General features: G+C 40.8%; 47 protein-coding genes and 1 riboswitch (1 of these 48 running past the window's edge). Of the genes, 34 read left to right on the plus strand and 13 right to left on the minus strand.

Annotation, left to right across the window (positions count from 1 at the left end):
* Positions 1 to 294: 294 nt before the first annotated feature.
* From C9I98_RS09885 to C9I98_RS09990, 22 genes are all read left to right on the plus strand, one after another.
* Complete coding sequence (locus C9I98_RS09885) at positions 295 to 1,293, plus strand: D-cysteine desulfhydrase family protein (RefSeq protein WP_036827742.1); 999 nt, start codon at positions 295 to 297, stop codon at positions 1,291 to 1,293.
* A gap of 338 nt (positions 1,294 to 1,631) precedes the next feature.
* Complete coding sequence (locus C9I98_RS09890) at positions 1,632 to 2,672, plus strand: type VI secretion system ImpA family N-terminal domain-containing protein (protein ID WP_107271918.1); 1,041 nt, start codon at positions 1,632 to 1,634, stop codon at positions 2,670 to 2,672.
* Between the two features lie 11 nt (positions 2,673 to 2,683).
* A complete protein-coding gene (tssB, locus tag C9I98_RS09895; protein WP_036822717.1) occupies positions 2,684 to 3,226 on the plus strand; it encodes a type VI secretion system contractile sheath small subunit in 543 nt (180 codons plus the stop codon).
* Entirely contained in the window at positions 3,210 to 4,721 is a 1,512-nt protein-coding gene (gene tssC, locus C9I98_RS09900) for a type VI secretion system contractile sheath large subunit (protein WP_036822720.1), read from the plus strand. The genes tssB and tssC overlap by 17 nt, the downstream gene beginning before the upstream one ends.
* A 15-nt stretch (positions 4,722 to 4,736) precedes the next feature.
* Positions 4,737 to 5,240 (plus strand): Hcp family type VI secretion system effector, encoded by a 504-nt coding sequence (locus C9I98_RS09905; protein ID WP_107271919.1) that lies wholly within the window; start codon positions 4,737 to 4,739, stop codon positions 5,238 to 5,240.
* 32 nt (positions 5,241 to 5,272) lie between these two features.
* Entirely contained in the window at positions 5,273 to 5,674 is a 402-nt protein-coding gene (locus tag C9I98_RS09910; protein WP_146153874.1) for a hypothetical protein, read from the plus strand.
* 13 nt (positions 5,675 to 5,687) lie between these two features.
* Positions 5,688 to 7,493 (plus strand): type VI secretion system baseplate subunit TssF, encoded by a 1,806-nt coding sequence (gene tssF / locus C9I98_RS09915; protein WP_036827140.1) that lies wholly within the window; start codon positions 5,688 to 5,690, stop codon positions 7,491 to 7,493.
* Positions 7,490 to 8,407 (plus strand): type VI secretion system baseplate subunit TssG, encoded by a 918-nt coding sequence (gene tssG / locus C9I98_RS09920; protein ID WP_107271921.1) that lies wholly within the window; start codon positions 7,490 to 7,492, stop codon positions 8,405 to 8,407. The genes tssF and tssG overlap by 4 nt, the downstream gene beginning before the upstream one ends.
* 47 nt (positions 8,408 to 8,454) lie before the next feature.
* Entirely contained in the window at positions 8,455 to 11,112 is a 2,658-nt protein-coding gene (gene tssH, locus C9I98_RS09925) for a type VI secretion system ATPase TssH (protein WP_107271922.1), read from the plus strand.
* Positions 11,099 to 12,895, plus strand: coding sequence for a type VI secretion system Vgr family protein (locus C9I98_RS09930; protein WP_107271923.1), 1,797 nt, complete (start codon positions 11,099 to 11,101; stop codon positions 12,893 to 12,895). The genes tssH and C9I98_RS09930 overlap by 14 nt, the downstream gene beginning before the upstream one ends.
* A 16-nt stretch (positions 12,896 to 12,911) precedes the next feature.
* Positions 12,912 to 13,202, plus strand: a complete 291-nt coding sequence (locus tag C9I98_RS09935; RefSeq protein WP_036825050.1) for a PAAR domain-containing protein — start codon at positions 12,912 to 12,914, stop codon at positions 13,200 to 13,202.
* Between the two features lie 60 nt (positions 13,203 to 13,262).
* A complete protein-coding gene (gene tagH, locus C9I98_RS09940; protein ID WP_107271924.1) occupies positions 13,263 to 14,561 on the plus strand; it encodes a type VI secretion system-associated FHA domain protein TagH in 1,299 nt (432 codons plus the stop codon).
* 8 nt (positions 14,562 to 14,569) lie between these two features.
* A complete protein-coding gene (tssK, locus tag C9I98_RS09945) occupies positions 14,570 to 15,901 on the plus strand; it encodes a type VI secretion system baseplate subunit TssK (RefSeq protein WP_107271925.1) in 1,332 nt (443 codons plus the stop codon).
* A gap of 2 nt (positions 15,902 to 15,903) precedes the next feature.
* A complete protein-coding gene (icmH, locus tag C9I98_RS09950) occupies positions 15,904 to 17,169 on the plus strand; it encodes a type IVB secretion system protein IcmH/DotU (protein WP_107271926.1) in 1,266 nt (421 codons plus the stop codon).
* A gap of 7 nt (positions 17,170 to 17,176) precedes the next feature.
* Positions 17,177 to 20,440 carry a type VI secretion system membrane subunit TssM gene (tssM, locus tag C9I98_RS09955; protein ID WP_107271927.1) on the plus strand — a complete coding sequence of 1,088 codons (3,264 nt, stop codon included), beginning with the start codon at positions 17,177 to 17,179 and terminating at the stop codon, positions 20,438 to 20,440.
* A complete protein-coding gene (tagF, locus tag C9I98_RS09960) occupies positions 20,437 to 20,961 on the plus strand; it encodes a type VI secretion system-associated protein TagF (RefSeq protein WP_036820621.1) in 525 nt (174 codons plus the stop codon). Before tssM ends, tagF begins: the two co-directional genes overlap by 4 nt.
* Positions 20,958 to 22,004 (plus strand): PP2C family protein-serine/threonine phosphatase, encoded by a 1,047-nt coding sequence (locus C9I98_RS09965; protein WP_051902114.1) that lies wholly within the window; start codon positions 20,958 to 20,960, stop codon positions 22,002 to 22,004. Before tagF ends, C9I98_RS09965 begins: the two co-directional genes overlap by 4 nt.
* Positions 21,991 to 23,379 carry a serine/threonine protein kinase gene (locus C9I98_RS09970; RefSeq protein ID WP_107271928.1) on the plus strand — a complete coding sequence of 463 codons (1,389 nt, stop codon included), beginning with the start codon at positions 21,991 to 21,993 and terminating at the stop codon, positions 23,377 to 23,379. Before C9I98_RS09965 ends, C9I98_RS09970 begins: the two co-directional genes overlap by 14 nt.
* Entirely contained in the window at positions 23,372 to 24,148 is a 777-nt protein-coding gene (locus C9I98_RS09975; RefSeq protein ID WP_107271929.1) for a dienelactone hydrolase family protein, read from the plus strand. The genes C9I98_RS09970 and C9I98_RS09975 overlap by 8 nt, the downstream gene beginning before the upstream one ends.
* Positions 24,149 to 24,173: 25 nt before the next feature.
* A complete protein-coding gene (locus tag C9I98_RS09980; RefSeq protein WP_158262676.1) occupies positions 24,174 to 26,477 on the plus strand; it encodes a caspase family protein in 2,304 nt (767 codons plus the stop codon).
* 129 nt (positions 26,478 to 26,606) lie between these two features.
* On the plus strand, positions 26,607 to 27,938 hold the full coding sequence (locus C9I98_RS09985) for an autotransporter outer membrane beta-barrel domain-containing protein (protein ID WP_081878849.1): 1,332 nt from the start codon (positions 26,607 to 26,609) through the stop codon (positions 27,936 to 27,938).
* A gap of 20 nt (positions 27,939 to 27,958) precedes the next feature.
* Complete coding sequence (locus tag C9I98_RS09990; protein WP_107271930.1) at positions 27,959 to 30,739, plus strand: Ig-like domain-containing protein; 2,781 nt, start codon at positions 27,959 to 27,961, stop codon at positions 30,737 to 30,739.
* A 75-nt stretch (positions 30,740 to 30,814) separates the two neighbouring features.
* Here C9I98_RS09990 and C9I98_RS09995 read toward each other — a convergent pair whose 3' ends face one another.
* Positions 30,815 to 31,402 (minus strand): LysE family translocator, encoded by a 588-nt coding sequence (locus C9I98_RS09995; RefSeq protein ID WP_107271931.1) that lies wholly within the window; start codon positions 31,400 to 31,402, stop codon positions 30,815 to 30,817.
* 107 nt (positions 31,403 to 31,509) lie between these two features.
* Between C9I98_RS09995 and C9I98_RS10000 the strand changes: the two genes are divergently transcribed.
* Positions 31,510 to 31,953, plus strand: coding sequence for an Lrp/AsnC family transcriptional regulator (locus C9I98_RS10000; RefSeq protein WP_036827892.1), 444 nt, complete (start codon positions 31,510 to 31,512; stop codon positions 31,951 to 31,953).
* Positions 31,954 to 32,103: 150 nt separating this feature from the next.
* Here the strand turns inward: C9I98_RS10000 and C9I98_RS10005 are convergent, their stop codons facing one another.
* The 4 genes from C9I98_RS10005 to C9I98_RS10020 form a co-directional block, all read right to left on the minus strand.
* Complete coding sequence (locus tag C9I98_RS10005; RefSeq protein ID WP_036827889.1) at positions 32,104 to 32,835, minus strand: DUF2076 domain-containing protein; 732 nt, start codon at positions 32,833 to 32,835, stop codon at positions 32,104 to 32,106.
* Between the two features lie 157 nt (positions 32,836 to 32,992).
* Positions 32,993 to 33,562, minus strand: coding sequence for a YceI family protein (locus C9I98_RS10010; protein WP_036820157.1), 570 nt, complete (start codon positions 33,560 to 33,562; stop codon positions 32,993 to 32,995).
* A complete protein-coding gene (locus tag C9I98_RS10015; RefSeq protein WP_036820155.1) occupies positions 33,559 to 34,101 on the minus strand; it encodes a cytochrome b in 543 nt (180 codons plus the stop codon). Before C9I98_RS10015 ends, C9I98_RS10010 begins: the two co-directional genes overlap by 4 nt.
* A gap of 194 nt (positions 34,102 to 34,295) precedes the next feature.
* Complete coding sequence (locus C9I98_RS10020) at positions 34,296 to 35,000, minus strand: HAD family hydrolase (RefSeq protein ID WP_036820152.1); 705 nt, start codon at positions 34,998 to 35,000, stop codon at positions 34,296 to 34,298.
* Between the two features lie 258 nt (positions 35,001 to 35,258).
* Between C9I98_RS10020 and C9I98_RS10025 the strand changes: the two genes are divergently transcribed.
* Positions 35,259 to 36,107 carry an EAL domain-containing protein gene (locus tag C9I98_RS10025; RefSeq protein ID WP_051902087.1) on the plus strand — a complete coding sequence of 283 codons (849 nt, stop codon included), beginning with the start codon at positions 35,259 to 35,261 and terminating at the stop codon, positions 36,105 to 36,107.
* Positions 36,108 to 36,191: 84 nt separating this feature from the next.
* Here C9I98_RS10025 and C9I98_RS10030 read toward each other — a convergent pair whose 3' ends face one another.
* Positions 36,192 to 37,583: a class II fumarate hydratase gene (locus C9I98_RS10030; RefSeq protein WP_036820147.1), complete on the minus strand. Its 1,392-nt coding sequence runs from the start codon at positions 37,581 to 37,583 to the stop codon at positions 36,192 to 36,194.
* A gap of 265 nt (positions 37,584 to 37,848) precedes the next feature.
* Between C9I98_RS10030 and C9I98_RS10035 the strand changes: the two genes are divergently transcribed.
* On the plus strand, positions 37,849 to 38,127 hold the full coding sequence (locus C9I98_RS10035) for a PepSY domain-containing protein (RefSeq protein ID WP_081878899.1): 279 nt from the start codon (positions 37,849 to 37,851) through the stop codon (positions 38,125 to 38,127).
* Positions 38,128 to 38,248: 121 nt separating this feature from the next.
* Here the strand turns inward: C9I98_RS10035 and C9I98_RS10040 are convergent, their stop codons facing one another.
* Positions 38,249 to 39,628: an alpha-amylase family glycosyl hydrolase gene (locus C9I98_RS10040; protein WP_107271932.1), complete on the minus strand. Its 1,380-nt coding sequence runs from the start codon at positions 39,626 to 39,628 to the stop codon at positions 38,249 to 38,251.
* 365 nt (positions 39,629 to 39,993) lie between these two features.
* Here C9I98_RS10040 and glgC point away from each other — a divergent pair, with 365 nt between their 5' ends.
* The 3 genes from glgC to C9I98_RS10055 all read left to right on the plus strand — a co-directional run bounded on the left by glgC (position 39,994) and on the right by C9I98_RS10055 (position 44,158).
* A complete protein-coding gene (glgC, locus tag C9I98_RS10045) occupies positions 39,994 to 41,211 on the plus strand; it encodes a glucose-1-phosphate adenylyltransferase (RefSeq protein ID WP_036827813.1) in 1,218 nt (405 codons plus the stop codon).
* Positions 41,201 to 42,736, plus strand: coding sequence for a glycogen synthase GlgA (glgA, locus tag C9I98_RS10050; protein WP_036827810.1), 1,536 nt, complete (start codon positions 41,201 to 41,203; stop codon positions 42,734 to 42,736). Before glgC ends, glgA begins: the two co-directional genes overlap by 11 nt.
* A 200-nt stretch (positions 42,737 to 42,936) precedes the next feature.
* A riboswitch (purine riboswitch) is annotated at positions 42,937 to 43,036 on the plus strand.
* A gap of 108 nt (positions 43,037 to 43,144) precedes the next feature.
* On the plus strand, positions 43,145 to 44,158 hold the full coding sequence (locus C9I98_RS10055; protein WP_107271933.1) for an adenosine deaminase: 1,014 nt from the start codon (positions 43,145 to 43,147) through the stop codon (positions 44,156 to 44,158).
* A 19-nt stretch (positions 44,159 to 44,177) separates the two neighbouring features.
* Here C9I98_RS10055 and C9I98_RS10060 read toward each other — a convergent pair whose 3' ends face one another.
* A complete protein-coding gene (locus C9I98_RS10060) occupies positions 44,178 to 45,068 on the minus strand; it encodes a LysR substrate-binding domain-containing protein (protein WP_036816431.1) in 891 nt (296 codons plus the stop codon).
* A gap of 191 nt (positions 45,069 to 45,259) precedes the next feature.
* Here C9I98_RS10060 and hisC point away from each other — a divergent pair, with 191 nt between their 5' ends.
* Together hisC and C9I98_RS10070 are read left to right on the plus strand one after the other, a co-directional pair.
* On the plus strand, positions 45,260 to 46,345 hold the full coding sequence (gene hisC / locus C9I98_RS10065) for a histidinol-phosphate transaminase (protein WP_036816428.1): 1,086 nt from the start codon (positions 45,260 to 45,262) through the stop codon (positions 46,343 to 46,345).
* A gap of 23 nt (positions 46,346 to 46,368) precedes the next feature.
* The gene (locus C9I98_RS10070; RefSeq protein ID WP_036816426.1) at positions 46,369 to 47,142 is read left to right on the plus strand and encodes an ABC transporter substrate-binding protein; all 774 of its coding nucleotides are present in this window, start codon (positions 46,369 to 46,371) and stop codon (positions 47,140 to 47,142) included.
* Positions 47,143 to 47,293: 151 nt separating this feature from the next.
* On the opposite strand, the gene norR is transcribed toward C9I98_RS10070, so the two are convergent.
* Positions 47,294 to 48,910 carry a nitric oxide reductase transcriptional regulator NorR gene (norR, locus tag C9I98_RS10075; protein ID WP_081878812.1) on the minus strand — a complete coding sequence of 539 codons (1,617 nt, stop codon included), beginning with the start codon at positions 48,908 to 48,910 and terminating at the stop codon, positions 47,294 to 47,296.
* 179 nt (positions 48,911 to 49,089) lie between these two features.
* Here norR and norV point away from each other — a divergent pair, with 179 nt between their 5' ends.
* The 3 genes from norV to C9I98_RS10090 are packed head-to-tail and all read left to right on the plus strand — an operon-like array spanning position 49,090 to position 52,076.
* Positions 49,090 to 50,541, plus strand: coding sequence for an anaerobic nitric oxide reductase flavorubredoxin (gene norV, locus C9I98_RS10080; RefSeq protein ID WP_036816424.1), 1,452 nt, complete (start codon positions 49,090 to 49,092; stop codon positions 50,539 to 50,541).
* 1 nt (position 50,542) lies between these two features.
* Positions 50,543 to 51,691 carry an NADH:flavorubredoxin reductase NorW gene (gene norW / locus C9I98_RS10085; RefSeq protein ID WP_036816421.1) on the plus strand — a complete coding sequence of 383 codons (1,149 nt, stop codon included), beginning with the start codon at positions 50,543 to 50,545 and terminating at the stop codon, positions 51,689 to 51,691.
* A 34-nt stretch (positions 51,692 to 51,725) separates the two neighbouring features.
* Positions 51,726 to 52,076 (plus strand): TehB family protein, encoded by a 351-nt coding sequence (locus tag C9I98_RS10090; protein ID WP_107271934.1) that lies wholly within the window; start codon positions 51,726 to 51,728, stop codon positions 52,074 to 52,076.
* Between the two features lie 80 nt (positions 52,077 to 52,156).
* On the opposite strand, the gene C9I98_RS10095 is transcribed toward C9I98_RS10090, so the two are convergent.
* Both C9I98_RS10095 and C9I98_RS10100 read right to left on the minus strand, forming a co-directional pair.
* Positions 52,157 to 52,933, minus strand: a complete 777-nt coding sequence (locus C9I98_RS10095) for a transporter substrate-binding domain-containing protein (RefSeq protein ID WP_036819490.1) — start codon at positions 52,931 to 52,933, stop codon at positions 52,157 to 52,159.
* Positions 52,934 to 53,407: 474 nt separating this feature from the next.
* Positions 53,408 to 53,809, minus strand: coding sequence for a cupin domain-containing protein (locus C9I98_RS10100; RefSeq protein ID WP_036819491.1), 402 nt, complete (start codon positions 53,807 to 53,809; stop codon positions 53,408 to 53,410).
* Between the two features lie 172 nt (positions 53,810 to 53,981).
* Between C9I98_RS10100 and C9I98_RS10105 the strand changes: the two genes are divergently transcribed.
* The gene (locus C9I98_RS10105) at positions 53,982 to 55,274 is read left to right on the plus strand and encodes a DEAD/DEAH box helicase (RefSeq protein WP_036819494.1); all 1,293 of its coding nucleotides are present in this window, start codon (positions 53,982 to 53,984) and stop codon (positions 55,272 to 55,274) included.
* Between the two features lie 88 nt (positions 55,275 to 55,362).
* Here C9I98_RS10105 and C9I98_RS10110 read toward each other — a convergent pair whose 3' ends face one another.
* Positions 55,363 to 56,124, minus strand: coding sequence for an MBL fold metallo-hydrolase (locus C9I98_RS10110; protein ID WP_107271969.1), 762 nt, complete (start codon positions 56,122 to 56,124; stop codon positions 55,363 to 55,365).
* Between the two features lie 255 nt (positions 56,125 to 56,379).
* On the minus strand, positions 56,380 to 57,671 hold the 3' portion of the coding sequence (locus C9I98_RS10115) for an efflux transporter outer membrane subunit (RefSeq protein ID WP_036816214.1). The gene runs 169 nt beyond the window's last position; the window shows 1,292 of its 1,461 coding nt (coding positions 170–1,461); the start codon falls outside the window, past its right edge — the gene reads right to left on this strand; its stop codon occupies positions 56,380 to 56,382.

A 57,671-nucleotide genomic window follows, 5' to 3' on the forward strand; every position in this document is an offset into this window, starting at 1 on the left:
ATGTAAAGACAGGGTATGTGTTCAGCAATTACGCTGAATGGAAACGTGCATGAGCCGTATACGAGGTCCGTACGTACGGTTCTGTAAGAGGGATGAGGCGGTAACGCCTCACCCTACTTTATGTATCGGTTAAATTTGATGTTCGTCCTTTGGCCGAATGAGTCCCGCTGGAGCGCCAGCCATAGCTTAAATGTAATGCGTATCAAATTCTGGTGATATTGGGTACTTAGCACGTTAACAATGTTGGATGCCTGCTTTAAAATGACGATAGTTAAACTTAGGAAACTATCAGTGATGAAAGATTTTGAGCTTATCCCCCGCGTGAACATTACACATTCACCTACGCCACTAGAGTTTTTGCCCCGTTTATCGAATGAACTTCAGTGCAATCTGTATATTAAGCGCGACGATTGTACTGGGTTGGCTGGCGGGGGTAACAAAACCCGCAAGCTTGAATATCTCATTGCCGATGCCAAGCAGCAAGATGCCGATACTTTGGTTACTGTTGGTGGCTTCCAATCTAACCATGCGAGGCAGACTGCCGCTGCGGCTGCCAAGTTTGGCTTTGGCTGTGAACTGGTATTGGAAGATGTTTCAGGTACACCTAAAGAGGATTATTACAACAATGGCAATATGTTGTTGGATAGCTTGTTAGGGGCAAATATCCACCCTGTAGATATTGACGATGATTGCAATGATGTAGCCCAAGCACTCATTAAGAAACTTGAGGGGGAAGGGAAGAAGCCGTATTTAATCCCGATGGGCGGCTCGAACGTGATTGGCAGCTTAGGCTATGTACGATGCGCGAATGAGCTAGTGCAGCAACTAGCGACACAGAACACGCAAATAGATCAGATTGTGCTAGCAACAGGCAGTGCAGGTACACAAGCTGGTTTGCTAGCGGGACTTATCGCGGCTGGCAGTGATATACCGGTACTCGGTATCAATGTTAGCCGTTCAGCCGAGGAGCAGAACAAGCTAGTTGAGCAGTTGCTGAAGCAAATGCTAACTCACCTGGAATTTGATCCTAAGCTATCGGCTAACAAAGTTGCCACTAACGGTAACTACTACGGTGAAGGATACGGTATCACAACAGCGGCTATGATTTCTGCGGTGAAGTGCTGTGCCCAACTTGAAGGTTTGCTGCTAGACCCTGTCTATACCGGCAAAGCAATGGCTGGCTTAATCGACTTATGCGAAACCGGTGAGATTAAACCGGGCAGTAACATATTGTTCCTGCATACGGGCGGTAGCCAAGGGCTCTTTAGTTATAGAGAGGCTTTTGAAGCCTGAGGTTAAATTAATTTCTCGTTATATTAACCAATAGGCGATGAATACTGAGTTTATCATGTATCTAATAATCATTAATTAAGTATCATTAATAAAGTAAAGGTAAATATCAGTATTTATTTACCTTTTACTTTAATTTACTCATCTACAATTATAATTAATATGTTCTATTCATATAATAAATTTAGTTTTAAGTTAAACTTTTCATATAAAGATAAATAAGTTAAAGTTAAGCAAAAAAGCGCTGCCTATTTACACTTACAAAAAAGATTAATATTTCTTGCAGCGATCAAAACTCTAAACTAACCTGTAATCATTGCTAGTCATTATGGCCATTTGTCATGAGTGATGTTGGTAATAATCTCGAATATGATCATCGCTATCTTGAGCTTATCGACTACTTCGAAGGTGGTAATAATGAGTCGATGGTGATTACAGAAGAAACTGAAGATAGTGATTTAGAAAAACAAAAGCTAGTCAGGCGATACTTAGATGAGATGTTAAAGGAAACGATAGATCTTAGACTACTAACGTATGATATCGTTTATGCTTTAATTAATGATGATGTAAATTCAGCCATAAGTTCAACAGAGCAACTTTGTGATATGTCTGTTCAATATTGGGATGAATGCTACCCAATTATCAGTGAAGATGAATTAGATATTAGAGATAGTATTTTTTCATATTTAATAAGTCAATGTACATATTGGAACAAGTTGTCAGTTGTGAGACATGAGCGCCTTGGTTGTTGGAGTTATGACTCTTGGTCGGCATTTAGCCAAAGTCAGGGAGAGTCAATAACTGTCTCACTTAATGAATTAATTGATGAAGTTGAACAATCTGAAGTCGAAGTAATTTATGGTAAGCTACTGAAAGCAAGAGATAAAATGGCTGACTTATCATTGTTTTTATCAGAGAAATTGAATGGTAGTAGTTCTTATGTTTTGGTAATGAGTGAAAAGATTGGTAACTTGATGCTTGGTTTAGTTGATTCATGGCACCTTCACTCAGGTAAAATACAAACAAACGATATTAATATAGTGAATGATGAGAACAAGGCTATTGATACGCTCACTAAAGACCAGAGCTCAAAAAGCAGTAACTATATAACCAAGAATAATACTCATAAAGTATTAGTGGAAGATATTTCCATATCAAACAAAAGTGATGCCATTAAACTGTTAAATAAGGTATCTCAATACTTTAAAGACAATGAACCAAGTAGTCCTGTTCCTTGTTTACTGGATCGTTGCATAAAGTTAGCATCAAAAGATTTTATTGGTGTGTTAGAAGATTTAGCACCAGAAAGTGTTGATCGCATAAAAGTGCTATTCGGAACACCAAGTATTACTAAACCCCAAGAAAATAAAGGCGAAGAATAGAGAGAGTTATCATGCCTGATTCTGGACAGAAGTTTATAGCAAGAAACCGAGCACCAAGGGTTCAGATTGAATATGATGTTGAGTCATACGGTTCAAATAAAAAAATAGAGCTTCCGTTTATTATGGGAGTAATGTCTGATCTTTCAGGAAAAGGTAATGCTGAACTACCACCTGCAGATGAGCGGAAATTCTTAGAAATAGACATAGATAACTTTGATGATAGGTTGAAAGCCTTCAAACCTAAGGTTGAGTTCCATGTTGAGAACACGCTAACGGACGATGGCGGAAAAATGCCTGTATCCATTACTTTTGAGTCAATGAAAGACTTTTCGCCAGATGCTGTTGCTGAGAAAGTTGAGCCAATAAGAAAGCTATTAGAAGTGAGAAAACAGCTTTCAAACCTCTTAACCTATATGGATGGCAAGGCCAATGTTGAGCAGAAACTAAATGAAGCATTGAGTGACCCTGCTTTATTGAAATCCCTATTGAGTATGCCAAGCCCAGATGAAGGGGCGGCAGCGGTTGAGGATGATGACAATGGCACAAGAAACTAATTCATCCGTTGAGTCTGAAGCGTTAAGTCAAGAGCAGTTAAATACTGAACTTGTAGAAGATAGTTTTAAAGAATTGCTGCTAAAAGACTTTAAGCCAAGAACTGATGAAGCTAAATCACAAGTTGAAAAAGCGATTGCTAGTCTAGCTGAGGAAGTACTATCTGATACTCAGCTGGTGTCAGATAACGCGTTTGAAACCATTGAAGCAGTCATCGCTAATATCGATCTAAAGCTCACACAGCAAGTCAACCAAGTCATTCATCACGAAGAGTTCCAGCGATTAGAGAGTGCTTGGCGTGGAGTAGAATACCTTGTTTCGAATACAGAAACAGATGAAAAGCTTAAAATTCGTGTATTAAATATGTCACGTGATGAGCTACAGAAGATGTTCAAGCGATATAAAGGTATAGCTTGGGATCAAAGCCCATTGTTTAAGCGAGTATATGAAAGTGAATACGGACAACTTGGTGGTGAACCATACGGTTGCCTAGTTGGCGATTTTTACTTTGATCACAGCCCGCAGGATGTAGAGTTTCTAAAAGGCATGGCAAGAGTTGCAGCGGCAAGTCATGCACCATTTATTGCCAGTGCAGCACCTGGTTTGTTACAGATGGACACTTGGCAAGAGCTAAGTAACCCAAGAGATCTAACCAAAATATTCCAGACACCAGAATACGCAAGTTGGAATTCATTTCGAAGTAGTGAAGATGCAAGATACATTTCACTGACTATGCCTCGCTATCTTGCTCGCTTGCCATATGGCGCTCAAACAAATCCTGTTGATGGTTTTGCCTTTGAGGAAGAAACTAGCTTAGGTGATTCGTCACAATATTGCTGGGGTAATGCGTCGTATTTAATGGCAGCCAATATTAATCGTTCTTTTAAAGAGTATGGCTGGTGTTCAAGAATTCGCGGGATTGAATCAGGTGGCGTTGTTGAAGAGTTGCCAACACATACTTTCCCATCAGATGATGGTGGCGTTGATCTAAAGTGCCCAACAGAAATTGCGATTAGTGACCGGCGTGAAGCCGAGCTGAGTAAAAATGGTTTACTATCGTTAGTCCATCGTAAAAATACTGACTTAGCGGCTTTTCTTTCAGCGCAAACATTGCAAAAACCACAGCAGTATGAGGATGCCGATGCAACAAGAAATGCAGAATTGTCGGCACGCTTACCTTATTTGTTTGCAACCAGTCGCTTTGCCCATTATTTGAAGTGTATTGTGCGAGATAAAATTGGCTCATTTAAATCGAGAAGCGAGATGGAGAAATGGTTAAAAAAATGGGTTATTCAATATGTAGATGGCTCACCAATGCTGTCCAGTGAAGAAGTAAAGGCAAAAAAACCTTTATCAGATGCTGATGTTGAAGTATTTGATGATGAGAGTAATCCAGGTTATTACAAAGCAAACTTCTATCTAAAGCCACATTATCAGTTGGAAGGATTAACAATTTCACTACGTTTAGTTTCAAAACTTCCAAACGGTAAATCATAAAAGTGAGGTCTTATTATGTCTGCAGTAGATATGCATTTATCTTTAGGTCAGATTCAGGGGGGATCCCAGGATGATGCCTTTGATAGTGCAATTGATATAATTTCATGGGAATGGGAATTATCACAAGGAGGATCCATGCATGTTGGTAGTGGTGGGGGAGTGGGTAAAGTATCAGTTGGCGATTTGAAAATTACTAAATTAATTGATAGATCTTCTCCGATCTTTACACTTATGTGTTGCCAAGGTAAACATTTTGAAAATGCAGAACTAAGTGCAAGAAAAGCTGGTGGTGATGCAGGTCAAGTCCAGTTTCATTATTTATATCTAGAAAAGGTAATGATTACAAAAATAGAAACAGGAATTGATCAAAATGATGGTAAAGACTTACCTATCGAAACTATTTATCTCAATTTTAAAGAATTTGAATTTATATATACACCACAAGATTATGATGGGGCAGCAAAAGCAGAGAAGGGTGTCAAATTTGATATTGCTGGTTTGACAGGAAGTACGAATTGAACTGATAGATTAATTATTGTGAGGTTATAGGTTTGAGTTTATGTGAAAAGCTTGAAAAAAATTATGAGAAAAATATTTTAAACTCAATAATTAGAAACATAGAATCTATTCTAAATAATAACTCAACCCGTGTAATATTGCCTGTAACCATGTTTGTAAATGACAGTGTAATTAACTATGGTATTGATTGTTTAAACTACAGTCAATTTGAAAGTAATGAATTAGAAGTTATTAATCAGCTTAAAAAAAATATTATGATATATGAAACAAGACTTGTAAAAAAAACAATGAAATTAGATGTTCAAGAGTTTGATATCAAGTCAGGTATATTAATGCTGAGTTTGCAATGTGAGGCTATTGCAATACCAACTACTTTACCATTATTGCTTAAATTTGAGGTTGATCTAATTTCGGGTAGAGTGACTAAAAGTTAAAATGGTGATTGAGATGAAGGCTAGCTTACTTCTTTCCTTTTATAAAAAGGAACTTGAGTATCTCATAGAGTTAGGCAATGACTTTAGCAAAACTTATCCAGATATTGCGAGCAGAATAGGTTTAGATAAGAGTTCATCATCAGATCCTTATGTCGAACACTTAATTGAAAGTGTCGCATTTTTAACGAGCCGAATTCAATATAAAATTGATGCCGCTTATCCCCGTCTAGCAGCCCAACTTATTGAAACTATGTTTCCTCAAGTTGGACAGCCATTACCGTCGAGCTGCATTTTTCAGCTAAAAGGTGTAGAACAGAACGGAGTTGTTGAGGTTGGAAGTGAACTAATCTCGATGGAAAAGCCCCCGATTCCAGCATGCCGTTTTACTGTTTATGATACTCAAAATTTGAATAATGCTAAAATTCATCAAATAGAAACGTTAGACAGTAATATTGCTTTTCCTGCTTGTTTATCAGCCTTAGACAAAAAAAAGCAGAAGACAGCGATCATACTGAAAATATCTGTCGAAGACGACGATTTTTTCTCAGCAGAAAAACCTGTAAGCTTTTATGTTGATATGAAACCTTCATGTGCAAGTTTGTTTTATCAACAATTTTGGTCGTCAAAGCCATTTATTGTTGTCTCAACTAAACAGAAAGCACAAAAGTTACATGCTAAATATTGCCAATTAGATGGCTTCGTGTTTGATAGTAAAAATGATATTATCAAGGATAATGATCGACTTAGCTTAGAGTCATACCGGTTTGGTTGTGAGTATTTTCATTTTCCTCAAAAATTTCAGTTTTTTAGTTTAGATCTTTCGTCTACCTTAACTGGTAATGAGCAAGAAATAGAGGTATGGATATTATCTGAATCTGAATGGCTACAACCAAAAGAAGAATACTCAACTAATTGCTTTAAATTTAATTGCATTTATGCAGTTAATCGATTTTCAAGAAGAATTGATCGTATAAACCTGACATCTAGTAAAACAGAATATCCATTATATGCTGACAAGGTGGCGCCCTCTGCATTTGAGGTTTTGTCTGTAAAATCAGTGAATGGTTTTGATTATGGTAATGAAAGGTTAAATGAATTCACGCCGACTACAACGTTATCACCTCATTCAGAATATATGTATGAGTTGATTAGAAATACAACTATGTCTAACGATCCATATGTTTCAGAAACAACTGAAATGTTCATCAGTTTAGCTTTTCCTGTGGATGAAGATAAGCAAGTAAAACAAGTTGCATTAGAGGGGGTATGCAGTAACCGCCGTTGGCCAGAACTTATTCGAGAAGGTAATATTAACGTTGACTGGCGATTAGAGTCAGAGGTTAGAATATCAGGAGTTAAAGCCTTGGTGGGGCCAAGTAATAGTTATTACCCACCTATTGATGAGCAGGCATCTTGGTCATTGATTCAAAATATTGCTAATCAGCTAACATATATTTTATGTGATGACCCTAAGCAAAGTGCTAAAAGACTTCGCCAATATTTAAGTGTTTTCGTACCTCAAGGTGGAGTCAGACAAAAGCAATTATGCAATAGTATTGATGCTATCTATCACCAAGATATTGTTCGTAAAGTATCATGTTCTGGTATACCTACAATAGCGAGGGGACTACATATTGATTTGCATATTAATGATGAAGCTTATCCGCATGGTGAAACATGGCTACTTGGTGCTGTCATAGAGCGGATGCTGGCATGTTGGATGCCTGTGAATAGCTTTATTGAATTGACATTGCATTCAAAAAAATACGATGTGATCGCAACGTGGCCAATCCAAAATGGTCTTGGAAAGCTATTATGAGCGGCTTAGTGTCTGAAAAAGGGTCCATATTCGATTGGTTACTTCAATATGAGTATAACTACGGTGTTGGTGTGGGTGAAGAAACCATAGCTAGCTATGAACAAGTCCAATTTAAGCAGTCTCTTTCTCTTGCCTTTCCCGCCAATGATTTTCTTTCAATAGAAAAATCAAATAATAAATGGTTAATTGAACAGTGTGTCATCGGCATCAATGGTTATGATGGGCCATTACCACGTGATTGGTCTGAAGAATTATGGCGTGATAAAAAAACAGAACAAGCCAAAGTCGCTTTCTTAGATATATTCAACCATCGTTTGTTTATGCTTTATTGGCGTGCAATGGCAAATAGTCAGATGATTACGGCAGTTAATAGAAAACATTCATTGTTAACGAAACTGATTGATTCAGCAGCTGTTCACGCGAAAACCTCGGGTTTATCAAGGGGTTCTGTGAACAGCCTCCAAGCCCTTCCTTTATGGATGAAAAACCAAGCTAGTGTGTGTTCATTAAGATCGATGCTGTCTGCTGCTTTGAACGTACAAGTTAATGTGCGTGAGTTTCAGCCTTATTGGTTGAAACTTGAGAGAAGCGATCAGACAGAGGTTGGTATCGCTAATTCTTGGCTAGGCCATGGGATGGTCTTAGGCAGTAGAGTACTAACCGTTACAGAAGCAATATGTATTAAACTCGGACCGCTGAGCATGGAGCAGTATTCAACCATGACTGATCCGAAAAATATCCAGGATGTCTTTCACTTAATTCATAGCTTTATGGGGCGAAACTTAGTCATCGTGTTAAATATCGGTGTATTAATTCAGTCTCCTACTAATTTAGGCGAGATGCGATTAGGAGTAAACAGTTGGGCTGATAGTCACAGTGATAGAATCAGCTGGGATTACGTTCAGGTGTCTTAGGATTTTGTTTGATATAAATTAGTTGATAGCTTGTACCGGAGAGAATAATGGCTGATATCACTCGTTTAGCATTATTTCAAAAACTAAATAGCTTGTTATATAAGTCGATAGAGAGTGCAACCAGCCTCTGTAAAATGCGAGGCAATAGCCATGTTGAACTGGTACATTGGCTTAATCAGATATATCAACTGCAAAACAGCGATTTATTATTGATTAACAGGCACTTTGATATTGATGATAGTCGGTTAATGAATGATTTGTCACAAGCGCTGAACCAGCTTCAATCAGGTGCATCGTCAGTGTCTGACATCTCTGCTCATGTTGATCAAGCTGTACAAGAAGCATGGTTGTATACCAGTTTGGTGTATAACGAGAAGAAAATTCGTAGTGGCCATTTACTTCTCGGTATCTTGAAAGATAAGTCACTACAAAATGTATTGCGTGGAATTTCATTAGAGTTTAAGAAAGTACGCGCTGATGAGCTATCAAACTCTCTGTTAGAAATTACAGTAAGCTCAGCCGAATATAATGAGCCTCTGGTAAATGAGGCTACGGATCAAGAAATATCAGGTAATAGCAATACACTAGAATCTGATGTCTTGAACCGCTATACCATTGATTTAACCGCCCAAGCTACTGCTGGGGAGCTTGACCCTGTTATTGGGCGTGAGCAGGAAATTCGGCAACTGGTTGATATTTTGCTCAGAAGGCGGCAGAACAATCCTATTTTGACAGGGGAAGCCGGAGTTGGGAAGACAGCGGTAGTCGAAGGTTTTGCTCTTCGTGTGGCTGAAGGAAATGTGCCTCCATCACTTAAAGGTGTGGCAGTCCGAGTGTTGGACCTCGGTTTGCTTCAAGCTGGCGCAAGCGTTAAAGGTGTGTTTGAGCAACGGCTAAAAGAGGTGATTGAGGCAATTAAGTTAGCGACTACGCCCACCATTTTGTTCATCGATGAAGCACACACATTAATTGGAGCTGGTGGAGCTGCGGGTACTGGCGATGCTGCTAACTTATTAAAGCCAGAGCTTGCCCGAGGCAGCTTACGAACCATTGCAGCGACGACTTGGAGCGAATATAAGAAATATATAGAAAAAGATCCGGCTTTAACTCGCCGATTTCAAGTGGTTAAAGTTGAAGAACCTGATGATCAAATTGCTATTGCAATGTTGAGGGGGCTACAAAAGTCTCTATATTCACATCACAAAGTAGCAACGTTAGAAAGTGCTTTAGAATCGGCAGTCAACTTATCAAAACGCTATATACCCGACAGGCAGCTGCCTGACAAAGCTGTAAGTTTACTCGATACTGCTTGTGCAAGAGTCGCATTAAGTCAGCACACTGAACCTGCAGCGCTTGAAGACAAAGAACAACGAAGAGAGCGATTGTTGATTGAGCAGGAGTATAAAAAAGCGGAATCTGAACAAGGGATTACTTGTGATGAACAACTTGTCTCTCTAAGCGAGCAAATTGATAAAGTGAATACAGAAATCGCTGAGCTAAATGACGAGTGGTTAGTTCAGAAAGAGTTAGTAGAAAAAATCATAGAAATTGAAACTGAACCCAGAGAGCAAGAATCAAACGATCTGATTTTATCGTTAAAAGAGGAGTTAAATGATAGGCACAAATCCCATGGATTGGTATTTCCATGTGTAAATGAGCGGATTGTCGCAGAGGTTGTGAGCGGTTGGACCGGAATACCATTAGGTCATATGGTTGAAGATACAGGAAAGCAGTTATTAGAACTCGAGTCACGACTTCAGCAACGTATTTATGGTCAAAACACCAGCCTAGCATTGTTAGCAAATCAAATTCGTATCAGCCGATCAGGACTTAGTGAGCCTAATGCGCCTAATGGGGTATTTTTACTTGCAGGTTCGTCTGGTGTAGGTAAAACAGAAACAGCCCTTGCTCTAGCAGATACTCTGTATGGCGGAGAGCAAAATCTCATCACTATAAACATGAGTGAATTTCAGGAGTCTCATACAGTGTCGACCCTTAAAGGGGCACCACCGGGCTATGTCGGGTATGGTGAGGGTGGGGTGTTAACAGAAGCTGTTCGAAGAAAGCCTTACAGTGTGATCTTGTTGGATGAAATTGAAAAAGCACACCCCGATGTACATGAGATTTTCTACCAAGTGTTTGATCGTGGTGGAATGGAAGATGGAGAAGGACGTTACATTGATTTTAAGAATACATTGATTTTACTTACCTCAAATGTTGGTAGTGACGCATTACTGGCGTTAAATGATGATAATGGTAATTCAGTAGACATCTCAGCAGCTAAAGAGGCCATTACGCCTGAATTACGTGAAGTATTTCCAGATGCTTTTTTAGGTCGTTTAGTCATTGTACCTTATATGCCATTAAGCCGTTCATCTGTTGAGGCGATAATAAAAAGCAAGTTACAGAGGGTATCATCGAGGTTTAATGAACATTATGGTATTACTATTAATATTGAATCTGAGGTGTACTCCTGGCTGATAGAACTTTGTCAAGTAAGACAGAGCGGTGCTCGGCTTATTGCTAACAATATTAACCAGCATATTTCATCATTATTAAGTGAGTTTGCGCTTAATAATTTAAGTCAGCTTGATCAGTATAAATCTGTTGTGATAAGTCTTGATGAGCAAGGTAAGCCTTATATAGAGACCTCGGCAAGTGACATCGAAACGAAGAGTGCTGGAGAACCAGATGAGCAGCAGTAATCTTGTAGAAGGCACTTTAGACGGTGAAGAATTACTAATTATTCACTGTAATATTATTGAGTTAATTGGTGAACCAGGATATACAGACATTTGGATATACAGAGAAGAGGGTATTAACTTTACTCATTCTTGGTTGAACAAACCGGTGAACCTAGTGGTAAAAGGTCAAGAGTCAACAGATAAACGATATTACTATGGGTTTGTCAGCGAGTGTGATTTTGAAACTATTGAAGAACATTATTTGAAATATAGATTACGAATATTACCAGAGTTTGGGTTTAGTCAGTTTAAGCAGGATTGTTGTATTTATCAGAACATGACCGTCATTGATATTATAAAGAAGAAAATTGATGAACTAGGTATTGCTGATTACAAAGTGGTAACTGACTCTCAATATAGTGTTATTGAGTACTGTACTCAATACAATGAAACCGACTTGAGTTTCATTACGCGCATGATAAAAGAGTATGGTCTTTATTACTACTTTGAGCACAATAAAAATAGCTGTACTATTGTATTTATTGATAATAATAATTGCCATTATTGCTTAGAAAAAGGCGCTAAGTTTTCATTATTGATGGCAAAAGAGAATGTTATTACACCTGATAAAAATACGTTGAGAGTATGGAAAAATATCGCACGTGTAAAACACAATAAAAACACATCAAGAAAATTTGATTATTTAAAACCAAATGCACCTTACGAAGTCGAAAAAGTATCCCCATTAAAGCATCTAACAAACAAAGAAATATACCAATACCCCGCTCATAATCAGGCTCAAAGTGAGTCCGAGCTTGAAAATGAAATTGTTCTCCAGAGCTCAACTCAGAGTGAGTACTTTATTGGTGAAACAGCGAGCCCACACCTTTGCTCTGGATATTTTATTAAACTGGAAGATCACCCACAGGAATGCTTAAATGATCAATATCTTATAACAAATATTGAATATAACATAACTAATGCATCTGCACGGAGCTCAGATTCAAACACAAGCAGTATGGTATGTAGGTTCAAGGCAACGCTAAAAAATAATCAGTTTAGACTTAATAAAAGAGTAAGCAAGCCGAATGTATCAGGTGTTGATACGGCAATTGTGGTGGGACCCAAAGGGAAAGAAATTTACACAGATAAACTAGGTAGAGTTAAAGTGCAATTTCATTGGGATCGTATTGGTAAAAAAGATGAAAATAGCTCTTGCTGGATTCGAGTTGCCCAAGGCTGGTCAGGAGCAGGTTATGGCTACGTATCTATACCAAGAGTAAATGAAGAAGTTATTGTCTCCTATGAGCTTGGCAATCCTGATAAGCCTATAATCACAGGCCGTGTCTATAACCCAAAAATGCAACTTCCTTACACTTTGCCAGAAAATGAAAGTATATCTGGATGGAAAACAAAAAGTACTCCAAATGGAAAAGGGTACAATGAGTTTATTTTAGACGATTCAAATGGAGCAGAGTTGATTCGATTAAAGGCTGAAAACAACCTCGAGATAAATACGTTAAATGATCGGAATGAGAAAACCAACGGTTACGTGAATGAAGAGGTGAAGAAAGATAAATCTGTAACTATTTACGGGAACGAAGAGAGAAAGACTAAAGGTGATATGAAGCATGAGGTGTTAGGAGATATGAACCATGAAATTTTAGGTGAGGTTAATTTAAAATCAAAAACAAAGATAACTTTAGAGTGCAGTGGTTCTAAAATATCGATAGGCCCCGAAGGAATAAATATTAAAACAATGGGAATTATAAAAATTAACGGAACCCTAGTAAAAATCAACTAATGATTTGAGGTTGTTTATGCCTTTTGCCGCTAGATTGACTGATATGCACATATGCCCAATGATAACAGGTGTTGTACCTCATGTTGGTGGGCCAATTATTGGCCCTGGTATACCAAGTGTCATAATCGGTGGTTTGATCGCTTCTGTAATTGGAGATAGAGCAATTTGTGTCGGTGGTCCAGATGTTCTGATTAAGGGGTCTATGACTGTTTTTATCGGAGGAAAGCCTGCTGCAAGAGTAGGGGATATGACAGCTCATGGTGGCGTTATTACGCTAGGGTGTCCGACTGTATTAATTGGAGGTTGAAAATTCGAAATGGAATCAATCGTATAAATGAATAGGTTTATCTTGACTTGAGGTGCTGCAATGCAATTAACCATCAGCTTGTTAACAACATCATTGGTGAATTTTTGCCGAGGTAAAATGTTTGTAGATGAGCAACGTGGTATTACGATTGGGAGAAAAGAAGATAATGATTTAGTGCTTATTGATGAAACATTGTGTGTATCGTCTCATCATGCATCAATTTATTGTCAAGGAAATCAATTCTATCTTGCTGATACAAGCACAAATGGTACTTTTTTGAATAGCTCATCACAGCGTATTGAAAAAGGTAGCTCTGTTATGCTCAGGGAAGGAGATAAAATAACCATTGGCCCTTACGATTTTTTGGTGAAATTTGAAAAATCTATAGTTAGTCAAGATGCTAATAACAATCATGGTTTAAACCCAAATACAGAAGAAAAATTATTTAGTGGTTTAGAAGGGTTGTTTAGTTCTAATCCAGCAGGCTTCCCAGGACCAGGCATATCCTCAAGTCAAAGTACAGGAAGTACTATCCCTTCTGATGTTTCAAACAGCAATAACTCAGCACTTGATGATGATTGGTTAGGAGAAGATGATAACAATTTACCTGTAAGTGAAGTACCAAATATTCAAAAAACAGATTCAGAAATACCGAAAGAACCAACAACTAGAATTTTTAATTATGATACAAGTTCAAGTGATGATAATTCACAAACGGGACTTGAAAATAATAAAGATGGTCAGAGTAGTCAAAGTCAAGCAATAACATCGAATCAAGATATAAATAAGGCGTTATACTGGGATTGTTTTATTAATGAGTTAAGTGAAGATCTTGATTGTACAAATCAAGATATAGCAAGAAATCTTGGTTTAGTAATGAAAGCACTATTGGAGGGAATGACAGAGTTGGTACGTTTAAGGGAGAATATTAAAAATGAATATAGATTACAGAGAACTCAAATCAAGGATAAAGATAATAATCCATTCAAATTTTCAGCATCAGCAAGAGATTTAATTAAAGCATTAAGCACTAATGAAGATGCTTACATAATTGGACCTGATGCAGTGAAAGAAGTGGTTAAAGATATAACTTTGCATGAAGCTGTCGTTATGGCGGCTATGCAAAAAACGATTGAAATGACTTTATCAAAGATGTCACCAGAAAATATTTTAACGTTAACAAGGCAAGAAAACACAGGTTTTTTATCTAAAATATCAATTAAAAGAAAGTGTTGGGATAATTATGAAAAACAGTATGATCTATTTATCAGTAAAGAAAATGATGAATTAATACAAAGAGTTAATATGATATTTATTCAAATATATGAATCTGAAATTGCAAAATTAAATGATAAGTGAGTTTTTATATGGTTAGCCGTAATCGTGTTGTTTGGTATGAAGGTATGTTCTTGAAGCCAGAACATTTTGAGCAAGATTTTCGTTATTCAGAAAGTGCTACTCAAAATGCAATCACTTTTTTTAACGATTATTGCTACGGCCTTAAATCTTTAGCTTATGAGAAAAAGCTACTAGAGCATGGAAAATTTGCTGTTACTGAGGTGAGTGGTGTTTTCCGAGATGGGACGGTGTTTCAATCACCAGAAAGGGATTTGTTACCATTAGTTTTTGAGATAAATGTTGAATCTACTGGTAAATGTCTTTGTTTGACACTTCCTATCTCTGGGAGAAACCAAGGGTTAGTACCTCAATCTAAAGGTTCCCACGAGCAATCTCGCTACGTCTCGATTGAAACTCCTGAAAATCCGAGTGAAATAGACAAAGAGATCGAGTCGGCTAGTTTAAATCTAACACTCTATATGGAAGATACTGTGCCAACTGATTGCTTAGTAATCCCAATCGTAAAAATTCAATCTGTTGATGAACTCGGTGTAGTGACGCTTGATGATAACTTTATTCCGACTATATTAAATACAAAATTGTCACCAGTGATTATAGAGAGACAAAATCAGATACATGCACTCATGCTGCAAAGAGTTGCAATGTTCAGCGATCAAATAGGTGTTGTAAAAAGGGCATTAGGTACAAATACATTAGAGTTTCTTCACTTGCAGACTATAAATCGCTACTTGCTGTTATGGAAACAGTATCTAGGGCAGAAGGAGATACACCCCTACGAGTTATTTAAGCTTTGCCTGTATATTGCCGGTGACCTTACAGTCTTCACACAAGAAGGAAGTCAAATAAAACCACCTGATTTATCTATTTATGATCACCGCAATCTCGAACAATCTCTACTATTGGTTCTTAGCGTAATAGAAGCACAGCTGGGTGGTGTGATTGCTATGCGAGCAATCCATCTTGAATTGGAGGAAAAAAAATATGGTATTCAATTGGCAAGGATTGATGATAATTCACTACTAAATAACAGTCGAGTTATTCTTGCCGCCAGTTCACAAATACCTTCAGAGCAATTAAGACTCCGTTTTCCACAACAAGCTAAGATTGCACCAGCAGAGAAACTGACAGAGCTTGTCCAGTTGCAATTACCTGGCTTAGGCTTATCGCCGGTACAAGTTGTTCCTGAAGAAATGCCATACTATAAAGATTATGTTTATTTCGAAGTAGGTCAGAATAGCGACTTATGGCATCAAATGAAACATTCAGTTGGATTTGCCATCCATCCTGGTGCTGAGTATCCATCATTAGCCCTTGAGCTCTGGGTCATTAAGCAGGAATAGATATGTTTTGGTCTAAGAGTGATATTAAAGATTCTGATTTATCATCAGTACAAAATAATCAAGGCTTGATAGCTGATTTGGAATCAGAGCTTACTGATTGTGATTATTTTAATGAATCAGTAATGAATATTCTTTATATGGTCGCTTCTTTGCCTGATCAATTGGAAGAAAATGCTACCCAATCACTATACAATGAATTCCGTACGAAGCTATTAAGCCTTGAACGGTTTCAATCTGACCAAGTGATACTCTCTTCATGTCGCTATTGCTTGTGTTGCTTAATTGATGAAAAAATAATGAAAAAACCATGGGGAAAAATATCACCTTGGCCGTCGCAATCTTTGCTCAGTTTATTTTTTAATGAAACGCATGGTGGTGAGAAGTTTTTTCAAATTATTCAGATGTGCATCCAACAGCCACAGCGATATTATGTTGCGTTGGAAATAGCTGGCTATTGTTTATCGTTTGGCTTTAAAGGTAAATATTATCATCTCCAAAATGGAGAAGATGAACTGTTAAGTATACGAAACGAAGTCTTTCAATGGTTAATAAAAGATAAAAACGTAACAAAAAAGTTTCATTCAGAGTACCCTATTAAAAATTATCCAATTGTTAATAAGAAGCGTTTAATACCATTAACATTGATCTTTGCTATTACAGTCCTTTGTTGTCTGCTAAGTTATGGTAGTTGGTACTTTTATTCATCAGATCTAGAAAGTAGGATGTTTAGTAGAATATATACGTGGTCGCCATCGACTTCACTTGAAGTTGAGCGAGTTCCACTGCAAGATGGACAAACAGTTAATACTGATGATTTGATTGAGAGCCCAGTTAATAATAATAGCTCATTGGGTTATTTACTAGAAAAAGAAATTAAGGAAAATTTAGTCTCTTATAAACAAAAGGGAAATGTTGAATTCATCATAATTACTGGCAATTTGTTTGAATCTGGCAGTACAAAAATAAGTAAAAACCAAGAAGAGATAATATCTTTACTGGCTGATAAAATTAACCTATTAGGTACACCGATTGAAGTGATTGGTCATACTGATAATATACCAATTAAATCTTTTTCTTTTCCTTCTAACTGGCATTTATCTAGGGCGAGAGCAGAAGCTTTTTCTTTAAAGTTGATCAATCTCGGTGTTTCTGACGAATTAATTTCAGTATTAGGGATGGGAGATACTAGTCCCTTAAAGCCGAATAATTCACCAGAAAATCGAGCATTAAATAGGCGCATTGAAGTTAAGCATATATTGTCCTACTGAGGAAAATATGAATCAATTAATTCACAGGTTACCAGTCTGGAGTTCGCTAAGCGTTATTATAGGAATGCTCTTTATTGGGTATGTTTTGCCATGGATAAGTATTGCTGGCGTACCAGTGTTCCGCTCCATATGGGTACGAATTGCTCTTGGTTTGGTGCTTTTAGTTTTAGTCGCTTTTGTACATTGGTACAAAAAAAGAAAAGAGAACCAGCGAGAGCAGGCGTTAATTAATGATATGGGACAAGTATCAGCAGGTAAGCTAACTCCTGACTCGGAATTTAACCGAATATTTAGTGAGGTTTTCACTGCTCTTAACATGGAGAAAGACGGTAAAAAGAGGTTATATGAAATTCCATGGTATTTAGTCATTGGTTCTCCGGGTTCTGGAAAAACCACTTTACTTCGAAAGTCTGGCTTGGACTTTATAGGGAGTAAAGAAGCGCTTGAAGAAAAAGGTATTGCTGGAACGGTTTTATGTGATTGGTGGGTATCTTCAGAGATTGTATTATTAGACACAGCAGGGCGTCTTACAAGCCATGATCATCAAGAAAAAGATGCCTCTGACTGGTCTTCATTGCTCAGCAAACTATACAAATATCGTCCTATCCAGCCTCTAAACGGAATAATACTAACTTTGTCAGTTGATACTTTAATGTCTTCAGAGAAGTGTGACAAATTTATTCAGTTGGCTATTAAAAGGTTGGATGATGTCCAAAAAACACTTAACGTCCGTTTACCTGTTTATCTTTTTATTACTAAAACAGACTTGCTGCCAGGTTTTGATGCTTGCTTTCATCAATTTGAATCTAAAGAGAGAAGAAGGCTATGGGGCTTTCCGTTTGATCAAAGTAACAGCAACTTTAAAGAGTTACTGCAACGCTTAAAGGTTTGGGTTTATAGCAAGCAATCTGAACTTAGGCAGGATGAAGCGCAACAAGTCTTGATTTTTTATCAACATTTTGTAGAACTTACACACAGCATTTCAAATTTTACAACTTATCTTGCTGCAGAACTTAAGTATGATATTAAATTAAGAAGTGTCTTTTTTACCAGCGGAACTCAAAATGGTAACCCTGTAGAGAAGATATTCTCGCAAGTTTTATCGAGTCAATATGGTTACTCTTTGTCTGATGTATCATTAAGGCAATACCCTAAAGCTTATTTTATTCAGACCGCTTTTTCTGATGTTATCTATAAAGAAGCTGGTTTCGCAGGTCATGCAATTGAATATCTAAAAAAGAAAAGAATGCAGCTTATTTTAGTTTCTTCTCTATGTTTTTCTTTACTGATTGGGATGAATGTTTATTGGTGGAACGAAGCAAATAAAGTAAAAATAACAGCAGAGGAGTTTCAAGATAAATTTGATCTAATTGCTTACGACAAAAGAAAATTAAGTACAATTGAAGGAAGTATAGGTTTTTTTAAAGATGTTGACTCTTTACTGGAGGAGTACTCAGAAAACAACTTTAATACATTATTTATTGATGGTGATATTCGAGAAGCTTTATATCATGCAAAAAAGGGTGTTTACATATCTACATTAATTCCTTTTTTGATTAATAAAATAAGAGCTAGTATGTTGAATGCCAGTGTTCGACAAGTCGTATTATATGAGCAGCTTAAAGCTTATATCATGCTATCTACAGGTCGTTTTTTTGATGAAAAGTTTCTTTTATCCTGGCTGAAAAAAAATCCTAGTTTTGCAAAAAGTTCGGATTTAAGCGAGGAAGAAAACAAATTACTTTATTATCACATGGAAAGAGCTATCGTAACACCTAACGAGCAGGATTTTAATGTTGATCAACATGCTATATTAGTTGCTCGAAAAAAACTAGAATATTTCTCGATTGAAAAAAGGTTGTTACAAGCACTTGGATCAAAAAAAGGAATACCTGAATGGGATGAGAAACTTATTAGATATAGCGCAAGTATGGACGATTTATTTGTAAGAAGTGACGGATTGTCACTTTCTGCCTTACCATCTTCATTATATAGTCAGAAAGGTATGCTGTGGTTACTACAACAAGATGTTGAGAAAATGACTGAAGTATACATGCGAGAGGGTTGGGTATTAAGTGACAGCAATCAGTTAATTACTAAATCAAATGGAAGTGACAGCAAAGCAATAGTCAACACAATGATGCTTGACTACATTGTTAACTATATTAATGTTTGGATGAGTTATTTTGATAGTATACGTTTGAAACTAGAAAATGATAAAACACGGTTAGTTGCGCAATTAGATCAGCTTTCAGATTCTGAAAGTGATTTCAGTTTATGGCTATCAAGTGTTATCTCGCAGTTACATATAGCTAAAGAAATCAAGGAAGATAAAAAAAATTCATGGTTTGTTAAACTTGCAGAAAATCATTTTAATCGTAATTTTAGTGATATTACTTTATGGGCTTCACTTGATAAGAAAACAACAGGGGTTATCAGGCTAAATCAAAAACTATCAAAGATAAAAGATCTATTAGAAAAGCAAATAACAGAACCTAGCTCAGAGTTGAAGAGTAACATAGCAATAAACAATCAATTTCAAATTCTTATTGCTGAACTCCCATCTCCTATTAATCTTTGGTTTGGGTATTTATCCAGTCAGGCAGATACGGCAATGAAAGAAATGGCGGATATTGCGTTGAATGTAGCATGGAAAGAAAAAAGTTCGGTATGTAAAGAAAGAACTTCCGGTAGGTATCCTTTTTCTAAAAAAAGTAAATTAGATATGTCATTAAATGACTTTACAAAAATTTTTGGTCAGTCAGGATTGTTTAACACTTTTTATAATTATCATCCTAGTGCAACAAAAAAATTAAACGAGATTAGTGGTTTTAGTTTATCAAAAAAAATTTCATCTTCATATTTCATTGCAGGTGATAACCCTGGCTTTGATTTTAGTATTCGTCTGAAGAGTGTCTCACCTGTAGTTTCAAAAGTATATATTAATGTAGGCAATGATTCATTAGTTTATGAACAAGCCGATGGTAAATGGTTACATGCACGTTGGCCTCTGCATTCTGGCACATCGGAAGTGAAAATAAAATTAGTTGATGAGTTTGATTTTACAATCTGGGAACGAGGATATTATGGTTTATGGGCATTGCATAAAATGTCAGAGTCTCTTTCTGCAAGACCTCTGAGAAATGGTAATTTCCTTATAAAAAAAGGGGGGGTAGGTTGGTTTTTTTCTCTAGAATTACAAGTACCAGAGAAAAATAACCTGCTGCTATTGAATGACTTCCGTCGGTTTCGTTGTCCGGAGGAGTTATGATTGACGGGAATTGGAGCTTTGGTGGAAAAATTCCAACACATAGTGATTTTTTATCTCATAATGAGCCTTTGCAGCTTCAGGAATCTCTACGCCTAACATTTGATTCAATTGCAATCAATGTTGCTTTGAAAAAAGAATGGAACAATGCATATCGTGATATGTCTGTTTGGTGTTTTAATTTGCCAGTTCAGGTCACACTTTGTGGTGATTATTGCGGTTGTATTATAGCAAGCTATGATGCCGTCGGTCGTTGCTACCCCTTTTATGTATTTTCACCTGGACTGTTTCATCCTTCGAAAGACAATAAATTAATTCGAAAAGTTTATCGGTTAATGCAACAGCTTAAAGATGGGGAACTTACATTGGAAGAGTTTACTGATGAATTAAACCGCTTGCCGATACCGAGTCAAACTAAAGAGGGTGATATATCTGCCTATTGGTGGAATGATTCTGGATCATCTTTCTCTTCAATTTCATGGCCTAACTCTGAACAAATCAGGTTAATGGTGGGCGTATTATGAACAGCTCTAACATAACTTCAGAAGACAGTGTAGATCTCGAAACCAACGCCAAAAAATTGCTTGTTAAAACTTTTTCAATTTCACATCCAGGCTATAAAAGGCATGTCAATGAAGATGCATATTTGAACCGAGATTCCGATTCTATGTGGTTAGTCGCTGATGGAATGGGTGGTCATACGAAAGGTGATGTTGCCAGTAAGCTCATTGTTAGTCGTATAGAGTCTCTTGAGCTACCGACGAGGCTACCAGATAGAATAGAAACCATAGAAGACGCCTTGATTGAGGTGAATAATCACCTTTGCCAAGAGACTGAGATGTGTGGCTCTACTGTCGTTCTTCTGACTTTTGTTGATAATTTGGCCTGTATTTTATGGGCTGGTGATAGCCGGCTTTATTTGTACAGAGATGAGCTGAGGCAGCTTTCTGTCGACCATAGCCATGTTCAACAGCTTATTCATCGGGGGGAATTGACAATAGAAGAATCAGAGCAGCACCCATTAGCTAATGTCATCACACGTGCTGTAGGAGCTGATGAAAAGCTAATGCTTGAGCTGAAGTGCCATGATTATAAATTTGGTGACCGATTTATTCTTTGTTCTGATGGTTTATCGAAAGAATTATCTCACAAGCAAATTGAGGAGTTAGCCTCAACGGGTGATGTGAAAAAATGTTGTGAGGGATTGCTAGCCAGCGTGTTATCAAATGGCGCTTCAGATAATGTCACAATAACTGTGGTTGATGTTCTAGAAGTAGATGAAAAGTCTATGCACGATCACGAGCAAGTTGAAGCCTTAAGTAATGAGCTTGCTAAGTACTATTCACAGTTTGTTTCAGGTCGTTTTGATAAATGTCAATACATGCATTATCGCTCTGATTTATTCATCCGCTTTAAGAATAATCTCAATATAATTAATAACATGACTATTCCTATCAGTGATTTATATCAGACGATTCCTTCGGAAAGTAGAAAGAGTGGAAAATGGTTGTGGTTGGTGTTTGTCATCATTGCTGCTGTATTTGGAGTGTATTATGCCTTCCGATAAAACACGGTTGATGAACATTGACCCAAGCTCTAACAGCGATAGACCAGATAGCGCCGATAAAGTTAGATATGGTTTAGGAGACATCTTAAAAGGTAGGTTTCGGCTTGAGAAAGAGTTGGGTAGAGGAGGGATGGGAAGTGTTTATAAGGCGCTTGATTTAAGGCAGCAGGAAGCTAATGAAAGGTTTCCTTGGGTAGCTGTTAAAATCATGGATGCATCGACACTAAGTTCCGAAGAGACCTTAATGTGCCTGCAAAGAGAGACCACAAAATCAAGAGGATTGTCACATCCAAATATTGTCCGTGTATTTGATTTTGATCGTGAAGATAACTGTGTATTTATGACGATGGAGTATTTGGAAGGCGTTACCCTAGATAGCTGGATAGTAAACAACCCATTACCTAGTTACCAAGACTGTATGAGAATATGGGGTAAGATTGCCTCAGCACTTGAATATGCTCATGAACAAGGGTTAGTGCACTGTGATTTTAAACCAAACAATGTTTTCATTTGTGACAATGGTGATGTAAAGGTTATCGACTTTGGTATTTCAAGAGTGAATGCGGATGTAATTAACAAAGCAACAGTAACTCGATTTGATATCAGCCAGTTAGGTGCACTAACACCAGCTTATGCTAGTTGTGAAATGATAGAGGCTCTACAACCAGTGCGACAGGATGATATTTATTCATTTGCTGTTGTTATGTATGAAATGCTTACTGGCAGGCATCCATTCAATGGCTTGATGGCAACTCAAGCACGTGCGAAAAAACTTAAGCCGGAGCGAGTCGTCCAAATTAGCCAGTCAGAGTGGAAGAAATTAAGTGTAGGGCTCAGTTTTAATCGGAGCCAAAGGCCTGTCTATGCAAGTGAACTTATTTCTGGTGGCAAGACAAAAAAATTACACTTTTCAAAAACAGTTAAGATAGTGATGATCATCTTTGCGCTCGTTATGTTTTCAACTGTAAGCTATTACATGTTTTTCACTCGAGGGGATACGAATTTAGATATTGAAGTACCAGTCGTTGAAACTATACCTATGGAACGATATTTATCCGAAAGTGTTATTGAAGAAATAACATTCATGCTCTCCGTTGCTGATGCTCATATGGGGGTTGGGAATATAATATCACCACCTGGGAATAATGCATATGAAGCTTATTTAAAAGTACTATCGTTAGATCCAAAAAATGTTGAAGCTGAAAAAGGACTTAGTAATATTGCAGACATTAACTTTAAGGAAGCAAAAAACTATATACTAATGAAAGATGCAGAACGAGCACATGTGGCAATACAGCGAGGATTGAAGGTAAGCCCAAATCATAAAGGTTTAAATTCCCTTATGGATGATCTTGAGAAATTACTAAATGAATAGATTGTATTTATTGTACTTAATTTTTATTCTGTCCTGCGGAAGTAATAACTCTTACTATTTAATAGATTATCAATCTTTTACTATTTATTCTGGGTTATATACCCATAAAGTATGGTATAAGGAAGCGGAAATTGAATCTGAAGAAATACATATATATATAGACGGTGATGGGAAACCATGGAAAAATAGATTTTTCATTTCATCTGATCCAACAAAAAAATCATCTGTTATTCAATCGCTTATGGATTTTGATTATAATGAAAAAGTTTATTTTGGACGACCTTGTTACCATGGGTTTAGTTATGAGTGTAGATCTGAAGACTGGACTTATGATAGATATGGATCTCATATTATCAAGAGTATGAATGACGCATTGACAGAATACTTAAACAAAAAAGTAAAAAATTTTAAGAGCAAAAAAATCATATTGATAGGATACAGTGGTGGTGGGGCAATTGCAGTGCTTATGGCAAGAGAACTAAAATATGTCTCAAAAGTAATAACTTTAGCTGGAAATTTAGATATCGATAGCTGGGTTAATTTACATGGCTATACTTACCTCAATGGTTCTGTAAATCCAGTTGACTTAACTTATGGTCATGCCAATTTAAATTGGTTGTTCTTCTTTGGTGGAGAAGATAAAAATGTTCCCTATGAAGTTATGCAATCCAATATTGAGATTGCTTTTCCTGATGCAAAAATTATGGTCTTACCTGGCGTTGCACATACAACAGGCTGGGGTAAGTATTACGAAATCATCTTATATTAAATGCAAGAAAAATAACGCATGTTACATGCTTTTATCAATTAGCATGACAGTATTAATTGGCTGCACTTCAAATGAATCGGAGTCGATTTATTTCTCTAATAATTCAACAAATGTCGATCAGTTTGTCAAAGTTGACTGTTTGTTACCAGGTTCTGTGCGCCGGCTAGGAACTAAAGCAACATACTTGTCAAAACGCAGACTTATTCAAACTACAGCATTAGATTGTGGTATTCGTGGTGGTGAATATACAATTTACGATCGTAGTAATCTATCTGAATCTTTAAATGTCTGGTTAGCAGAAGCGCAAACAGGTGATGCTCAAGCGCAATATTATGTCGGCGAGATTTATGAGAACGGTGTGTCTGGTGTGCCTGACTATCAGAATGCGTTAGCCTGGTATCAAAAAGCTGCTAAACAAGGCCATTCTCAAGCAAAAGTCAATTTAGGTACCTTTTATGAAGCAGGATTAGGTGTCAGACAAGATAAAGCTAAAGCACTTAATTACTATCGATCTGCAGCGGATTTAACCGATGATCAACTAGAGTACTTATCAACAGTAGAGAAAGAGGTTGAAGCCAGGCTTGCTCCTTATAAGCAGCAGCTAGAAAAGGAAAAAGCTGCTACCTTGCGTAAAGAGTCAGAGCTTAATGCATTAAGAAATCAGTTAGCCAAGTCTCGGAGTGATCTGCACCGAGCGCAACAGCGTGCACTTCAGCAAAATGTTGTATATGTCGATGTACCGTCTCCAGCCCTTCAAACGTCTGATAACTCGACGGTCGCACTGGAGCTAAAAGAACAGCTTAATAAGGTCGATCAACTCGAAACCCAGTTAGAAAATAAGTCAAAAGAGTTAGAGTCTTTGAGGCAAAACACACGGTCTCAGCAAGAGGCATCAAGTTTAAACTTAACTGATTCACTTGCGGATAATCAGGCGTTACAAGCGCTATTGTTACAAAAGCAGGAAGAGTTGCGAATAGCTAACAATCGTCTTAATCAAGTTCAGGCTGAATATGAGGTAGAGAAGCAGCAATTGCAAAATAAGGTTAATAACCTTAATTCCTCGGAAGTTACAACAACAGTCCTAGCTGATCAGTTATTGGAGCAGAAGTTGCAAAATGATGAGCTTAGTAAACAGCTAGATGTACTTCGACAACAAGAGTCGCTATATGTTGATGAAATTAATGAGCTTTCATCTCGAATAGCTACTTATCAATCTTCCAATGAATCAGATGTCATTAACAAGAAAGTAGACGAGAGTAGGGTAAACAACTTACGTCTTGAGCTTGATCAAACACGTGCCTTACTTGACTCAATGAATGAAAGATATCTTGTGATGAGTGAGCGAAATCAGTACCTTGAAGAATCGTTAAAGAATGAAATCTCAAGAAGTGATCAAGCTGGCCAAGAACTCATTGAGTTACAGGATATATTAGAAAATAAAACCAGTAAGCTTGAAGATAATCAAGAAGAAATTGCAGTATTAAAAGCCAGCATATCAAGTACTCAGGCTGAGATTGAAGGTATTAGCTTAGTTTCTACTGAAGCAACGATGCGTTCTATTAGTCAACCTGTTGTGCCAAGTCAAGCTGACTTTGGTAATTTTCATGCATTAATCATTGGTAATAATAATTATCAAAGCCTACCAAATTTAAGAACACCAGAAACTGACGCGAAAGCACTTTCTAATGTATTGAAGCATCAATATGGTTATCAAACGACATTGCTATTAAATGCTGGACGTACTGAAATCATGTCGAAGTTAAATGAGATGAGAGAAAAGCTCGGTGAGGATGATAACCTCCTTGTCTATTATGCCGGACACGGTGAAATCAGAGACAGTAGGGGCTATTGGTTGCCCGTAGATGCTGAAAACAACAATATTACTAATTGGATCTCTACTCAGCAGGTAACAGACTTGATTGCAACGAGTTCGATTAGAAAAGTGATGGTAGTCGCTGACTCATGTTATTCAGGTATCTTGACAAGAAATGCAATATTAACTCCTGGCGTCGGTGCGACGGGCGATACTGAAAAGTACAATAAATGGTTAAGTGTGATGGCGAAAGGCAAGTCAAGAACTGTGATGAGTTCTGGTGGACTTCAACCCGTACTTGATAGTGGTGGTGGTAAACATTCAATTTTTGCAAAACATTTTATTGGAATATTAAATGTTAATGATGGTGTTTTAGATGCAAATACTTTCTATAACCAACTTTTTCCTAAAGTAAAAAAAGACTCTGCGTTGTTGGATGCTGATCAGTCACCTTTATATGCACCAATTAAAAGTTCTAATCATCAATCTGTTGATTACTTTTTTGTGAAAATCTAATAAAAATCAAGCCTTAAACTTGTGCAAGGAGTGCAATGACTAGATATAACCAACTCTTCAAATTTGTTGAGGGGTTGTTATACGAGAAATTAATGAACTAATAATATATTAGCATTGGCGAGGTTATATATGATTAAGTTAAGGAAAAGTTATTCAAGTGGTTTTTTAATTGTTCTTCCGATGATGTATATACCAACTATAGAAGCAAATGACTTATGTTCAGGGAAAATTTTTAGTGAATGTAGCACTTTATTTACCTTACAACCAAGAACTACGGTTGGTGAGACATTCAAATCGTTAAATAACATCAGAGATTCTGGTCAAGCTTCACCAGAGCTACTTCAAACATTAGAAGATATAGATGACTTATCTCCTGAAGATCAGGTAGATGCATATTTGGCCATAGCTTCGGATGAGTCTGGGCAACTTTCTGATAATGTGACGAAACTTAATAAGTCTAATAGTGCGGCTGTATCTGCACGCATTGGCGCTGTACGTGGCCTAGCAACAGGTGAAACTTCAAGTGTTGCGATGATGAATAGGGATGGTTCATTGATAAATGAATATGTCATTCATCAGGGAGGCTCTGCTGGTGATGATGATTTCACACGTTTTGGAGTATATGGGCGGTTTGACTACGATAACGGTGATGTTGATGCGACTTTGAATCAGGCGGGTTATGATTTTGATGGATACGGTATAACCGTTGGTGGAGACTATACGTTTAACAAAAGCTATTTAGTTGGTTTATCACTGGGCTTTCCATTTTATGAGAATGATTTCGATACTGAAAACACTAAAACTGATATAGATGGTGTAATTGTTACAGGCTATTTTAGCTATTTTGTTGATGCTTGGTATATAGATGGTGTTATAAGCTATTCCGCTCTGGAGTTGGACATGCAGAGAGGTATTAATATCGCTGGTGATACAACAATTGTAAAGGCGGATAATGTTGGGTCAGATATTACAAGTGTGTCGGTAGGTGGTGGATATTTATTTAATTATAATTTATGGGCATTAAATGCAGAAGGTATGCTTCAATATACAACATCAACGACTGATGGTTACAAAGAAGAAGTCGTTAAAGGAAATGATGATTTAGCGCTTACTGTAGATAAAGTTGATGATTTATCATCAACACAGTTAATTGTTGGAGGAACTGCATCTTATCCTTTCAGTTCTACAGTTGGTGTAATTCAACCGTATTTCCGTGGTTATATGCATTATGAGTTTGAAGACGACTCGAATACAATTGTAACTCGTATTGCAGGCGATACGGGTAGTACAATTCTTCCAGTTTTAACCGATGAGCCAGATTCATTCTACGGCACAGCTCATATTGGCGTATCCGGTATTTTCATGAACAATTTGCGAGGATACGGAGAAGTGGGAACTTTATTAGGTCTCGATAATACATCTGCGTATTCAATCAGTGTTGGTGTGAATTTAGACTTTTAATTTACAGAAGTGAAATAGCCATGAAAATATTAACGATAATATTAAGTGTTTTGCTTACCTTTACTTTGTATAGTTGTGGTGGTGATGATTCTGCTTCACCTGGTGATGTTGTAAATGTCGACAACAATGAAATAGATGATTCTGAATTAGATTTGGCATCGCTGACCATGACATTGCGAGGAGCTGATAATAAAGAGTCTGACTTTGCCATTTCAGGAGCAACAGGGTATAAACTTTGTCTATTTGGTAAGGAGTTGAGCTCTACCAAGAAAAATTTTATCAATACTGCCTGTGATCCAGACTCAAACCTAGGGGACGATGACGATATTGAATGGAGAAGTTCTGATGAAAGCGTCGTTACAGTAGAACAAAATGGCGCTCTTCAGGTGCACAACCCAGGTGAGGTTACCATTTTTGCCGCCTATGATGGCATTGATTGTGAGTTAACATTCGATACATTGAATATGACAGTCAACGAGATTGGAGAGGCTGGGCTAGTAGGTGATATTAAGAATATATCGCTTACCATGTCAGATAAGCCAGGGAAAGATTATGAGTTAGAACTGAGTTTTGTTGATGAAGATGGAAATAGTGATAAAAAAGCTGTTATTAAAGAGATTAAAAATTTCATTAATGAATCAGAATATTTTGACGTAGAAAAAGGAGATAAAGCAAAATTTAAAGTCAAGCCATTAGAGGTCGGTTCTGGAAAAGGATTAATCATCAGTGATGTAAAAGTAGATGGTGTTAATGAACTATATACCTCAGGAGAAATTCCAGTCGAAGTTGATGATTACCAAGAGATGACGATAGCAATAGATCCTGTTCATGTCGACCCACAACCAAAGAATATCAGTCAAGAACCTATAGCCACTTTAAGTCCTGCTGATCCTGGGCATACAATTATAGCTAAAATTGGAGCTAGGGATATTTCTGAACATATTTATATTGAGTTAAAGTTTGACGAAGATAAAAAGTACAAGTTATTAGATGAGGTAATTTCAGAATTAAGAGGTGCTGTAAGCTTTGATGAAGTTGATGGTCGAAAAGTATTTAAACTATCTGATGATTTTAAAAAGCAAGTTATTGATCTAGATTATGCTTCTTCAGATACAGAAATTCTTGACTTGTTTATACGAATTATGCAATTTGAAGGAGATTGTGATGATGGAGACTATAAGTGTAAGGAAGTTTTAGCTCAAGTAGATTTGGGTAAATGTCCTCCTGAAGATCCAGATTGTTCCGTATGTGCTCCTGAGGATCTAGATTGTTGTACTCCTGGTGACCCAAATTGTCCTCCACCTCCTCAACCTCCTAAACAGTATGAGTTTAGAATATTAGCTGATAGTGAACTAGTCGTTACAAATGATGATTCAGTTCTTGTCGTTTCATCAGGTTCTTTTGTCAGCTCAGTACAAGTGTCGAATGACACCCCGAAAGCTTATAAGCTTGTTGATGAATTTTTAGATGAGACTACGGATATTATTAAAATTCAACTTGTTGAGTTGAATGAGGATGGTAACGCAATTAGGGTTGTGAATTTTTCTGACGTCATAAGTGAAGACAGTCCCACTTTTTCTTCTGGATGTTCAGTTTATGAAAATAGAGTTAACAAAGATGACAATTCAGAGAGTGATACAATATTTTTATCTGTGAAATCAGACCTTGATGAGCACTCTATTGATGATTCATGTATTATCTCTGCAACACCATTAATCGCTGAAGACTCTATAAGTGATTTAGCTATTAACACTCTATATTTAGCTAATGATGATATTTCAATAGAAACATCTGGTATCAAGCCTGTAATCCCTGATTTTGATAATACTTCTGGTAATAAATCATTTGAACCATTTGCTGAAAAAATCTTTTTTAACTTCTATCCTAATAATATGGAGAATGAAGGTAATTTAAGTATTAGCCAGGGCAATGATGTCGAATTGCATATTAATTATGATACTGGTCTAGGTTTGTATAGCTTGATTGTATCATCTGAAGATTACCAAGGTTTTTCTAATAATGATCAAGACGCTCAGTTTTATGCTAAATCTATGGATTTAGACACAGAGTTTGATTTGGATCCGTATTGTCAGTTAAACCTAGCTAATACTGTTTCCGAGCGTAATGAAAACTGTACTGACTTGAATACCTCTACGTTTAATATCAAGTTCCTCGACCTAATAGACGAATCGACTACAATTTATATTTTGGGTAACGATGGTACAGAAAAAACTGATGAAGTCTGGTCACGCTACCCTGGTGAGGAATGGAAAAAACTAGGTGTTCTTGATGGTACTCCTGTTACGTTAGATCCTGCTTTAAACACTTGTGTGTGGGACGGTACAGTTTGTAAAGTCCAAGAGTTTATACTTAAAAATCCAACTATTGATAAATATACAGTTGAGGTTGATAAAGGTAACAATGAAGCACTTTGCCAGTTTACTTCTGGAGTATTAAAAGATGGAGCATGCGTTAGCTTAGATACAGCACCTGCTGAATACTCAACAAAAGTTGATGTTGAAAGCGATGATGTATCAGAGACAACGGTTGTATATGCTATTGGTGCTTCTGTAGATAAGTACCATAGAAAATACTCTAAATATGAGTTCGATTTAGAGTGCTTAGCTGAACAGACAAGTACGTTAACATTTACCCCAGAACCCGAGTCTGATTTAGTTGTCGAAACAGATTTTGAAATTAGCAAGTTTCAAGGAGAGAAGTGCTATCATCGTAAAAACAAGAATGACGGAAGCCATGAAACGGAGCTACTCATTGAAATCGACCTTAAGAGTAATCAATAAGTAGAGCTGATAACGTACTATAGGACGTGACAATCGTAGATAAAAAGCCTTCTTCTCATTGAGAAGAAGGCTTTTTTACATCATCGGCACTACCGACAATACCAATAAACCTGCCATTGAGTAGTTAAACCATTTCATGCGTGTTGGGCTTTCAAGGAAAGTCTGCAATTGTTTACCAGCAACGGTCCAAAAGCTCACGCTTGGAATGGTGACCAGTGCGAATATAGCTGAAATGATAACGACCCCAAGCCAGTCGTTGCTGCTGTTGAATACACTGATAGTGGTAAGTGCCATGGTCCAACCTTTTGGATTCACCCACTGAAAACTGGCTGCGGCAAGAAAGCTCATTGGCTTATAGCTGGTTTTATGGTTGGGTTGTGGTTTGCTCAACGCAATTTTAGCGGCCAAATAGAAAAGATACCCAAGGCACAATACTTCGAGAGCCTGCTGGATAATTGGGTAGGTTTGAAATACACCTGTCAGCCCAATACCAACGATGATAACCATAAAGCTAAATCCTAGCATTACGCCTAGCATGTGCGGGACTGTCTTCATGAAACCGACATTAGCGCCCGAGGTCATTAGCATAATATTGTTAGGGCCTGGTGAGGCAGTCGCTACAAAGGCGAATGTTGTTAGTGCAACAAGTTGTTGATAATCCATGTCTATTTGTCTTGTTCGAGAGCAATGCAAACATATTAAGTTATTCTTTGAGAAATAATGTGTTTATATTGTTCAATACCAGACTAATTTTGCAATGAATTTAAGCTATGGATAGATTTGACGAAAGAATATTGCATGAGCTAAAACTCAACGGTCGTTTGTCGAATGTTGATTTGGCTGAGCGGGTTGGCTTATCGCCTTCTGCGACACTACGCCGAGTTCAAGAACTGGAGCGAGCAGGTGTTATCACAGGGTATCGTGCGACACTCGATCCAAACAAAATAGGAATAGGCTTTATTGCCTATGTCACTATCGGGTTAGGTGATCATAGTAAACAGTCACAGGTGGCATTTGAGGAAAGTGTTGTAAACGTAAAAGAGGTGGTTGAGTGCCATAACATTACAGGTGCCAGCGAGTACTTATTGCGGGTCGAAACCGCCAGTTTAGCCGCCTATAAGCAGTTTCATGCCGATGTGTTGGGGGAGATCCCGCAAGTGAACTCGATAATGACCCATGTGGTGATGGATACGCCCAAGGATGAACGTGTGTAGGAATCAATGATTTATCTACGTTGGTATAACAGTGATTTGCGCGTGATTGAAATAAACAAGGCACCGAAGCTAGTGCCTTGCTGTTAGTACGTGCCAGGAAGAGTAACTATGAGATATACAGTTACTTGCCTCTATACTTCATATAGGCGATTAAGCGTCACCGTCGTCGCCAAATCCGCCGAAGTCATCACCGCCACCGAAGAAGCTGTCGTCGCTGCCAAAGCCTGTATCGCCCATATCGTTGTTGGCTAGGCCTTCATCGAAACCGCTATCGCCAAAGCCATCAGTACCGAATCCACCGGCGCTTTCGTCAAATCCGGCGTTACCGAAGCCGCCAGCGCTGTCTGTGTAGTCGGAAGCAAAACCCGATGAGTCATCCAGGAAGCCACCAGAACTTTCTTCAGCAGAAGCTAAACCTTCGTCCATACCAGCCATATCTTCAGCGCCGGTGTCGGCTGCAGCCATTTCAGCAGCAGGATCATCGTTACCGAACAGGGCATTACTGATCATGTTACCTGCAACCATACCTACAGCAACACTTGCTGCCGTTTGCATGAAACTGCCGAAGGCACTTGGTTGATGGCTTGGTTGTGGTGGTTGCGGAGCAGGGCGGTTGCCACCCATCATTTTGCTAAGCGTGCCACGGTTAGCTTCAGACTTGTGGTGCTCTACACACTTTTCTAAGTATTCGTTTTTTTGCTTCATATCTTTCAGTGCCATTTCTTGTACTAGCACTGCTTGGGTTAGCTTATAGATAGCATCATCCTGCGAAGCAATCTCGTTGCTAATTAGCTGCTCGGCATCGGCGTCTTTTGACTTGCTCGGGCTTTGCTTAAGTTTATTGGCAACGTTCTGAATCAGTTCTTTTTCTTGTGGAGTCATCGTTTACTTCTCACTACATTGTTTGTGGCACGTTTTTGTGCTTTGCTTTTTATGACCGACATCCTAGCTTATGGTTCATATTACAATCTGTAACTATACGTTAGGAAATAAAAAAATCCGGCGTTTGCCGGATTTTTTTTAACCAATTGAGAGGTGATTATTGCTTAATACCTTCAACGTGTAGCTCAATGTCAGCATAGCTTGATTCGCCCATTACCTGAATGCCGAAGTCAGCCAGCTCGATGCGCGTCGTACCGCTGAAGCCCGCACGGTAACCACCCCATGGGTCTTCACCTTCGCCAATGAACTTAGCATCGATAACGAGTGGCTTAGTTTGGCCGTGAAGGCTTAGCTCGCCGTAAATTGCCATCTCGCCATTGCCTTTTGCTTCCACTTTGTTGGATGTGAAGGTCGCAGTAGAGAATTTTTTCACGTCTAGGAAGTCATCACTACGGATGTGCTTATCACGCTCTGCATGGTTACTGTCAAGGCTAGTAGTATCTACATTAACTGTGACTTTAGAATCTGACACGTTCATTGGGTCATAGCTAAATTGTCCATCGAAAGTATTGAAACGGCCTTTGATGTAGCTGTAGCCAAGGTGCTTAATCTTAAAGTTAATCGAAGCATGAGCGCCTTGCGTATCGATGACATAGTCTGCCGCAGAGGCCATTGATGGTACGCTTGCTGCTGCCACGATACCTAGTGCGATAAGATGCTTTTTCATGATGACTTAACTCCCAACATTTTTTTCAATGTGTTGTCTTTATTTATGAAGTGGTGTTTTAACGCCGCAAGGGCATGTAGTGCTGCCAATCCAATCAAGATAAAGGCAAGGTAATAATGCACTTCACCGGCTAGATCAGCTTGATTAGGAAACAATTCACCTGCGGATGGAACGCTAAACCAATTAAAAACTTCAATCGCTCGTCCATCAGCAGTTGAGATTAGGTAGCCCGAAACAAAAATACCAATCAGCAGTAGATAGATAAGGCCATGAGCGGCTTTTGCGGCTGCAATTTCCCACTTGGCGCCTTCTATCGCAGGTGGCTTCGAGATATGTTTCCAGACTAGACGAAAAATAGTAACGATGGCCAAGCAAATGCCTACTGACTTATGCCAGTGGGGTACAGGCTTGTACCATTGTGAATAGTAGTTGAGGTCGACCATCCAAAGCCCTACGGCAAATAAGCCAATGACGGCTACAGCCGTTAGCCAATGTAGGGTGATAGATAACCAGTCGTATGTGTTCTTTTGCTTGTCCATGAGCATATTCGCCTGTTGTTGATAGGAATAAGTCTAGTTTTTCTGACAGATAACAACAGGTGTGCAAGTTGAACATGTACTTCGAATAATTTGAATAAACTTTTTCGGGTTAAGAAATGTCTTGCTGTGTCTAAAAGAAAACGCCGACAGGGATGTGTCGGCGTGTATCGATAAAATAAGTGATGTGAAAGGGCTTAGCGATGAATATTGTTATCGTGTCGCCAATCCATAATAGTCCATTCGTTTACTTGAGCATGCATTGCCAGTGTTGGGTCTGGGTTGACAGCAAATGGGCGATCAACAGCATTAAGCAAAGGAAGATCATTGATTGAGTCACTGTAACCGTAGCTGCCTTGAAACTGTGTTTCCTGCTCATCTAGCCAAGTTTTCATTCTAGTCACCTTTCCTTGTTGGTAGCTTAGTGCTCCTACGGTGTTGCCTGTAAAGCTACCATTGATTTGCTCAAGATTAATTGCGATTGCATCGTCAGCCCCCAACATGCTTGCAATGGGTTTGACCAAGTGTTCGCCTGTTGCTGAAACGACGAGAACTTTGTCACCTCGCTTCTTATGCCATTCAATTCTGGCAATAGCATCTTGGTAGATAGCGGGTTTGATTTTCTCTTCAATGAAAGCATCAACAAGCTTTGTGACGGTGCCGTTGTCTAAGCCGACCATTGGCTTGAGTGTCGCTTTCATGTAGCTATTCATGTCCATGTCGCCTTTAGCATAGGCTTTCATGAAGTCTTGTTCTTCTTCAAGCAAAGTTGTACTGGCAATACCACGCTCAACTAAGAATGCACTCCACAAGCTTGCAGAGTCGGCGGCAATGAGCGTTTCATCTAAATCGAATATGGCAAGAAATGGCTTAGCTTTGCTTGGGGTGGTTGTATTGCTCAAACTGCGTTCCTATCTCATTTACTGTCTATCAATATTCCATTGAAGCCTATGCTGGCCATGTGACAGTCTGCTTTCAATAATGTGTACTTTTTAATAAGTCATGAATGTTTCTTTTAGCAGGTGCCGAGAGGGAGATTTACGTGTTGCTAAAATAAATTGTGTAAACTGTGAAGTGTTCTTCATTGTCATGACGACAGTCTAGCCATATGGAAATTAATAATTAAGTTATACGGATTCCGACCCTAACATGGACATGTAGTGAACCAAATCTTAAGAGCAAGGGATGAGCTCGAAAAACAGTTATTTCAGCTAGATGATGATACCAATTGCGCAAGCTATCAGGGGCTTGTGCTTCAAAGTGCCTATCAACCTATTTTTGATAGTTCGGGTGATGTGTTTGCGTATGAAGCGCTATTGCGTTTGCATACGGAAAAAGAGCAGAAAATTGACACCGCATCTTTAATTCGCTCATATCACTCTCAGCCACATCATTTGATAAATCTAGACCGCCTTGCAAGAGTAATTCATTTGCGAAACTTTGCGCGTTTTTTGTCTCGTAGCAACTTGTTTATCAATATGTGTCCTGTGGCGATGGTCGATGGGGAATCTCAGGCGTTAACACGGAAATTGATGTTACCCAGGCTCCAAGAACTGGGGATTTTGCCACAGCAAGTTTATGTCGAAATATTAGAGCATTTTTACCATGATCCTAAGCGACTTGCTGAATGTACCGAATTGCTTAAATCGTGTAATTTGAACATTGCCATGGACGACTACGGCATTAAGGGTTCCTCTGAGCAAAGAGCACGGCTGGTGGCACCGGATGTAATGAAAATCGATAGGTCGTTGTTGGTCATGTATATGAGGGGGAATAAGCAACCCATCCATCGTGCGATATCTGTGGCAAAAGATCTGAAGGCTAAAGTGTTGATTGAAGGGATTGAGTGCCAGGCATGCTTGCAGGTGGCGAATGAACTGGGTGCCGATTATTATCAAGGGTATTTTGTAGGAAGGCCGAGGTATATTTCATCCATAGTGCGCGGTGATGTCTCGGATAATTGGGCAAAAGCTGAATACAATTCTGCACAATCCACCATTGGCTCTTAGCTTTCTTGTAGGGTTGTCAAAAAAGCCAAGAGCCCTAGTGAATATTTGATTGTCCTAGTGAATGTTTGATTGTATAGATGGCACCTATTTCTTATCAGCAATCCCCCCCTGGGTCAGTGCTAATGGGTTGAGAAGGTGTTCTAGTTCGTCGCGTGTCAGATCTGTTTCTTCTTCGGCAACATCAATAATATCTCTACCTTCTTTGTAGGCTTTTTTGGCAACGGCAGCCGCCTTTAAGTACCCAATGATAGGGTTAAGCGCCGTGACTAGAATTGGGTTCTTAGCCAAAGCTTGCTGAAGGTTGTCTTCCCTTACCGTAAACGATCCTATCGCTTTATCAGCCAGCAAGGTTAGGCTATTAGCTAACAACTCGATGCTCTGAAGTAGGTTATAGCCAATAACCGGGAGCATGACATTGAGCTGAAAATTACCTGATTGACCAGCCACCGTGATGGTCGCGTCGTTGCCGATCACTTGTGCGGCAACCATGGCACTGGATTCTGGGATAACGGGGTTGACCTTACCTGGCATTATTGAAGAGCCGGGTTGTAATGCTTCAAGTTCGATGTCACCAAGCCCGGCAAGCGGGCCTGAATTCATCCACCGCAAATCGTTGGCTATTTTCATCATGGCCACGGCCGTGGTTTTTAATTGGCCTGAGAGGCTGACGATGCCATCTTGGCTACCGAGGTTATAGAAGAAGTTATCGCTGACGGTAAACTCTACTTCTGTGGATACCGAGATGTTATTGGCAAATATCGCAGCAAATTCGGGTTCAGCATTGATACCTGTGCCAACCGCAGTGCCCCCTTGGGCAAGTGCACAGACATTATCAAGAGACTGCAAAATACCGTGCTTGGCTTTTTCTAGTTGTGTTTTCCAACTCTCCAGCTCTTGTCGTAGCGTGATAGGCATCGCGTCCATTAAGTGGGTACGACCCGTTTTGACGATGTCGCCTACTTCTTCAATTTTGTTTTCTATTACCCCAATTGTGTGATCAATGGCGGGTAGAAGTTGGAAATGGCAGGCGAGGGCGGCACTGACTTGAATGGCGGTAGGAATAACATCATTGCTACTTTGGCCCATATTTACGTCGTCATTGGCTCCGACCTCAATATTGGCTCTGCTTGAAGCCAAGGTCGCAATGACCTCGTTGGCGTTCATATTGGAGCTAGTACCAGAGCCCGTTTGAAAGATATCAACAGGGAACTGGTCATGGTGCTCACCGTCAATAATGAGCTGGCAACTATCGATGATGGCATGGGCTTTATCGTGGGCGAGCAAACCGAGCTCAAGGTTACTTCTTGCAGCGGCTTGCTTGATAAAGGCCAGCGCCATAATGAACCGAGTCGGCATCGGTATCCCGCTGACCGGAAAGTTGTTGATGGCCCGCTGGGTTTGGGCTTGGTACAGTGCATTTTTAGGAACATGGACATCGCCCATGCTGTCAGTTTCAATTCGGTACTCTTTCGTCATGGGGTCACCACTCAGTCACGAATATGCATCTTGATTACTTATCTATAGCTTATACCAATCGTTCAATGACCTGAGGGTTTTTGTCGTTGAACAGCGAATTCTAACTTTTAATTCACCTTTCTAATTAAGTGCTCACTACAGTCATTAGGAGGGAGGAAATTGAAAGCAATAATGTGATGCATTTCACGGCATATAGGTATGTTTCGAAAGACATTACATAACTCTCTGGTATGATAACGATAAGAAACACAATGTAGGTGAAATTATGAAAATGAAGTTAAGATATTTTCTTGCAGGAATTATGACTGCAATAATCACCGTGCCTACATTTGCCGATCCTGTAGAGCGAAATATCGCCCCTGAATTGACAGTCCCCAAGGCGCTAAAATTACTTCAAAGTCAGGGTTACCATGACTTTAGAAAAATTAAAGTTGAGCGTGAAGATCACGAAATCGAGGTGGAAGCCAGAAATGCCGACGGCCACCGAGTCGAGATTGAGCTTGATTTATTCAGCGGGAAAATAATTGATATCGAACGTGATTAAGAAATAATCACGGTTCAGTGATGTTGAGAAAAAGCTGTTTAGAATTGAGTTAAGGGCTATTTCTGCCAATCAGAGATAGCCCTTTTTAATGGTCGTGCGTATGATTAATCTAACTTACTTGTCAGCTTATCTGGTACAGCATGGCACAAGATGTAGGAGCAAGGGTTAGGCGGCCTGTATCACCATGATAAGTAATGTTAACCCCATTGAGTTCTAATGCCTCTTTATATTTCCCTCCTGGCAACGTTAGGCTAATCGGCTCGCTGCCTTTGTTAAGCGCGACAATGCCATGTTCGCCGCGTTTAAACATTAAGTGATTTTCCCCAACTTCCAGCACCTTCATTGAAGTGCAGTGGAAGGTATTATGAAATTGAATCATTCGTACAAGGGTAGGGTGGCTCCAATCATCCAACCAACGGGGAGCACCTAATTGGTTGTTGATACCACTAGTGTCAAGATCGCTGTAAATGAGCGGCACACCACCATCGCGGCCAAGGATGTAGCTATACGCCAGCATTTCGCTCTCTTCTGACATGACCTGATCAAGGAACACATCATTGTTCGGGATATCATGGGTTATCGCAAAAGTGATGGCGCGGTCATAGGCAAGCGCCTCGCCAACCGAGTAGGGGTTGACTAAGTCGGTCATTGGCGCATCTTTTTCCATTGTGTTGAAAATGGAGTGGAACAATGGGAAGTCGTAAGCGCCCAGGTTTGTATCTTTGAGGTATGGTTCGAGGAATAGATTATATTCTTCTTTACTCGCCCCACCATTAGTGATGATTTCGCCAAAAATGTGGACACCTTCACTGATTTCGTCATTCCAAACTTGCTGGATGTGTTCTAAGGTAAGGTGCTTAGCCGCATCAATTCGAAACCCCTTCACACCTAGTTGCTTCAGCGCAATGAGGTATTTCTGTTGTTGTTTTACTACATTTTCATTGCATTTTAGTGTCGGTAGCCCCGGATCATCCTGTCCACCACTGATACGGCCATGCTGAACTTGCCACGGATCGTTCCAATCCTTGATCGGAAATGCATTTACAAAATCATATTCTGTAAACAGGGGTGAGGATAAATCACCAAATAATCTTAGTTCTTCAAAATATTGCTTTGAGCTGCAGTATTCTGCTTGGATGTCTGCTGAAGGATAATTGAGATCACTTCGTAAGTACGCTTCGTTAGCCATGTGGTTGAAGACAACATCGACATAAATATCGATATCATGCTTTTTTAATGCAGTTGTCATCGCTTTGAAATCAAGGGTGTTACCTAGTTGGTTATCGATAATTCGGTAATCTTGAGGTTGATAGCGCTGCCACCATTTCGTCCCTTGCTGTGATTTGTGAGACTTCATTGGAGGAGATACAAGAACGGTCTTGTAGCCAGCGTTGGCGATTTCTTGCGCGTGTTTTGCCACGCGCTGATAGGGCCAATCGAAAGCATGCAAAATAACATTAGTTGCTTTTGCTGGGGCTGAATTAGTCACGCTGTTGGTCATTATCTCTGCCTTTCAAATGAACTCATTGAATTTTACTGGCACATACTGAAAAAGTATTCATCACCTTATAGTGAAAATAGGGGAGGAGGAAAGGGGGAGTAGGTTAAAAAAACCAGTAAAAACAGGATATTCTACAAATATGAAATAAATATAAAATTTCAGATGTTAATTTTACCTTGTGAATAAAGGTTAAAATGTTATTGTATTTTTTCACACTAAGTGTGATCGGGGTCAGCAGGATGCTGCCCTGTAAAAAAATTAGATATATGTAGAATAATAAACAAATTTCACTGCACAGCCATTCTCATCGGGTATGATTATGTGTTATATATGTGATTAATTGCTTACTAACAAGGAGGTACACCATGGCTGGTGTTTTAGGAATGATTTTGGCTGGTGGAGAAGGGTCGCGTCTACGCCCTTTAACTGATACTCGTACTAAGCCTGCAGTGCCATTTGGTGGAAGTTACCGCCTGATTGACTTCGCATTAAACAATTTCCTTAATGCTGATCTGATGAAGATTTATGTTCTGACTCAGTTCAAGTCGCAGTCGTTATACGTTCACATGAAAAAAGGCTGGAATGTGTCGGGAATTACAGGTCGATTTATTGACCCAATCCCTGCGCAGATGCGAATGGGTAAGCGATGGTATGATGGCACGGCTGATGCGATTTATCAGAATTTACGTTTCATCCAGTTAGAAGAACCGGATCAAGTGTGTATTTTTGGTAGTGATCACATCTACAAAATGGACGTTAAGCAGATGCTTGATTTCCACCTAGAGAAAAAAGCCGACCTGACTGTTTCTGCACTGAGAATGCCGCTAAGCGAAGCAAGTGCATTTGGTGTAATTGAAGTAGACGAAAACGGGTGCATGGTAGGCTTCGAAGAGAAGCCAGAGAATCCGAAATCTATCCCAGGTGATCCAGAGCATGCGCTAGTCTCTATGGGTAACTACATCTTCGAAACTGACGTGCTAAGCAAAGAACTTGAAGAAGATGCGGTAAACGAAGAGTCTAGCCACGACTTTGGTAAAGACATTATTCCTAAGCTTTTCCCACAGGGTAAAGTATTTGTTTATGACTTTACGAAGAACGTAATCCCAGGTGAAAAAACCGCGGGTTACTGGCGCGATGTAGGTACAATTGAATCTTACTGGCAGGCCCACATGGACCTATTGTCAGAAGATGCCCCCTTCTCTCTATACAACCGCCAGTGGCAGCTTCATACATACTACCCACCACTACCGCCTGCAACGGTACTCGATAGCGATGAGCACAAGGTTGATACCAACAACTGCATGATCTCTGCGGGTAGTTATATTCGTGGCGCTAAAGTCCACCGTTCAGTGCTTGGTTTCCGCACAAACGTTGATACCGGTACAACTATTAGCGAATCGGTGATCTTGGGTGATGTGAAAATTGGCGCTAACTGTTCTATTCGCAAAGCAATCATTGATAAAAACGTTCAAATTGCCCCTGGTACAGTGATTGGCGAGAACTTGGAAGAAGATAAGAAGAAATACCATGTATCAGACGAAGGAATTGTCGTGATACCGAAAGGAGCAAAAATTGGCTACTAGGAAAAAGTCTTCACCCAAGCCACTGAAGATCTTATTTGTCTCTTCAGAGGTCGAAGGTTTAGTCAAAACCGGCGGCTTGGCTGATGTCGCTAAATCTTTACCTGCTGCGTTAATCGCGTTGGGTCATGATGTGCGTGTAGCGATGCCACTATACCGAAAGGTTGCTCAGGGAGAGCAAGCTGAGGTCTTGGCAGAAACAGAGCTGCATGTTGAAACACAGCCAGCACCTGTTGCGTATAAGGTTAAGCAACTACACACTGCAGGCGTCCCTGTATACGGTATTGATGCCCCGCAGTATTTTGACCGTGATGAGTTGTACGCAGAAAACAATGAAGCCTATCCAGATAATGGTGAACGTTTCGCTTTCTTCAGTGCTGCCTCGCTTGACCTGTGCGAAAAAGTGGGCTTCCAGCCAGACATTATTCACTGTAATGACTGGCATGCTGGATTAGTCCCATTCTTACTACGCACACGTTATGCGGATAATGAATTCTTTGCCAAGGCAAAGAGCGTCATTACTATTCATAATGCGGTGTTCAAAGGTGAGTACAACTACGATCAGTTCAGCTTGATCCCCGAGTTGATCCAGCGTCGCTATCTGCAAGTCGAGATGAACCCATCACAAGTCAGCATGTTAAAAGCAGGTGTTGCCTTTGCCGATAAAGTGAATGCAGTAAGCCCGAACTATGCGTCGGAACTACTGACTCACTTGGGTTCACATGGCATGTCGGAAGATTTCCAGCATCGAGCTGATGATCTGTATGGCATTGTGAATGGCTGCGACTATGGTGATTGGAACCCTGAAACGGACCCGTACATTAAGCAGCACTTTAAAGCGAATAAAGTGAGCTTGGCGCGTGGCAAGAAAGCTTGTAAGCGTGATCTTCAACAACGTGTTGAACTGCCAGTGGTGGATGTGCCGGTCTACGGTATGGTTTGCCGCCTGACAGAGCAGAAAGGGGTACAGTACCTATTACCTATTCTGCGTGATTTCTTGCGCAACCAAGTCCAAGTTGTCATTGTTGGTAGTGGTGATCCAAAACTTGCTGATGAACTGCGTCAGGTTAGTGCAGAATTTCCGGACCAGTTTGCGTTTATTGAAGCGTACGATAACCCGCTTGCTCACTGTGTTGAAGCCGGCTCAGATTTCTTCATGATGCCGTCGCAGTTTGAACCATGTGGTTTGAACCAGCTTTACAGCTTAGCCTATGGTACTTTGCCTATTGTGCGTGGCGTTGGCGGATTGAAAGATACCGTTATCGACTATGACGATACGCCGCAAGTGGCAACCGGCTTTATTTTCGATGCACCGACCCCGGAGGCATTGCTAATTAAATTGCAGCGTAGCTTGTTGGTTTACTGTCAGCAGCCACAAGAATTTAAGCGCCTTCAGCAAAATGCGATGGCATGTAAGTTTGAGTGGAAAGAAGCGGCAGAGCAGTACCTTCGTATGTACTCGGGTGATGAGCCAAGTGTAATTGAGAAGGTGGAAGCCGAAAAAAAGCTTGAAGCTGATACTCAATAACATCAGTGTTATGTCGAGTTAACGTCTAATCTAAAACCCTCTTCGGAGGGTTTTTTCGTATTAGATTCTGCACGGTTGAAAATTTGACTGCTGAGGAGGGGAGTGGCGGTGGTTGATTATCAGGCTTTGCTATGCGAACATGACGCAAACGTTTGCTAGATTGTATTGTTGGGTTGCATTGTTTTGTAGCAATCTATTCCGAGTGTTCTAGCAAGCGCCTTCGTATAACCCCATTAATATGGTATGGGGGTCTCTACCAGAATCCGTTAAATTCTGATTACGAAGAGTTAAGCACGTGTGCTTTTCTCTTTGTATGTCATTTTTCGACGCGACAGAAAAGCACCTTAATACATCACAATCCATACAAGTACTGATACGGCGTGGATAAAAATATAATAAGGGCTAGCAATGAATGAATTTATTCAAGGGTTACCAAAGGTTGAACTCCATCTGCATATTGAGGGGACATTAGAGCCAGAGCTAATGTTTGAACTGGCTGAGCGTAATAATATTGTGATTCCATTCGCGTCACCTCAAGCCGTACGAGATGCTTATCAATTTCATAATCTCCAATCTTTCTTAGATATCTACTACCAAGGGGCGAATGTACTGATCACTGAGCAGGACTTTTTCGATTTAACTTGGGCGTACTTATTGCGCTGCAAGCAGGATAACGTTCTACATACAGAAATCTTCTTTGACCCTCAAACACACACTGAGCGTGGCATTGCGTTTGATACTGTTATCGGTGGCATCACCCGCGCTTTGGAACAAGCGAACACGCAACTTGGGATAACTAGCCAGCTGATCATGTGCTTTTTGCGCCACTTGGATGAAGACGACGCATTTAAGACCTTAGCCCTTGCCATGCCGTACAAAGACAAGATTATCGCTGTTGGATTGGATTCATCTGAGCTTGGTCACCCACCTGAAAAGTTTGCACGTGTTTTTCGGGCTGCCAAAGAAGCAGGCTTCCTTACCGTTTCCCATGCAGGGGAAGAAGGGCCGGCACAAAATATTCACGATACGATCGAACTGCTTGGCGTCAGTCGCATCGACCATGGCGTCCGGTGTGTTGAGGACAAAGCATTGGTGCAGCAGTTAGCTGAAAGCCGTATGCCGCTGACAGTTTGTCCATTATCCAACATCAAGTTGAAGGTGTTCGATACAATGCGTCAGCATAATATTGTCGAACTACTGGAGGCAGGGCTGTGCGTTACTATCAACTCTGATGACCCTGCCTATTTTGGTGGGTATATGACAGACAATTTTGTTGCTGTGGCCAATGCACACCCATTAACACCCGCGCAGTTAGCTCAGTTTACCCTTAACGCCATTGAAGCCAGCTTTATTGATTCGGCTCGCAAGGAAGCACTAACGCGGCAAGTGAATAGTTACATGAGCCGCTGTTTGGTGGGTTAATCTGAGGGCCAGTGTATGGCTATGAAGCGCTCGGATCACTGTCGCGGTTAAGCCACTCAAACAGGCGCGTCATTGAGTCAGTCATGTTCTCATGAGGACACAGTAAGTAGTACCCCTTGCCCGATGCAACTGTTGAAGGCAGGGGTAACACCAGCCTGCCACTGAGGATATCTTGCTCAGCGAGTGTGATATCACCCACTGCAATACCGAAGCCTTGGATGGACGCACTAACCGCGAGATCTAAAGTCGCAAAGTGTTGGTTGTTGGTGGCTGACACCTGCTCACTATGGTGTTGTTGCAACCATAGCTGCCAATCACTTTTGTTCGGGGTGGCATGAAGCCAGGTGAATTGGCTGAGTTGCTCAATAGTCAGTGGCGTCGTGTGTTCTCCCAATAAATGGGGGGCGCACATCGGCGCCAGTACTTCTTCAAAAAGTAATTGGCTATTCAAGCGCTTAGAGTTTGTTGGAGACTGGTAGCAGATAGCAGCACTAAATGCTTCGGTAGAGAAGTCGACATTGTGATTAATCGCGGATGTTAGCTCAACGTCGATATCCGGAAACCGTTGTTGGAATGTCATGAGCTTTGGTAATAACCAAGGTGTTATACAGCTTGGTGCCTTAAGGGTGATTTTTTGCTTGTCAGAGGTGACGGCTGCCACAGCGTGCTGCAGCTGATTTAAGGCTTTCTCGACCAAAGGCAAAAACTGATGGCCTTTTTCTGTTAATGCTAAACCTCTGGCGTGGCGGCTGAATAGTGTCACGTTTAAACGGTTTTCCAGTGCAATTATCTGCCGGCTAACGGCTCCTTGGGTGATATTCAACGCTTGTGCTGCTTGGGTGAAGTTTAAGGTTTTAGCGGTAACCAAAAAAGCATTCAGCTCTTTGATGGTCGGTGTGTTAGCCATCATTTCTACACTTCCTTTGCTCGACTTCCAATTTCGGGGTATGAGAAAACCTCATGGCTAGTATGCCGTTTTATCGATTCATTTATCAACTTAAAGCTGCTTATAATGGCTCTATGATTATTTATGTTGTTTTGGTGGTTTTTTATTCTCTGGGCTGAGGTTAATTTTACCCGGGAATAGCATAGGAGTGATGGATGGAATCATTGGCGCAAAAGTTAGTACCCGAAGCAGTAGAGAAGCTGATCCCATATCAGTCTGCTCGTCGGATTGGTGGTAATGGCCACTTATGGTTGAATGCCAATGAACTGGAAAGTAGTTGCCAGTATGGCGAACAAAAAGAGGGTTATCACCGTTACCCGGACTTTCTACCACAAGATATTGCTTCCGCTTACTTGGCGTTTAGCCAGCAGGGAAGTGAGCCGTTAGCTTGTGAAGCTGTGGCCGTGCGTGGTGCAGACGAAGCCATTGATTTGCTAATCAGAACCTTCTGTCAGCCTGGTGTCGATAAAATCATGGTTTGCCCGCCAACTTATGCAATGTATGAGTTTTGTGCTGATTCCATTGCTGCTGAAACAGTGAAAGTTCCGCTTAACCAGGATTTCCAACTGGATATGGCCGCGATAAAGTCGCAGCTATCAGAGGTTAATCTGGTTTTCCTATGTTCGCCAAATAATCCGACAGGCAACATTATTGAGCGTGCAGACATTGTCGACTTGCTGGAGGCGGCAAAAGATCAAGCATTGGTCGTAGTGGATGAAGCATATATTGAGTTTGCACCGCAGAGTACCGTTGTTGATTTGATGCGTGAGTATCCACACTTGGTTGTGATCAGAACCTTGTCTAAAGCCTTTGGGTTAGCAGCTATTCGTTGCGGATTCCTATTGGCAGATACTAGCGTGATGTCTTATGTCATGCGACTGATAGCGCCTTATCCCATTGCAGATCCAATTGCAGAAATTGCACTCAATGCACTTGCGCCAGCGGGTATTGATAAAATGCAAACTCAGGTGGGGCAGCTGGTGGCGACAAGGGACTGGTTTGCTAATGAATTAGCCAGCTTATCCATTGTTGATCACGTGATGCCAACAGCAACTAACTTTGTACTGGTCAAATTCAATACAGCCGAATGTATGTACCAGTACTTGTGTAGCAAGGGCATAGTGACCCGAAACCAAAGCCATGAACCCGCCTTGGCAGATTGCGTCAGAATTTCTATTGGTTCACGTGAAAGTATGCAGGAAACCCTTCAAGCATTAAAAGATTACCAGCTCTCAGCCTAACGAATTGGAAAAAGGAATTGATTATGAAAAAAGTAATGACAGTTGGCCTGATTTTGGCCTCAGTATTTGCAGCGACAACGCAAGCGTCAGAGCGTCCAGTTCGTTTAGCTTCAGATTTCACCTATCCACCGTTTAATTACAAAGATGCGTCGGGCACGCCACAAGGGTTTGATATCGAAATTGCGGATGCACTTTGTGCAGAAGCACAATTAAAGTGCGAGTGGGTAGCACAAAGCTGGGATGGCCTAATTCCTTCGCTGTTATCACGTAAATCCGATGTGATTATGGCCTCTATGCGTATTACCGAAGAGCGTAAAGAACGTGTACTGTTTACCGATAAGTACTACCAGACACCAGCACGTTTTGTCGCAGCGGAATCCGCTAGCGTGACGATCAGTGAACAGGGCTTAGAAGGTAAGCGTATTGGTGTGCAGCTGGGTACGATCCACGATCGTTATGTCACCGATATGTATGGTGATGTCGCCAATATCCGTCGTTACAATGGCCAGGACGAAGTTTATCTGGATTTGGAAAGTGGTCGCTTGGACGCGGTTTTCGGTAACTCAGATCAGCTGGCATTAGCCTTCTTGGAAAAAGAGCGCGGCGAAGGCTTTGAGTTTGTTGGTGACGCTGTCACGGATAAAGCCTACATCGGTGAAGGAACCGCTCTAGCGCTGCGCAAGAATGATAAGCAGTTGGCTGAGAAGTTTAACAGTGCTATTGAAGCAATTCGTGAAAACGGTACTTACGATAAAATTGCGGCCAAATACTTCAGCTTTGATATTTACGGTGAGTAATTAGCGGTTAGAAAGTAAGCCGTTAGTAGGCAAGTAAGTTACATTTAGGTAAAATATAGGAAAGCCACTAGCAAAACCTTCAAGGTGAATGCTGGTGGCTTTTTGCTAGATGTATAGGTGTAGTTGTAGGTGTAAATGTAAGTACTTGTCGTTACTTCAAGTTAAGCCGCTTGGCTAACCGATGGAGATTGCCGGTATCAAGCTTTAGTTGTCTGGCTGTTGCCGCCCAATTTTGGTTGTTCTGTTGATAGGCTTGGCTTATCACTAGGGCTTGAAATTGATCCGTTGCTTCTCTTAACCCGCCGGAGTCAGATAGCGAGGTTTTGAAAATAGCCTCTATGCTATCGGTGTCTGCTTGCGCTTCTGTTGCCATTGTTGCTGGGTCAGAGATGCTTGGTTGATCATAGCTTGCTTTGTCATTCAAATCGAAGTGTTTGGGCAGCAATTCTAGTATTGGGCTGTTGGACTCAGCACGTGCAACCACTGCTGCACGGTTGATGGTATGTTCTAACTCTCTGACATTACCTGGCCAAGCGTAAGATTTAATGAGGCTGATGGCTTGTGGGCTTAACCGAATATTCGATACGCCTAACTTGCTGATACAACGTTCAGCAAAGAAACCCGAAAGCAACACGACGTCATTGCCACGCTCACGTAGGGCAGGGGTCTGAATAGGAAAAACACTCAAACGGTGATAAAGATCCGCCCGAAATTGGCCAGCCGTGACTTCCTCATGAAGCTGTTTGTTGGTTGCAGCGATAATGCGCGTGTTCACGGTAAGATTTCTATCATCACCGACTCGCTGTAAATCCCCGTATTGCAGCACTCGTAGTAACTTTGCTTGTAGCGCCAACGGGAGTTCGCCTATTTCATCAAGAAATAGCGTGCCATTATCCGCCATTTCAAATTTGCCCTTTCTGTCACTCACCGCACCGGTAAAAGCGCCTTTAACATGACCAAATAATTCACTTTCGGCAACAGACTCAGGAAGCGCGGCACAATTTAGGTAAACCAGTGGCTTATTAGAGCGAAGGGACTGAGCATGGATAGAAGCTGCCACCAATTCTTTACCTACGCCTGTTTCACCGGTGATGAGTACAGTAAGGTCAGTATTGGCAACGGCTTGTATTTGCGAGTTTAGGGTTTTCATTGGTTCGGACTGGCCAATCATGGTCACTCCGCCATGCTGACTGGCCGCTTTTATGGGGGAGCGGGTGATTTGCCCGCTCTGCTTTTCAAGTTTCTCCATCAGCAGCGCATTATGCAGGCTTGCGGCAGCGAGTGCGCTGATAGTCCGTAAATCTTCATTGCTAAACGCATCAAATTGGTTTGGGTTAAAACCGTCGATGGTAAGTGCACCTATCAGGGTATCTTCTGCCATCAACGGCAGCCCAATACAGGCATGTACGTGTAGCTTCTCATCATGGTTGGGGATCAAGCCGTCATAAGGGTCGGGCAAGTCACTATCGTGGGGAAAGCGAACGATATCCCCAGCTCTTGCAATTGCTTCTAGCCTTGGGTGGGCATCAAGATCAAATTGGCGGCCAAGTACCTCTTCAAACATGCCATTAATCGCTAGCGGCATGAAGTGCTGCTCTTTGAAAGCAAGCAGCGCTGATGCATCGCAGCCAAATACGCTTTTTATTACTGTTAGTAGCCGTTCAAACCTATCTTGGCTGGAAATGCCTTGGGTAAGATCGAGTGCTATTCGTGTGAGTTGTTGCTGGGCATTTTTCACTTTCTGACGACCAATAGAGGTTAAGCTCATTGTCATTATGACAGCAATGGTGTCTTAAGGACAATTTAATATGTTGTCATTATGACATTACTCGTTGCTTTTAAATTTCAAAGTCTCAACAAATCAATGAATTATAAACTTGGCACGGTGAGTGCAATACATGGATCAGATTTAGCGCTAAGCGCTTTGAAAATTGAAAAGGTAACAACATGACGATCCACGTTAAAAACAACATCCATTGGGTAGGCCAGCGAGACTGGGAGGTACAAGATTTCCACGGGACAGAATATAAAATGACGAAAGGCACGTCATATAACAGCTATCTTATCCGTGAAGAGAAAACAGTGTTGATCGATACTGTTGACCATCGTTTTAGCCACCAGTTTATTCAGAATCTAGAGATGGAAATCAACCTTGAACAGATTGATTACATTGTGATTAACCATGCTGAAGAAGATCATTCTGGCGCCCTTTCTGCCTTGATGGCGAAAATCCCTAACACGCCAATTTACTGCACCGAGAATGCAGTGGATTCCATTGTCGGTCACCACCATCACCCAGAGTGGAATTTCAAAACCGTGAAAACCGGAGACACGTTAGACATCGGTAATGGCAAGCAGCTAATTTTCATTGAAGCCCCAATGTTGCATTGGCCAGACAGTATGATGACTTATCTCACTGATGATGCGGTGTTGTTCAGTAATGATGCCTTTGGCCAGCACTATTGTGATGAGCACTTGTTTAATGATGAGGTTGATCAGGCTGAATTGATGGAGCAATGCCTTCGTTATTACTCCAATATCTTGACGCCGTTTAGTGGCCTGGTCACCGCCAAGATCCATGAAGTGCTTAGCTTCAATGTACCTGTCGATATGATTGCCACATCCCACGGCATTGTTTGGCGCGACAACCCGACACAGATCATCCACCAGTACCTTGAGTGGGCAGATAACTACCAAGAAGATCGCATCACTATTTTCTACGATTCAATGTCGAATAACACCCGTATGATGGCTGATGCAATAGCGCAGGGTATCCATGATGTTGACCCAGGTGTTGCGGTCAAAGTTTTCAATGTTTCTCGTCATGACAAAAACGAAATACTAGCGAATGTATTTCGTTCAAAAGGGATCTTGGTTGGATCATCAACCATGAACAACGTGATGATGCCTAAGATTGCGGGGATGTTGGAAGAGATTACTGGCCTGCGCTTTAAAGACAAAAAAGCAGGGGCGTTTGGTAGCTTTGGTTGGAACGGTGGTGCCGTCGACCGTATCCATGCCCGCTTAACGGATGCGGGATTCGAGACAACCATCAGTAAAAAAACGAAATGGAAACCGGATGGTACTGCAATGCGCGAGTGCAGGGAGCACGGTCGCCAAATTGCAAGGCAGTGGGCGATGAATGATTTGTCCCAACCTTTGCAGCAAACGTTGATTAATCCCGTTGAGCCGACAATTAAAGCAAGTTCAGGCGCGCAACAACCGAGCGATAACCAGAAAATGCTGTGTACGGTGTGTAACTGGATCTACGATCCAGCACTGGGAGAGCCAAACCAAGGTATTGAAGTGGGTACATGCTGGTCTGACATACCCGAAAGCTTCCTGTGCCCTGAATGCAGCCTGGGCAAAGATGTTTTTGAGCCAGTTGCAGGAGCTTAAGATGACCAATCCCATTGTGATTATTGGTAGTGGCTTCGCAGCTTACCAACTGGTTAAAGCGATTCGCCGAATAGATAACACGATCCCAATTGATGTGTTTACCGCCGATGAAGGCCACGATTATAACAAGCCGGATTTAAGCCATGCTATTTCTAACCAGCAATTGGCTGGGGACTTGATTCGATCCTGCGGTGAGTCAGTCGCTGAATCATTGAATTTCCGCTTACATGCAAATACGTATATCGATGCAATAGACACTGAGCGTAAATGCATTACGTCAGCGGAGAGGCAGTATTCGTACTCCAAATTGGTCCTGGCGACGGGGGCAAACGCTTTTGTACCTCCGATGACGGGAACGGCTGCTGATACGGTTATCACCCTAAACAGCCTAGAAGAATATGAAAAGCACCAAGATGAACTACATCGTGCTGAGCGTGTACTGGTAATCGGTGGCGGTATTATTGGCTCAGAGTTGGCAATGGATATTGCAACTAGCGGCAAGCAAGTGGTGTTGGTGGAACCTTGCGAATCACTTATGTCGGGTATGTTGCCGGATTACATTGGCTATCAGCTAGAGAAGGCATTGAAACGACAAGGTGCCAAAGTACAAACGCAAGACACTGTAATTGCATTAAACAGATTGAGTGAGACTGACGGTATAGCAGTAACACTTAAGTCAGGGCGGGAGTTTATTGTTGATGCGGCTATATCCGCTGCAGGCTTGGTACCCAATACATCACTTGCCAATGATGGTGGCATAACCGTAAATCGTGGCATTGTTGTCGATAGTACATTGCAAACATCGGCGAGGGATGTATACGCCCTTGGCGATTGTGCTGAAATTAACGGGCAGGTAAGGGCTTATCTACAGCCGGCTTTATTGAGTGCTAATGCTTTGGCTAAAACATTGCTGGGTCAAGCAACTCAACTTGTGATGCCGCCAATGATGGTAAAAGTAAAAACACCTAAGTACCCAATTCAATTGGGCGGCTCGACAATATCAGGTGTGGCCAAGTGGCAATTGGATATAGATGCCTCAGGTTGCTCGGCCAAATCTTATAACGAACACGGTAAGCTAGTGGGGTTTGTGGTGACGGAAGAACAGACAAAACAAGCTTTTCCATTGCTTAAAGCGCTATCGGAATCATAATTCAACTGATTAGTCATTTGCCTAAGGAGGCGATATGAGCCATCAACGTATTCCAGCCAACTGGACAATTCAGCGTTCTACACCATTTTTCACCAAGGAAAATGTGCCTGCTGCATTGCTTAGTCACCATAACACGGCTGAAGGTGTATTCGGCCAACTTTGTGTGATGGAAGGTGTAGTGACGTATTACGGGTTTGCAGACAGTGAGGCCACTGAGCCAGAAGTGACAGTCGTCATCAAAGCAGGGGAGTTTGCGACTAGTCCACCGCAATACTGGCACCGTGTTGAGTTAAGTGAGGATGCCCAGTTTAATATTAATTTTTGGTCGGATAAAGACAGAACCAATAAACCCAGAACCAGTAAACCCATGTTTAATACTAAATAGCTGTGGCTGAGTATTAATTAATTCAGAACATGTTATGGCAAAGGGCTAGATTCTATCTAGCCCTTAGTTAATTTAATTGATTAGATCTTGATGCCCATGTTCTTATCAATGATTTCAGCAAGCTTGCCGCTTTCTTCTAGCTCAGCGAGAATACGGTTGATTTCAACTTGTAGTTCTTCATCTTGAGGCATCATCGTACCAATAGATGATTGGGTGAACTCAGAATCTGGCATTGAACGGCATAGCTCATCCCAGTGGCGTGCACGATAATCTGCTTCAACTGAATCTGGGATCATCAAATCAACTGTGCCATCTAAAATTCTGTCGTAAACGTACTTGTTGGTTGGTTCAACATGCAGGTTTGCTTGTTGAAGGGTTTCTCGAGCGAAGATTGCATTGGTACCGCCTTCATTAATGATCACGGTTGTTGAAGGTTGATCGATTTTTTCTAGGCTATCGAACTTTTCCACATTCTTACAAAGGGTAATCGGTGTCTTGCCGTAGTTGTAGTAGCTTGTCGAGAAGTACGCATACTGCTTACGCGCATCATTTATTGAAATTCCTGTCATACCGATATCGAACTTACCGGCTTGAAAATCTTGCATCAAGGTTGGCCAGCTGGTTGGAACTAAGGTCAATTTAACACCTAGTTCTTTTGCAAACACAGCTGCAAGATCATGCTCGATACCAATGTATTGGCCATCTTCAAGTTTTTCGGAAAATGGCATGTAATCGCCAGTGACACCAACTTTAATTTCTTTATTTTGCTTAATGTTATCGTAGGCTTCGCCGGCAGATACTGCGGTTGAGATAAGGGCGGCGAGGCTTATAAGAGAGGCAGAAAGTGCTTTGTTCATATTACGTCTTCTTAGGTTGTGTTTTTATATTCAATGGGGAAAGAAGACCTGTTGTGATGAGTGATAACGCCATATTTAAACCAGCGTGGGCTTCCTTCCTGAAATAAGTGCTATTTGCCCTGAGTGCTGGTTGTTGCCACTTGACTCAGGGCTGTAAAAATCGTTTTGGTTGAAAGCTGGTCATAGTGTTATCTGCTGTTCGGGTGATTGGTTAGCAGATTAATTGACTTGAAATTCATTTGCAAGGTAAATGTCAATACTATGGCTTGCTATTGGTTGGTGCTGTTGGTGTAAATTTTTATTTACAATGGTTGAGGGCTTGCTTGGGCCTATTAAAGTCGTTTAACTGTGATTATATGATGTCTTTTATCCTTTTGATTTAGTTCGGTATTTAAGGGGGGATGACGTATGGCCGCATTAAATACCGAACTAAACAAATGAAATTCAATTAGAACACTCAGGTCAGTTGGCCAGTTAGTGATCCAATACAGTTACTTTCGAACCTTTTTCAGCAACATAGAAAATAATTACCCTGGCTGGCTCATTTCCTGTGTTTTCGCCGTAGTGAGAGGTGTTGACCACTTCAACAAGGGTATCGCCAGCATTGATTGTGATGCTCTTGTCTTTGGTGTGAACGGTCAGTTCGCCGCTGAGCAATATGCCAGTGTTGATAACAGGGTGGTGGTGCCAAGGGAGTTTTTCACCAGGCTCAACTATCACTTCTTTGATTGTTATTTCAGGCTGTTTTAGATGAAAGCTAGGTAGAGGTTGCCCATCCCAAGAATGGGTGGTTTTTGCCAGATCTTTGGAAGTGGCTGCTGTAAGCGAAAGGCTGGTGAGCAATAGTGTTAGCGACAGTAATATCCTTGTTTTCATAGTGATATCCATTTAGTAACCGATAGTGAAAGAATAGGCCAGAGATGGAGTAACGGCATGACAATAACGGTAGTGTGTCATTATTTCGATGCGGCTTATCATTGTGCTACTTCAGTGGGCTTAAATACGCTAAGATGCACGCCACTATTTTTGCTAGAGCCTATATTATCCAATGACTATTGCTACAACGCCTGCCAACTTCACTGAACTTGCCTTGATTCAGCCTTTATTAGCAAGACTAACGGAGTTGGATTATCAACAGCCAACCCCGATTCAAGCGCAAGTAATTCCGAGTGTGCTGGCTGGGAGTGACTTAATTGCAGGCGCAAATACTGGATCGGGTAAAACCGCGGCTTTTGCATTGCCATTGTTACAGATGCTTTTTAATCAAAAAAACACGGATAACTCGAAAGGCAAAAAAGGTAACTATGTCGCTGGATTGGTTTTGGTACCAACGCGTGAATTGGCGAAGCAGGTTGCTGACAGTATTAAGTCTTACGCTGCGCACTTTAACGGCGCAATCAAAACGGTAGCTGTGTTCGGTGGGGTCTCTGCCAATACGCAAATGCTTGCGTTACGCGGCGGTACCGATATTTTGGTTGCGACACCGGGCCGATTGCTCGATTTAATATCGAGTAACGCAATTAAGTTAGACAAAGTAAAGACGCTAGTGCTTGATGAAGCCGATCGCATGTTAAGCCTTGGCTTCACGGATGAGCTATCTGAATTGTTGGCGCTATTGCCAAAACAAAAGCAAACGCTGCTGTTTTCAGCAACATTCCCTGAGCAAGTACAGGCTTTAACTCAAGAGTTGCTTAATAACCCCGTCGAAATACAACTACAAAGTGATGATGCAAGCACCGTCGTTCAGCGTGTATTTAATGTCAACAAGGGTAAAAAAACAGCGGTATTGGCGCATTTGATTAAACAACACCAATGGCGACAGGCGCTTGTTTTTGTGAATGCGAAGAACAGCTGTGAACACTTAGCCGACAAGCTTTACAAACGTGGTATCGAAGCTGAAGTGTTCCACGGTGATAAAGGGCAGGGTTATCGTACTCGTATACTTGAAGCATTCAAATCTGGTGAGATTGAAGTCTTAATCGCCACGGATATTGCCGCCCGTGGTTTAGATATCGAAAAGCTGCCAGTTGTGATTAATTTCGACCTGCCAAGAAGCCCATCAGATTATATGCATCGTATTGGTCGAAGTGGTCGTGCAGGTGAAGTTGGCCTGGCACTTTCATTGATTGATTATGAAGATTTTCATCATTTCAAAGTTATCGAGAAGAAAAACAAAATTCGGCTTGAACGTGAGCAGGTAGAAGGGTTTGAATTCGATGAAACCATTACCGCAGAGATGCTAGAGGCAAACAAGCCAATGGCAAAACCTGAAGGAACGGGCAAGAAGAAGCGAAAGAAGAAAGGGTTAGCTAAAACAGATGTGTGGTTGAGAAATGCTTAACGCCAGTTTCAACCAAGAAAGTGGCGATCTCGACCGCGAGTAAAAAGGTTGGCTAATATTGCTAGCGCTTAGTTTCGAATGTTTGTGCTTACCTATTTGAAATTGCACGTTTAAATTTTGACTTTACCGAGCGCCAATGGGTCGTTGGTACTTTAGGTGCTCGAGCCAGTAGGTGAGACATATCCTCTTCTGTGGGGGTGATTTCGCCACCATGGGCCAAAATGAGTGAGCTGGGTTTTAAGCCAAAAACCCTTTCTAGTGAACGGCGGTAACGGTTTGGGTAGAAAACCGGGAAGGGCGGAATATAGCGCCCTTTCACTTTCACCATGAGATCGGCGACATAAATGCGATTGCTAGGTTGATGGTGCAAAGATAGATCCCTGTCGGTGTGGCCTTGCGTGGCAAGTGCAACCCACTCTGGGAAGCCCGGTAACGCTTCATTATCATCAAGTCGGTAGTCCGGCTTGAGCTTTCTGGCATACCAAATGTTTGTTTTTGGCTTCTTCATTCTCTTTGCCACCCATTTAGCCAGCATGATATCTGTGAGGTGCATTAGCTGGCCATCCAGTCCGCTATACCACTGTCCTTTTACATTTGCCGCTGCGATCTTACAGCGGGTCAGCTTTCGGAGCTGGTTGGCTGCCCCTGCGTGGTCGGGGTGCATGTGGGTAACGACAACCAATTCAAGGTCGGTAAAGGGGCGGTTGAGCGTGTTGGTAATAAACTGCTTAATGTAGGGAATATCCGCTCGGCTACAACCGTCAAGCAGTAGTAATCCGTGGGAGTATTCCGCTAGGTAGATAGATTGTATATACCCGTCTAATTTGTGCAGTTTTACCATTGATGTCATAAGCGCCTTAAACTGAATGGTTGTAAAAAAGTTAAACAATTGTTTGAAAATCATTATTGTTTAATTTTATCCAAGGTTCAAGCACGGAAATTTGCCATGTGCTTCCTTTGGACAAAAGGAGTGACAAAAATAGAGGCATACAAAAGAAAGTGAGCCTGAATGAGCACTTATGACAATAGGAGTGTACTCAAACAAGCCCACTGAATTGTGGTTCCGAGTTAGCGCCTCTGGCCTGTGGCTACAGGGAGCGCGGACTTAAATTGACCAGTTACCCCCTAGTGCTTTATTCAGCCCAACGGCCATATTGGCCGTTTGTAAGCGGGCTGCAACAACACGATCTTGCAGCGCATGCTGCTGGCGCTGGGCATCGAGTACTGAAAGGTAATCGATAAGGCCAGCTTGATAAAGCGACTTGGCTTTTTCTACGGCACGATCTGTTTCAGTTTTTGATTCTACGACCAAAGCTTGATACTGCTGGCTATTGCCATAGCCATTTAACAGTATTTCCACTTCGCCAATGGCACCGTTGACCGCATGTTGATAGGCGAGGGCACTGGTTTTGAATCGCGCTTCTTGCAATTCAATCATGGCTTGGGTTCTGCCCCCATCGAAAACATTCCAACTTACGCCTATATTGGCAATCCAAGCTGTCGAATCACTGCTGAACAGGTCATCAAAGTCTTTAGCCAATACACCCGGCGATCCAGTTAAGTAAAATTTTGGATATTGATTCGCTACTGCGGCGCCTAACTCTGCATTGACGGCTGCCATTTCTCGTTCAGCAATTTTAAGATCAGGTCTTCGTTTGAGCAGATCAGAAGGTAAACCCGTAGGGATCAAGCCTTCAAAAGTGGGTATTGCTTGTTGGCTTGCTAAACGGCGTTTCATTTTTTCTGGGTTTTCACCAAGGAGGATAGCAAGACGTTGTCGATGCGCATGCTCCGCGGTATCAAGCTGCGGTACAACAGATTTGGTTGCTGCCAGCATTGCCTTGGCACGGGCAACATCTAGCTCAGAGCCAAAGCCGCTTTTAGCCACTTTTTGTACTAAGTCGAGCGTTTGTTGTTGCTCGTCAATCATAGTTTGGGCAATGGCTTTACGCTCTTGGGCGCCACGCATTTGCAAGTAGTTATGGATCACTTCTGAAGTGATCATGGTGGTTAGTCCTTGGCGGAAAATTTCTACTTGTTCGGCGCGGATCTGTGCCGCTTGCGCTTGTTTATCGATCCGCCCGAATAAGTCTAATTCCCATGCGATGGTTGCGCCTGCAGTGAACGCATGTTGCTCATTATCAATGAGTGACATCCCCAATGGGTTATTTGCCGTAACCAGAGAGCCTAGCAAGGGGGCGTTGTCACTGATACCTACCGAAGAATAGCCAGCGCCTAGGCTAACGGTCGGCACTTTAAATGACTCGATGATACTCTGATAAGCTCGGGCGGTTTTAATTCGCTCGGCTGCCATTTTCAATGGGATGTTTTGTTGCTGGGCATCGACAACTAACTGATTTAGGATGTCATCATTAAATTGATACCACCACTTCTCGC

Source organism: Photobacterium sanctipauli, assembly GCF_003026495.1.
Classification (GTDB): Bacteria; Pseudomonadota; Gammaproteobacteria; order Enterobacterales; family Vibrionaceae; genus Photobacterium; species Photobacterium sanctipauli.

What these genes read in the sequence shown, in the direction of transcription:
- C9I98_RS09905 (WP_107271919.1), top strand. Translation starts at nt 4,737, where the DNA reads ATGTCTGCAGTAGATATGCATTTATCTTTAGGTCAGATTCAGGGGGGA.
- C9I98_RS10100 (WP_036819491.1), bottom strand. Translation starts at nt 53,809, where the DNA reads ATGAAAACAAGGATATTACTGTCGCTAACACTATTGCTCACCAGCCTT.
- tssB (WP_036822717.1), top strand. Translation starts at nt 2,684, where the DNA reads ATGCCTGATTCTGGACAGAAGTTTATAGCAAGAAACCGAGCACCAAGG.
- hisC (WP_036816428.1), top strand. Translation starts at nt 45,260, where the DNA reads ATGGAATCATTGGCGCAAAAGTTAGTACCCGAAGCAGTAGAGAAGCTG.
- tssC (WP_036822720.1), top strand. Translation starts at nt 3,210, where the DNA reads ATGGCACAAGAAACTAATTCATCCGTTGAGTCTGAAGCGTTAAGTCAA.
- glgC (WP_036827813.1), top strand. Translation starts at nt 39,994, where the DNA reads ATGGCTGGTGTTTTAGGAATGATTTTGGCTGGTGGAGAAGGGTCGCGT.
- C9I98_RS10010 (WP_036820157.1), bottom strand. Translation starts at nt 33,562, where the DNA reads ATGAAAAAGCATCTTATCGCACTAGGTATCGTGGCAGCAGCAAGCGTA.
- C9I98_RS10015 (WP_036820155.1), bottom strand. Translation starts at nt 34,101, where the DNA reads ATGGACAAGCAAAAGAACACATACGACTGGTTATCTATCACCCTACAT.
- C9I98_RS10070 (WP_036816426.1), top strand. Translation starts at nt 46,369, where the DNA reads ATGAAAAAAGTAATGACAGTTGGCCTGATTTTGGCCTCAGTATTTGCA.
- C9I98_RS09935 (WP_036825050.1), top strand. Translation starts at nt 12,912, where the DNA reads ATGCCTTTTGCCGCTAGATTGACTGATATGCACATATGCCCAATGATA.
- C9I98_RS10055 (WP_107271933.1), top strand. Translation starts at nt 43,145, where the DNA reads ATGAATGAATTTATTCAAGGGTTACCAAAGGTTGAACTCCATCTGCAT.
- tagH (WP_107271924.1), top strand. Translation starts at nt 13,263, where the DNA reads ATGCAATTAACCATCAGCTTGTTAACAACATCATTGGTGAATTTTTGC.
- norV (WP_036816424.1), top strand. Translation starts at nt 49,090, where the DNA reads ATGACGATCCACGTTAAAAACAACATCCATTGGGTAGGCCAGCGAGAC.
- C9I98_RS09930 (WP_107271923.1), top strand. Translation starts at nt 11,099, where the DNA reads ATGAGCAGCAGTAATCTTGTAGAAGGCACTTTAGACGGTGAAGAATTA.
- tssF (WP_036827140.1), top strand. Translation starts at nt 5,688, where the DNA reads ATGAAGGCTAGCTTACTTCTTTCCTTTTATAAAAAGGAACTTGAGTAT.
- C9I98_RS10110 (WP_107271969.1), bottom strand. Translation starts at nt 56,124, where the DNA reads ATGACATCAATGGTAAAACTGCACAAATTAGACGGGTATATACAATCT.
- C9I98_RS10000 (WP_036827892.1), top strand. Translation starts at nt 31,510, where the DNA reads ATGGATAGATTTGACGAAAGAATATTGCATGAGCTAAAACTCAACGGT.
- C9I98_RS10105 (WP_036819494.1), top strand. Translation starts at nt 53,982, where the DNA reads ATGACTATTGCTACAACGCCTGCCAACTTCACTGAACTTGCCTTGATT.
- C9I98_RS09995 (WP_107271931.1), bottom strand. Translation starts at nt 31,402, where the DNA reads ATGGATTATCAACAACTTGTTGCACTAACAACATTCGCCTTTGTAGCG.
- C9I98_RS10090 (WP_107271934.1), top strand. Translation starts at nt 51,726, where the DNA reads ATGAGCCATCAACGTATTCCAGCCAACTGGACAATTCAGCGTTCTACA.
- tssK (WP_107271925.1), top strand. Translation starts at nt 14,570, where the DNA reads ATGGTTAGCCGTAATCGTGTTGTTTGGTATGAAGGTATGTTCTTGAAG.
- C9I98_RS10095 (WP_036819490.1), bottom strand. Translation starts at nt 52,933, where the DNA reads ATGAACAAAGCACTTTCTGCCTCTCTTATAAGCCTCGCCGCCCTTATC.
- C9I98_RS09975 (WP_107271929.1), top strand. Translation starts at nt 23,372, where the DNA reads ATGAATAGATTGTATTTATTGTACTTAATTTTTATTCTGTCCTGCGGA.
- tagF (WP_036820621.1), top strand. Translation starts at nt 20,437, where the DNA reads ATGATTGACGGGAATTGGAGCTTTGGTGGAAAAATTCCAACACATAGT.
- C9I98_RS09890 (WP_107271918.1), top strand. Translation starts at nt 1,632, where the DNA reads ATGAGTGATGTTGGTAATAATCTCGAATATGATCATCGCTATCTTGAG.
- norR (WP_081878812.1), bottom strand. Translation starts at nt 48,910, where the DNA reads ATGAGCTTAACCTCTATTGGTCGTCAGAAAGTGAAAAATGCCCAGCAA.
- C9I98_RS10005 (WP_036827889.1), bottom strand. Translation starts at nt 32,835, where the DNA reads ATGACTCCACAAGAAAAAGAACTGATTCAGAACGTTGCCAATAAACTT.
- tssH (WP_107271922.1), top strand. Translation starts at nt 8,455, where the DNA reads ATGGCTGATATCACTCGTTTAGCATTATTTCAAAAACTAAATAGCTTG.
- C9I98_RS09980 (WP_158262676.1), top strand. Translation starts at nt 24,174, where the DNA reads ATGCTTTTATCAATTAGCATGACAGTATTAATTGGCTGCACTTCAAAT.
- C9I98_RS09970 (WP_107271928.1), top strand. Translation starts at nt 21,991, where the DNA reads ATGCCTTCCGATAAAACACGGTTGATGAACATTGACCCAAGCTCTAAC.
- C9I98_RS10060 (WP_036816431.1), bottom strand. Translation starts at nt 45,068, where the DNA reads ATGATGGCTAACACACCGACCATCAAAGAGCTGAATGCTTTTTTGGTT.
- icmH (WP_107271926.1), top strand. Translation starts at nt 15,904, where the DNA reads ATGTTTTGGTCTAAGAGTGATATTAAAGATTCTGATTTATCATCAGTA.
- C9I98_RS09985 (WP_081878849.1), top strand. Translation starts at nt 26,607, where the DNA reads ATGATTAAGTTAAGGAAAAGTTATTCAAGTGGTTTTTTAATTGTTCTT.
- C9I98_RS10040 (WP_107271932.1), bottom strand. Translation starts at nt 39,628, where the DNA reads ATGACCAACAGCGTGACTAATTCAGCCCCAGCAAAAGCAACTAATGTT.
- C9I98_RS09885 (WP_036827742.1), top strand. Translation starts at nt 295, where the DNA reads ATGAAAGATTTTGAGCTTATCCCCCGCGTGAACATTACACATTCACCT.
- C9I98_RS10035 (WP_081878899.1), top strand. Translation starts at nt 37,849, where the DNA reads ATGAAAATGAAGTTAAGATATTTTCTTGCAGGAATTATGACTGCAATA.
- C9I98_RS09990 (WP_107271930.1), top strand. Translation starts at nt 27,959, where the DNA reads ATGAAAATATTAACGATAATATTAAGTGTTTTGCTTACCTTTACTTTG.
- tssM (WP_107271927.1), top strand. Translation starts at nt 17,177, where the DNA reads ATGAATCAATTAATTCACAGGTTACCAGTCTGGAGTTCGCTAAGCGTT.
- tssG (WP_107271921.1), top strand. Translation starts at nt 7,490, where the DNA reads ATGAGCGGCTTAGTGTCTGAAAAAGGGTCCATATTCGATTGGTTACTT.
- C9I98_RS09965 (WP_051902114.1), top strand. Translation starts at nt 20,958, where the DNA reads ATGAACAGCTCTAACATAACTTCAGAAGACAGTGTAGATCTCGAAACC.
- norW (WP_036816421.1), top strand. Translation starts at nt 50,543, where the DNA reads ATGACCAATCCCATTGTGATTATTGGTAGTGGCTTCGCAGCTTACCAA.
- C9I98_RS10030 (WP_036820147.1), bottom strand. Translation starts at nt 37,583, where the DNA reads ATGACGAAAGAGTACCGAATTGAAACTGACAGCATGGGCGATGTCCAT.